Genomic DNA, 54,397 nt, shown 5'->3' with positions numbered 1-54,397 from the left:
ATTTTTTTAATCTTCCGCAAAGATAGTTCACTTGCGCGTATTAACATAACATATCCACAGGGTTTTCGGACTGACCCGTATATAGGGGATCAGCGTATATAGAATTCATTAATCTTATTTTATTCGTTATATTGACTATTTTAATGCTTATCGTGTTGGTCGTTGAATAGCTTGTATTTTATTATAGAAGGTTCAAACTGTATTAGGTAGAAATCTCTCCCAAATCGTATTATAGTTCGTTAAAAAAGTGTACATTGCACAGATTCTGGACATTTTTGGTGGATAATTGGAACAAAATTGCAAGGTAAACCCGTTTTCTTTTGCTATTTTTGCATCGTGTACGTAAACGAAGTGCACGTAGAAAGAGAACTTATTCAATAACTATAAATAAATAAGGTATGAAAACGAACTATGAAATTCGCTATGCTGCGCATCCTGAAGATGCAAAAAGTTATGATACTACAAGAATCCGCAGAGATTTCTTAATCGAAAAGATATTTGTCCCCAATGAAGTAAATATGGTATATTCCATGTACGACCGTATGGTGGTAGGTGGTGCGCTGCCGGTAGGAGAGGTGCTGACGCTTGAAGCAATCGATCCGCTGAAAGCTCCGTTCTTCCTCACCCGTCGCGAAATGGGTATCTACAATGTCGGCGGTCCCGGTATTGTGAAAGCGGGCGACGCAACCTTCGAACTGGATTATAAAGAAGCTCTTTATCTGGGTTCGGGCGACCGTGAAGTGACTTTCGAAAGCAAAGACGCTGCTCATCCTGCCAAATTCTACTTCAACTCACTGACTGCACATCGCAATTATCCCGACCGTAAGGTGACGAAAGCCGATGCCGTAGTAGCTGAAATGGGTTCTTTGGAAGGCTCCAACCACCGTAATATCAATAAGATGCTGGTGAATCAGGTGTTGCCCACCTGCCAGTTGCAGATGGGTATGACGGAACTGGCTCCGGGAAGTGTCTGGAATACGATGCCGGCCCACGTACACAGCCGTCGTATGGAAGCCTACTTCTATTTCGAGATTCCCGAAGATCATGCTATCTGCCACTTTATGGGTGAGGTAGGCGAAACACGTCACGTATGGATGAAAGGCGATCAGGCTGTTCTTTCGCCCGAATGGTCTATCCACTCGGCTGCTGCTACCCACAACTATACCTTTATCTGGGGAATGGGTGGTGAGAACCTCGACTATGGCGATCAGGACTTCTCGTTGATTACAGATTTGAAATAACAAATCCAATAGTTTTCCTAATTTAATAATAAAAAGAATTATGAATCAGTATTTGAATTTTTCTTTGGAAGGTAAAGTAGCGCTCGTTACAGGTGCTTCTTATGGTATCGGTTTTGCTATTGCTTCTGCATTCGCAGAACAAGGCGCTAAAGTTTGTTTTAACGACATCAATCAAGAGTTGGTAGACAAAGGAATGGCTGCATACGCTGCAAAAGGTATCAAAGCTCACGGTTATGTATGCGACGTGACAGACGAACCGGCTGTTCAGGCTATGGTTGCTACAATTGCCAAAGAAGTAGGTACAATTGATATCCTTGTAAATAATGCAGGTATTATCCGTCGTGTTCCTATGCACGAGATGGATGCTGCTGATTTCCGTCGTGTAATCGACATCGACTTGAATGCTCCGTTCATCGTTGCTAAGGCTGTTCTTCCTGCTATGATGGAAAAACGTGCTGGTAAAATCATCAACATCTGCTCAATGATGTCCGAACTGGGTCGTGAAACTGTATCTGCTTACGCTGCCGCTAAGGGTGGACTGAAGATGCTGACTCGCAATATCTGCTCTGAATATGGTGAATACAACATTCAGTGTAACGGTATCGGCCCGGGTTACATCGCTACTCCGCAAACTGCTCCTCTTCGTGAGAAACAAGCAGACGGAAGCCGTCACCCATTCGATTCATTCATCTGCGCCAAGACTCCTGCCGGTCGTTGGTTGGATCCTGAAGAACTGACAGGTCCTGCTGTATTCCTTGCTTCTGAAGCTTCTAACGCTGTCAACGGCCACGTTCTTTATGTAGATGGTGGTATCCTTGCTTATATCGGAAAACAGCCGAAATAATGTAAGATAGAAGAGATTCCGATAAGGTGATAGAATGGCAAAGAGCATCCTCTTTTCATCTGTCACCTTATTTTTTATCATTCCCTTTGCAGGAGCTATAGGACCGACTTATTGGACATATATGCCCAACGTGTTGAACATATAGATCCAGCACGTTGGATATATATAGCTGATGCGTTGGATCTATAGATCCAACAGATGCGGATATAATAGCCTCTATTTGCAAAGTATATATTATTCATTCAATGTAGACTAATTATGAAAAAGATATTAATTCTGTTTGCTGTAGCCTTGATAGGGTTTGCTTCCTGTGCCGACAGTAAACAGTCAATAACAATCACTGTGACCAATCCGCTGGCTCTTGAACGGGTGGGAGAGATGGTTGAAGTGCCGATGAGCGATGTTGTTGCCAAGTTGAAACTGGCAGATACAGCGCAGATTGTAGTGCTTGATGTTGACGGTCAGCAAATGCCTTATCAGGTGACGTATGACGAAAAGGTTGTTTTCCCCGCTACGGTAGAAGCGAACGGAACGACTGTTTACACTATTCAACCGGGTACACCGGCACCTTTCGATGTCGTTGCTTGCGGTAAATATTATCCCGAACGTCTGGACGACGTTGCCTGGGAGAATGATCTTGGCGGATTCCGTGCGTATGGCCCTGCCTTGCAAGCACGCGGAGAGCGTGGTTTCGGCTACGACCTTTTCACGAAGTACAACACAACGGAACCGATTCTGGAATCTCTCTATGCGGAAGAACTGAATCCTGAAAAGCGTGCCAAGATAGCTGAATTGAAAAAAACAGATCCTAAAGCTGCCTCCGAACTACAAAAAGCCATCTCTTACCATATCGATCATGGATATGGCATGGATTGCTATGCCGTAGGACCTACGTTGGGTGCCGGTGTTGCTGCTCTGATAGCAGGTGACACTATTATCTATCCTTACTGCTATCGTACACAGGAAATCCTTGATAATGGTCCGCTGCGTTTCACGGTGAAGCTGGAATTTAATCCGCTGGTAGTCCGTGGAGACTCTAATGTAGTGGAGACTCGTGTAATCTCACTGGATGCAGGTTCTTATCTCAACAAAACGATTGTTTCATATACCAATCTGAAAGAAGCAATGCCGGTGACTACCGGACTTGTATTGCGTGAACCGGACGGTGCGACTGTGGCAGATGCTGCCAATGGCTATATCACTTACGTAGATCCTACAACAGATCGTAGCGGTGCAAACGGCAAGATATTTGTCGGTGCTGCATTTCCTGCACAGGTGAAAGAAGCGAAAGTGGTTCTTCTTTCTGAAAAGGAAAAGAAAGAACGTGGCGGAGCCGACGGTCATGTTTTGGCTATCAGCGAATATGAGCCGGGTTCTGAATATACTTATTATTGGGGTTCTGCCTGGGATAAGGCCGCTATCAAGACTCCGGATGCCTGGAATAAATATATGGCTGAATATGCGCAGAAGTTGCGCACTCCGCTGACAGTAGCATATTGATGTGTTGAATTGCTTTTCCAATAGATTAAGCAAAGGTTTCTTTGGTAAAAAGAAACCTTTGCTTAATTTTATCTTCCTGAAAAAGAAAGAAAGTTTTTGCGTTATAACGCCTTTGAATTATCTCGTAAAAGCGTGTTGTTCGTAATATTCGTATGTTGTTCCGTCTTCTTTCTCTTTTTCACGAAGTTCATAGACTAATTCATTTTCTGTCATTGTGGTCACTGTCCACACTTCTGTGTAATTATCCTCTTCAGTGTCGATGAGAGTCAGCTTATTACCGGAGTAGCTCCATGTACCATGATAATAATTAGTACTTCCGGAGGAGTTGTAGACATCTTTTTCTACATACGTACCGTCTTCCTTGAACTCTATGGAATAACGGTTGGTTCCATTTACAAAATCTTCTTTAGAGTCACTTACCTTTTCACCATCTTCCCATTCTTGTGAAAGATAATACACTCCATTCCATGTTCCTAACAATAAATCGCGTGAACCGACAGTCTCATCGTCGTCGTCGCCACAGGAATAAATGCTGAACGACAGTAATACTGCAACTATGCAAACGCTTGCTTTCCAGATTGTTTTCATAATAAATTGTTTTAATTGTTTGATTTTGAGATGATTCGTTTTTTAGACTCTATTTGATAATAGTTTCCACATGTCCGTTCTTGAAGAACAGGTAGAACGAGCTGGAATACATCCATTGCACTTCTCCATTTGATTCTTGAATAGTCTGCGGTTTGCCGAAAGCCAGTAGACATTCATCTTCCGTCATGCCTTTCACCGGCTTGTTGATGTTGATTTCATTCCAATGAGTAATCGGTGAAAGCTGGTTCGTTATGATGAAGTCGAACATTTTGTTCAATACTTGCGATTCAACCTGTATGAAATCATCCATGATTTCTTTGTGAGATGCTTTCTTGTCCGGTTGTAGCTTCTCCATAGGAGTGATTTTTTTCATTATCACTGCTGATGACTCTATCCGTATATTGGAAAGATAATAAACCAGTTTACCGTCCTTTACTTGAAACAGGGCTTTGCAATAGTAAGTATTCTTTTGGCTTGAGTCTGCCTGCGAGGCAAGTATCAGATCGCAACTGAAGTTTTTAGCCGGTACGTTGACCTCCGCTATTCCTTCCCGTAACTGTGGGCAGACATTCTTGACGATCCATAGCAGTGCATTAGCGTAGATGTTTTCGTCTTGCATATCGCTGAAAGGGGTAAATCCGCTGACCACATATTTATTGCCGTCTGCACTGACAGGATAGCTCTTTTTCTGTTCGGTGAAAGTCTGTGCTATCAGTGGGATAATTCCTACCAGTAGATACAAGATTACCAGAAATTGTCGTTTGGTCATCATATTCCGTTCTTTTTAAGAAAACAGCATCCACGGCCCTTTTTGTGAAAAGAAAAGATCGTGGACGCTGAATAAATAATATGGTTTATTGAGGTTTGGTTGTCCTTAGAAGGCAATACCCAGACGAATCATAAAGTTACTGGTCTTGAATCCGTCGGCATCGCTGAATGCATCTATAAATCCGCGTTGATAGGTAAGATCCAGATTGAAACGGTCATACCAGACTCCTACGCCGATATTCATACCTGCATCAAAATGATTGTAGTCAACCTCCATATAATCTGCATAATCACCCCAACTGATGCTTTCTCCATCTTCTTTCATTTTGCTTGTGTAATCGTAACTAGCGAAGACTCCTACATGCGGGTCGATACGGACGTTGTCCGCCACAGCAAATTTCCATCCGAATGTGAACGGAGAATATTGTATGTTGTGAGCCATACATTTCGTGTCGTCCACTTTGAAACCACGGGAGCCAAGTCCAAACTCCATCCCCCAGTATCCTCCTGTACTGCCTAAAGGCTTCTGATAGCCAAATGTAGCATTATATCCGATGTTTGAATCAGCTCCTTCGGCTCCGTCACCGGAGAAGTTCATGATATTCAGGCCTGCACGTAAGAACCATTGTGTGCTGCTGGCTTGCTTTTCAGTTTTGACGATTGCACTTCTGGATGATACGATTTGCGCTTGAGTTCCTACGCACAATAAGAGTGCGGCAACCATTGATAATACTTTTTTCATTGTTATTGATATTTTAGTGATTAATTCTTATTCTTAACGACGGGCGCTATCTGGCTTTTTCCATCTGTGGGTGACAACTTCTGTAGGCGAATCCATTCGTAATCGTCCTTAGTGGCCGGATGCCAGTTGACGAAGATTCCGGGATAACCTACCACTGTAACCGTGTACCCACCTGTTTTTTCATTATCTTCCACTTTGAAAGTGGCTCCCATGATGACATCGCAGTTATATTTGATGGTGGACAGATACGTCCCCCATGCACGGATGTTGTCAAGTTCTCCTTTCATGGCGATTTCCACTTCCTCTTTGCTTAGTGTCCATTCATCCTTGATCCGTCCCTTATCTTCCAGTATTTTCACCTCGACAACTGTAGGTTTGACACAAACTTCAGTAACTGCATCGCCTGCACGTGCCTGTGCATCACGAAACTTGAAGACCGTCTTTTGCGCATGGGCTCCGACGGCACAACCGACAACCAGAGCAATAATTAGAAATAGTTTTTTCGTTTTCATGTCCTTTTGTGATTATATGTTAATATGCCTGCAAAGGTATGCGAAAGGAGTATACTACCGGGTGAAAACATAGTTCCAAGAACGATACGAAATTGTATCCTATTTGGATACACTGGGGAAGCTTCCGGTGTTGATACTGTCAGACAGATCGCGGAAGAAATCGTGGCCGAGGATGTAGGAGATGCGCCAGAGCAGGTGGATGTCGATATTCTCTTTCCGGAATATCTTGTAAACATTGGGGCGTGTGCAGCATAGTTGGGTAGCGAACCAAGTGACGGTGCGTCCCTGTTCGTGAAGCGTGCGTTCAATAAGTTGTCCTGCATGAATCATGTGCCTATTCTGCTTATGTGTGTCCCCCGGACTCCCGTTGGGCGGACAATTCAATCTATTATTGACAGGAATATATAGAAATGGCGTGGGAATCTCTCACCTTCGTCCGTTCCATGTTCAAGGCCTTCGCAATGCCAATTATCGGGAACGAACAACGCAGAAAGCCCACGCCGATATGTACAACACCCGTAGCCTCCCTTTGTTTATCAAAGTGAGGCACGGATGTATATAAATACACATCAGGAGGACGTCTTTGTTGCTGTTAGTCATTCCGATAGGTCAAAGTTTGCGAAGTTTTGAACATAAATGACAAACGCTTGTAAACGTCTTCTCAATATAAACATCTCTCCCTCGCCACCCGGAGGTCTTCTGCGGAAGAGACCGTTGCAAATGTATAAAAAAATACGGATGGAAAAGGTAATGTGAATCAGAAACTTTTTGAATACTGGTTATTTTGCCCTCTTTTTTTCCTTTGCCGGGCGAAATGCGCTTGTACTGACATCTTATAAGAAAGAGGAGTGATCTCCCAATTTCGGGCACGAAACAGGCCTTAAACAACAAAAGCCGGGGCGCAAGACCTCGGCTTATATTTTTATCTTCTTATCAGGGAGCTTTTTGGCTCATTGGAGACTTTTTTTCAAAAATCTCTGTTCTTATCGAAGTTTCTGTTTTCTCAAAGATTGTTATTATAACACCTTGAATTCATACCCTTCCTCTTTCAGGAATTCAATGGCACGAGGAAGTGCATACTGCAGGTTACCGTTATTCCAAGACTTCAGCGAATCATGGAAAGTGATGATGGAACCGTTGCGTGCATAGCGCTTCACATTGTTCAATACCTGTTCCGGGCGCATCCGTTTACTATAATCACGAGTCACGAGATCCCACATGATAATGCGGTAATGATAGCGCAAGGTATAATACTGCCGGAACCCCATGTGTCCGTGTGGCGGACGGAAGAGATCGGAATGGATAATTTCGTCTACCTTTCTGGCGTTTGCGAGGTAATCCGGATTAGAATATTCAAATCCACGGATGTGGTTGAAGGTATGGTTACCGATGCGGTGTCCGTGTTCTACCACTATCCGGTATTCATCCGGGTGCTTGCGTATATTGTCGCCTACCATAAAGAAGGTAGCTTTAATATGATGCTTTTCCAATACTTCCAGTACCCAGGGAGTTACTTCAGGGATGGGGCCGTCGTCAAAAGTCAGATAGACTGCCCGTTCATTCGGATCCATCCGGAAGATAGCTTGTGGATACAACGCCCGGAAAAGCCAAGGTGGTTGTTCTATAAACATGAGAGTCTGTGTTAAACAAGTATTAAGTAATAAGTATTAAGTATTATCCATGCGGAAAACATATCGGAAGCTATGGTAATACTTAATACCTGATACTTAATACTTACTATTTATTTCCCTTTCATTCTTGTCACGTACTCGTTATAAAGTTGGTCGAGCTGCGTGGAGTAATGTTTCGCGAGTTCTTCTGATTTGTATTTTTCCATTAAGCGGACTTCGGCGTCAAGCAAGCTGGCGTTGTACACGAAGTTTTCGCCGGCGATGGCAAGCTGGTTATCGTTCAGGCTAAGATACCAGATCATGTATTCGAGCGATTTGTTGGCAAGCTCGTCGATGATCTTGTTGGCTTTTTCGTTCTGTCCCAGTTGGTAATAAGATTCTGCCATTTGGAAGGCGCCGTTTGCCCAGTCGTACGGTACGTTGTATGACGGAATCATCTTTTCGGCGTAGTCGAGTGCGGCGAGTGCCTTATCCTTCTTGCCTTCTTTGATAAGCTGGCCTACGAGTTGCGTGAAGATACGGCGGTGCGTGTAGCACATACGCATCACGTTCTCGTCGATATAGATACCCGGTTTGTCGATACCGCCGAACTTGAACTTGTTCATCAGGTTGTCATACATCTTTTCGCTGTCAATCTTGCTGTCCAGTTTGTCCGTATCGAACGGTGTGAAACGATAGGCAAGACCTTCCTGCATAAAGTGGTTGCCCATGCCCAGATGGTTTTCGCTTCCTACGGTGATTGCCATATAGATAGGACGTTCCCAGTTGGCATTGGCAAGCATTTCAAGCATCATCAGTTCACTCTTGTAGAGGGCGCGTTTCGGGTTGCCGTTGGCGTCTTTAAGGGTGATTGTCATGTATTCGGGGATAGAATCGCCCAGAGCTTCCGGTATCTTCATGCCGGAGCGGCGTACGGCTTCTTTGTCCACCTTCATTACGATGCTGTCCGTAGGGATAAGCGGCAGTTGGATATCTTTTCCAGTCTTTTTGAGAAGCTCTTTCAATTGGTCGTTCTTACCGAGCATCCAGCGGTTGATGATTTCCTTCAATTCGTATGGATTCTCACCGAAAATGGAGTGAACGAGTGATAATATGGTAGTGTCTCCCTGTGCAGCCAGTTCGTTTGCCTGTTTGAAATAGCTGTCGATGAAAGCCTTCATTTCCGTACGGATAGGGATATATTCATTTTGTCCTTCCACATATTCCACACGGTCCCAAGTGATAGGAAGCGACGGGGAATCGTAGGCCGGACGTTTCATTTGGTCGATATACCAGTCTGTTTGCAAGTAACTTAGGTTACAGGTGCGGGCATCTGTACGGAAGCCTTCTGTTTCCTGGTTGTACCACAATGGGAAAGTATCATTATCACCATTGGTATAGATAATCGGATTTCCTTTTTCCTGTAAGGTCATCAGGTAGTTCTGTCCGAAGTCGCGGGCAACGAAGCGTCCGCTACGGTCGTGGTCATCCCAGGTCTGTCCCGCCATCTGGATGGGGACGAACAAACAGAGCACTGAAGCCAGTACGGCTGCCGGAAGTTCCTGCATCTTACAGTATTCTCGCAGCATACGGATGATACCTGCCACTCCCATACCTACCCAGATGGCAAAGGCGTAGAACGAACCGGCATACGCGTAATCTCGTTCACGGGGTTGTGCAGGGGTTTGGTTGAGGTAGAGCACGATGGCGATACCTGTCATGAAGAACAGGAAGAAGACCACCCAGAATTGCTGGATACCTCGCTGGCTATGATAAGCCTGCCAAAAGAGTCCGATTAAGCCGAGAATCAGCGGCAGACAGTAGAATACGTTGTGTCCTTTATTGTTTTTGAGATCCTGCGGAAGCAGTTCCTGATTACCTACCAGCAAGTTGTCGATAAACGGAATACCGGTGATCCAGTTGCCATGTTCAATTTCTCCGCTACCCTGTATGTCGTTCTGCCGTCCGGCAAAGTTCCACATGAAATAACGCCAGTACATGAAGTTCAACTGGTAGGAGAAGAAGAATTTGATATTTTCCCATTGGTTAGGCATGTTCACCATTACCATTTCTCCGCATTGGTCGTAAGGAACGTCGTGTCCTTTGATGTCTACCCATTGCTTGTAGAGTGGTGCGTGTGACGAGCTGTACATACGCGGGAAAAACATATTCTGTGCATATTCGTATTCCACACGTCCGGGAAGTTCGATATAAGAGTCTTTTTCGTCGGGAGAAGTCTTTTCCTTGCGGACAAACTTGCTTCCTGCTTCCGACTGGCGCGGAATACAATAGCCGTCTTTTACGTCGAGTGCCACTTTCGAAGAGAAAGCAGGACCGTAGAAGAGCGGACGGGTTCCGTATTGTTCACGGCCGAGGTATTCGCCTAGGGTGAATATATCCTCCGGTGAGTTTTGGTCCATCGGAGTGTTGGCAGTAGAACGGATAACGATCAGTGCGTAAGAAGAATACCCGATCACGATCATCATGGTGCACAGCAAGGCTGTGTTCATGGTGCGGGCGGTGATACGCCATCTCTCTTTGATTTTAGCCTGTACACTTGGAGCAAGATAAAGTCCCAGTGCGGCAATAACCAAAATACCGATGATGATACTGCTGGCTCCGTGTCCGTAGAATGGGATACCCAGCAAAGCGATCGTCAGGATAAAGGAGATAGCCATGCGCGCTTTGTTCTTTTCGGTGTAACTTTCGTATACACCCCAAATCAGAGCGGCCGCAAGCAGAATGATATAAACCACTACGCCCGAATTGAATGACATTCCGAGTCCGTTGACGAACAACAGTTCAAACCAGCCGCCTACTTTCACGATACCCGGTACGATGCCGTAAAGCACGGCTGCAACGAGCACCATTGAACCTAATAGCGCTATTAACGAACCTTTGGCGGTAGCATTCGGTGTTTTTTTGTAGTAGTATACCAATACGATGGCAGGCAGACAAAGCAAGTTCAATAAGTGCACACCGATACTCAATCCGGTCAGATAGGCGATGAGGATAATCCAACGGTCGCTGTGCGGCTGGTCGGCTACGTCTTCCCATTTCAGAATCAACCAGAAAACAACAGCGGTAAACAGGGAGGAGAAGGCATATACTTCACCTTCCACGGCCGAGAACCAGAATGTGTCACTGAATGTATAAACCAGTGCACCGATCAGTCCGCTACCCATCACTGTGATAAGCTGTCCTTTGGTGATATTGTTTTCGTCAGTGATAATCAGTTTGCGTACCAGGTGGGTGATGCTCCAGAAAAGGAACAGGATACAAGCGCCACTCATGAGGGCACTCATGTAATTCACCATTTTAGCAACAGTTGTTACGTCGGAAGCAAATTGAGAAAACAGATTCGCCACTAGCATGAAGAAAGGTGCGCCGGGCGGGTGACCGACTTCCAGTTTATAGCCGGTGGTTATGAACTCCGGGCAATCCCAGAAACTTGCGGTCGGTTCTATTGTCAGGCAGTAGACGGTTGCCGCAATGATGAATGTAAGCCAACCCATAAGGTTGTTTACGGTTCTGTACTGTTTCATTAGCACTATCGTAGTTTATTCGTTAAAAACAAATTATGAGGTCGCAAAGATAGTGATTTGTAAGGATAATGAGGAAGAAAGTAAGAAATATTAAGTAACGGAGGGGTGATTTACTATCTCTTTCACTCTTCCGGAAGGCGGGAACTTGTGTGTTGGCAAGTAAGGAATTTGTTTTTAGCCCTTTAATAAATGAGCTCTGATGTATTAGAGATAAACTTCCTTTATCCTGTTAGTGAACTTCTTTTGCCTTAATAACAAACTTCCTTTTCATTAATCATAAACTATAATTGCAAGCTTTGTTTTTATAATTGCAAGTTTCATTTATAAAAACAAAGCTTGCAATTTTATAAACGTAACTTGCGTTTATAGATTATCCTTAGTCAATCATAACTTTCCTGTTAGAGAAGAACAAGTTTACTATTAATACAACGGAAGTTTACTATTAATAGCTTGGACGTTAGGTGTTAACACTTGTAATATCAGCTGTTAATGGTTGAGATTTCAGGTATTAATACTTGGGTTGCTGTATATATATGTTTGGGATATTGAATATGTGTATCCTTTAATGATGGTGATGATGTTCCCCTAAAACCCGATGAGGCAGTGTGCCGTGTCCCAATAGTTCGATGGGGCAGTTGAAGTTTCTTTCCAGCCATTCGGTAGTGACGCCCGTGTCCGGATGGTAATCCAGTGTTTCATTGACACAGGCGATGGATTTTACCTGTTGTAATACAGTGCCGATGTCGTGACTGACAAGGATAATGGCACATTCTTTATTGATTTCAGCTAATAACTCATAAAGGCGTGCTTCGAAACGCTTGTCGATATACGTGCTGGGTTCATCGAGAATCAGCACTGCAGGGTCCGAGATGATGGCACGTCCTAACAGGGCACGTTGCAGTTGTCCACCGCTTAATTGTCCGATAGAGCGGCTTTCAAGCCCTTCAAGCCCCATGCGGGCGATAATCTGTTTGCCTTTCTCTCTCTGTTCGGGAGTGAACCGGGAGGTGAGCGACTTCTGTATGCTCAATCCGGACAGGATCACTTCTTCCACAGAAATAGGGAACTTTCGGTCTATGGTGCTATATTGCGGTAGGTAACCGAGGAAAAGCTGGGATTTCGCGGAAGAACTTTGGTGGGAGTTTTTGGCAGATGTTTCTGTCGAAGTCCCTTCCGTAGATGTTCTTATGGGAGCCTTCTCGGGAGTATGGAATATAATTTCTCCTCCGGTTGGTTTTAACAGACCGAGGATGCACTTTATAAGCGTTGTTTTGCCGCCTCCGTTCGGACCTATAATACCTAGAAAATCCCGTTCGTAGATGCTTAGATTAACATCGTGGAGAACAGTGCGACCGTCATATCCGGCGGAAAGATTCTTTATTTCGATTATTGGTTTCATCATTGGAAAGGGCTTGATTGGTTCTTTCTTTATACGTTTATTTGGTGGCAGCTTGCGGCGCAAGGGCTTTGGCTACATTCAGCATTTCTTCCTCCCAGTCATAACTTAACGGGTTGATAGGGATCACTTTCGTTCCGGTTTGCTGCGCGATGGTTTCCGCATTGCGTTTGTCAAACTCCGGTTGAACGAAGATAACGCCTACATTTTCCGCCTGACAGACGTCTATCAGGTCTTTCAGATGAGCGGGAGAGGGTTCTTTGCCTCCTTCTTCGATTGAAATTTGATGCAATCCGTAGTCGCGGGCGAAGTAGGAGAGAGCCGGATGATAAATCATGAAGGCTTTGGCTGCTTCGGGGGTGGAGAGTTGCCGGCGAATCAGGCTGTCGGTGTGCTGGATGCGCTGACAGAGAGAGTCGTAACGGTTTCTATAATATGGTTCGTTTGCTTTATCCAGTTGGCTAAGGGCTTTGTAGGTGTTTCCGGCGATGATTAAAGCATTACCGGTAGAATTCCATACGTGTGGCTCTACGGCGTGGATATGGCCGTCGTGACTGTTGTGGCCGTGGGCATGGCTATGGTCATCATTATTGAGTATGAGGTCGATTCCTTTCGAGGTGTCGAACACTTGGATATGGGGAGTATTGTTCATCAGGCGATCCATCCAGGTTTGTTCGAAGCCGATGTACCCGATGCGGAAATAGGCTTTGCTGTCTCCTAAAGAAACAAGTTGCTGGGGGATAGGATCGTATGTCTCCGGGCTGGAACCTTTGGGTACCATGCTGACTACTTTGAATTTATCTCCGGCAATGGCTTCGGTGAAATAACGTTGCGGTTCCAGTGTGACGGTTATCACCGGCTTTGTCTCGTCATCGTTACTTGCTTGGAAGGAACGTCCTGTGCAGGCTGCCATTAGGAGGCAGGCACCAAGAAGGAAAAGTGTTCTCATATCTTTTAGTTGTTGTTTCATGATTTTTTCTGTTTCGGGGTTTCAATCTTATCTTGTTTCTACTCTTGTTTCCGGGCCCGTAATATTTCCCGTTTACCACCCGGAGGTCCGGGGAGACGTTCTACTGTGAATCCGGCTGTCTGCAACATTCGGCGTACTACACCTTTGGCACAGTAGGTAGTCAGAATTCCGTCTTTATCTAATAAAACATAGAGACGGTTGAATAGTTCTTGCGACCACATTTCCGGTTGCTTTTCCGGGGCGAAGGCGTCGAAATAGATGGTATTAAACGGAGTATTGGAAGTTGAATATTGAGAAATGACTGCATTGTTGTTGGTGCTGTTCATTTTTGACTCTTCCTTCTTTCCCGTTATCCATTGATTGACGTCCGTTTCTATTTTTCGTAAGGTGAAGTGTGGCGTAAGCTGCACGTCTTTCTCCCAGGGCGATGTATGAAGCTGCTTAAACAATTCGATAGCCGGTTGTTGTTCTTCTTCATCATTCGGGGTAAATTGCTCATCGGTTGCTGTCTGCTTCCGATGTATGGTAAGCTGCTCATCGCTGGAGATATACCCTAGCTGTTCTACTGTCTGCCAGTCTAGTGGATAGAGTTCCAGTCCTGTATAGTGTATATTTCGTCTGCTTCTTTCTGCTTCTTCAAGGGTGAGCCAAGCGTTTAGTCCTGTCCCGAAGCCGATTTCAAGAACACGTGGAGTAGCGGCAGGAGAGGCTTTCAGCCCCATATCGATGAAAATATGTTGAGACTCCGTGCGTGCCCCTTTCGTCGAATGATAATGTTCATTCAATTCCGGAACAAACAGAGTAGCGCTCCCGTCATCGGTTCTCTCAATTATTCTTTCCATCACTCAATCTTTAATACTTAATACCTAATACCTAATACTTAAAAAAGATTTACCCTGCCATAGCATCCCAGGCACTTTCGAGCACATACAGGAGAAGGATATAACGTATCAGTTTGCCGACAAACATGGAAACGATGGTCAGCCATGTGTTGCTTCGCATAAATCCCAGTGCAATGGCGATCACCTCGCCAATGGCAGGAAGAAAGGTAAAGAATGCCATCAATGCCCCTTTCCCTTGCAGGAATTTCACCATTTTGTCTACCTTTTCTTTCTTTACCTTGAAGTATTTCTCAATCCAGCTAACTTTACCCAGACGTCCCATGTAGTAACAAGTCATTCCGCCCACTGTATTGCCCAGAGTGGCGGATATCAGACAGGCTATCGGGGGCAAGCCGAGCTTCACCAATGCCACCAATACCAGTTCGGAACTGAAAGGCACGATGCTCCCAGCCAATAAAGCCGAGATGAATAATCCCGGAAGTCCCCATTCTATGAGGAGTTGTATCATTGAATCTACAAAAGCGTCCATATATTAAAAGCAAATAAGAGGATGAGGCCGACCAATGAAATGATAAAGAACACATTCGAACTTTTACTATTGGTCAGTACAAAGAAATGTCCGATCAGGATGCTGTTGCTTATGATAAGCAAAGGCAGCAGGGCACTGCAATATATCGGTTGCAAGGCAATCAGCAGGAACAGGAAGAGCGTCAGGTCTATCAAGAACTGGAGATAGGCACGTGTGCGTATCTTATCCTCAAATCCGGCAGCGATGCAATGAACGGCACTGACGATAAACATCACGAGCAGATAGCCCAGTATAGCCAATTCCCAGGGTTGAAGGATTTGTAAGTTAAAGACTTCTCCGAAAGCTAATAGCTGGTTGAAAGGGCGGTAGAACAACTCCATCTTGTTATAGAAGAAGGCGTGTCCGAACAGCATCCAGTAGGGCAGCATCCATCCGAGCAGCGCACCGCAGAAACTGCGAGGAGTGAGCGACTGGAAACGGTAGGCTTCGAGCAACCAAAGTACCGAGAGGATGGTGAGCTGCGGGAAAAGAATACTTCCCGCTCCGATAAAGAAGAAGGAATAGAATAGATAGCCCGCAGCTTGAGCTTGCTGATAGCTTTTAAACAGAAAATAAATGGAAATAAGAGAACCGAGGGCGACAATGTCTCCTATGTATAGTAAATGCATTCCCGGACAGACGGTAACCAGCAGGAAATAAATAGCTGTCTGCATGGAAGCCCTCATGCGGATAATACTGAACTGGTTGTTCAGCTCTATCAGAAAGTAGCCGATGATTGCGTAAACCAGAAAGCTGACAATTCGTTCTGCCCATCCCGGAAGCAGTAAATCGCGGGTGGATTGCAAGAAAGAAGAGCTGTCCTTGGGTGTTGTTGAGGCTATGGAGTCGGGAAATAAAAAGTAAGTCAACACCCAGCATAGGGCGCAGATAAAGATAACGGCAGGCAGGGTCCACCGTCCTGCCGTCACTTGACTTTGTAGTCTTTTATTTCTCATTGGTCTGTCAGTTCTTTTGCCGCCCGGCGGGCATATATCATCGCTTTGTAGGATCTATATGCCGTGCAAATAGGGGATTTATGCCTGCCGTGGCGTATCATTACAGGTTGTTTCTTACAAATCGAATCCGATGTCGCGGCGGAAATACTTCTTGTCGAAGTCGATCATGTCTGCCACTTTGTAGCTCTGTGCCAATGCTTCTTCTTTCGTTGCACCGTAAGAGCAAACGGCAATCACACGTCCTCCGTTCGTCACCACTTGTCCGTCTTTCATGGCTGTTCCGGCATGGAAGATGATGCTGTCGGTAGCGGCAGCCTGTTCCAGTCCGCTGATAGGGAATCCTTTTTCGTAGGCTTCGGGATAACCGCCGCTGACAAGAATGACGCAGCCGGCCGAACGTGGGTCCATCACCAGTGTTTTCTCGTTCAGGTTGCCTGCCGCTGTGCCTTCAAGCAACTCTACGAAGTCGCTTTGGATGCGCAACATCACGCTTTCTGTTTCCGGGTCGCCCATGCGGACGTTGTATTCGATAACCATCGGTTCACCTTTCACCTTGATAAGACCGAGGAAGATGAAACCTTTGTAGGTGATCTTTTCTTCTTTCAGACCATTGATGGTCGGTTCGATGATACGTGTGCGTACTTTCTCCATATATACTTCATCAGCAAACGGAACCGGAGTTACGCTACCCATACCGCCTGTATTCAATCCTTTGTCGCCTTCACCGATACGTTTGTAGTCTTTCGCCACAGGGAGGACTTTGTAGTTGTCTCCGTCTGTCAGTACGAATACAGAGCACTCGATACCGCTCAAGAACTCTTCAATCACAACGGTTGCCGATGCGGAACCGAACATGCCGCCGAGCATTTCTTTCAGTTCTTTCTTCGCTTCATCAAGCGTAGGAAGGATGAGAACTCCTTTCCCGGCACAAAGGCCATCAGCCTTCAGTACGTAGGGAGCTTCCAACGTTTCGAGGAAAGCGAGGCCCTCTTCGAGGTTTTTGGAAGTGATGCTTTTGTAGCGGGCTGTCGGGATGTTGTGGCGCATCATGAAGCCTTTGGCAAATTCCTTGCTGCCTTCCAGTTGCGCTCCTTGAGCCGAGGGACCGATCACGGCAATATGCTTTAGCTCCGGACGGTTTTGGAAGTAATCGTAGATTCCTTTTACCAACGGATCTTCGGGACCTACTACTATCATTTGGATGTTCTCTTTTAGAGCAAAAGCACTGATTGCTTCAAAATCGGTTGCTTTGATGTTGACATTCTCGCCTACGGCAGTTGTTCCGGCATTTCCCGGAGCAATGTATAGTTTTTCAACTTTCGGACTTTGGGCAATTTTCCATGCCAGTGCATGTTCGCGGCCGCCCGAGCCTAGTAATAATATCTTCATCTTTGTATTGTTATGGATTTATACTGTTATCTATGATTCGTATGGATACGGTGGTGTCTTTGTCAGTTTTATAAGTTCTGCTCAAAATACCGGGTGATTTTCTCATGCAGATGTACACGGTCGCGTCCTGCTACGTTGTGCTTGTGGCACGGGTAGATAAACAGGTCGGGATAAGTGCGGGCATCTACACAGGCTTTCATGAACGACAGGGTGTGCTGTGGCACGCAGGTGTCGTCGTGGTCGTCGTGAATAATCAATAGGTGACCTTTCAGTTGGCCGGCAAGGTTTTTCAGATTACATTCTTTGTAGCCTTCGGGGTTGCTTTCCGGTGTATCCATATAGCGTTCGCCGTACATCACTTCATAATAACCCCAGTCGATTACCGGGCCTCCGGCAACGCCTACTTTGAATATTTCCGGGTAACGGAGCATCAGGGCGGTAGTCATGTGTCCTCCGAAGCTCCATCCGTGTACGCCGATGCGTTCGCTGTCTACGTAGGGGAGGGATTTCAGGAATTCAACGCCTTTTACCTGATCTTTACCTTCTTCGATGCCAAGACGGCGGAAGGTGGCATTTTCAAATGCCAGTCCACGGTTGCTGCTGCCACGGTTATCGATGGTGAACATGATATAGCCTTTACCTGCCATGTACGTATCCCATCCGCGTGCGCCGTTTTGCCATCCTCCGGTGACGCATTGCGCGTGAGGACCTCCGTAGACGTATACGATGACGGGATATTTCTTGGCCGGGTCAAAGTTGGCCGGTTTCATCAGGCGATAATGCAGGTCGGTGGTGCCGTCTGCCGCTTTGATTGTTCCGGTTTCGATGCTTGGCTTTTGGTAGCCTTCGTAAGGGCTTTCAGCAGTCAGCAGATTGGCTGTTTCTTTGAAGTTTTTGGTGTCTACCAGGTTGATGATGCGAGGCTGGTCTTTTGTTGAATAACGGTCGATAAGATAAGTGCCGGAAGCGCTAAGCATGCCGCTATGTTCGCTTTCTTTGCAGTTCTCGAACGGTTGGCTTATTTTTCCATTGCTCACGTTTACAGCGAAATGTCCGCTTCTCAAGCCTTCTACGGCTGTGAAGATGATTTCTTTACGCTTTGTGTTGAATCCCAGGACGTCGCTGACCAGCCAGTTGCCTTTGGTCAGTTGTTTGACTTTGCCGGCCTGGAAGTAAGTACCACCGTTGGCGCTGTTATAAGTTTCACCTTTCATGTTGGCTGCATTGGCATCAAAGAGATAAAGATGATTGTAGCCGTCACGCTGACTTTGATAGATGAACTTGGTAGGGTCCCACGGCAAAAATACGATTGCGTTTTGTGGCTCCACGTATTTAGGATGCATTTCTTCGTAGAGAACGCCCATCGGTTCTCCTGTTTCTGCGTTGTACTGGCAAAGTTTGGCGTGGTTCTGGTCACGGTTTACTTCAATCAGGTAGAGGCTTTTTTCATCCGGTGACCAGCTGATATTGGTGAAATAACGGTCTGTGGGATCACCTGCGTTCAGATAAATGCTTTTGCCTGTGGCAGGATTGTAAATGCCTACTTTTACCTGATGGCTCGTCATGCCTGCCATCGGATAACGTACATTGTTCACTTCGCCTACGCGTGCAGTGATGTCTACAAGCGGGTATTGTGTCACCATGCTCTCGTCCATACGGTAGAAAGCGAGCAGGTTGCCTTTCGGGCTCCAGAAAGTGCCTTTGTTGATACCGAATTCATTGCGGTGTACTGTTTGCCCGCAAACGATGCCTTCGGGTTCATTGGTTACCGCTTTTTCGTTCACATATAGATTGTTACCTATCGTGTATGCTACGTTTCCACTGGCTGCGCAATAGTCTTCATTATCCGCTCCGTCTTTTGTTTTGAGAGTGCTGACAACTTGATTGCTCTTGAAATCATATACAATGAACTTTCCTGCTATCGTGAATAGCATTTGTGGCTTATCGGCCCATGGGAAACTGACGGAATACAAGTGTGATAACTTTCCTGCCTTGTTCTCTTCAAGCACTTTGTTGATCTGTTCACGAGTGATAACCATTGTTTCTTTCCCCGTTTTGGGTTGAATCGAATAAAGGGTATCTACGCCCGGCTTGATACATTCGTCACCCCACCATTGCAGTCCGTACAGGTTGTCTGCATAGCGGTAACTCTCGCCACCCGGAATCAATTCTTCCAGTGTCGGCTTTTTGGTTTCTTGTGCCATAACATTGAATCCGATTGGTAGTGCCAACAATAAAAGCATGGCTCTTTTTCCAATTTTACTCATTGCTCTTTTCTTTATTATTTGTTTTTAAATCCTTCTATTTTTACTCTGTCCAAGGGAGTCTGTCTTGATTGGATAATTGCACTTATTTTAGCAAAGGCATTAAATAGGTCGTCAAATTGTTTTTCGTAACTTTCCCTATCAGAAGTAATATCTTCTTCGAGATATTCGATGCGTTGTTTTAATTCTTCCAACTCCTTTTTAGGTACATTGGATAGAAGATATTGGCGCATACGTACAAAAGCACGGATAATATTGATATTTACTTCCACAGCGGTCTTGGATTTGAGGACGCTGGATAACATAACTATACCATATTCAGTAAATGCAAACGGAAGATATTTGATGTTATATCCTTGTCCTGTTTTCAAGGTCGCAATTTGCGACCTTGAAATTGCAACTTCTTCTTTTGTTAGCTCGAACATGAATTCAGCAGGAAAGCGTTCAATATTACGACGTACTTGTTCCTTGAGGCGTTTAGTCTCAACTCCATACATTTCTGCCAAATCAAAGTCAAGCATAACTTTTTGCCCTCTGATTTCGTATATTTTGTTTTCTATAATGGCTATATCATCCATCTTTTTTTGTTTAGACAGGTTCCAATTTGTGACTGAACATTAGAACTATGGTGTAAACTTGAAGTTCCAATTTGGAACTTCAAGTTTTTAATTAATTATTAACTAGCGAATTACAGGGTGAATAAGTTGTTGGAATTAGAATTGTTTATTCCTCTTCCTTCTTCGGAATCCTCGGCTCCCGATTCCCTTTAAACTCTCTCGGTCCTCTTGAATCTCTTCCTCCGCGGAATTCTCCCCGTGGCTTTCTATCTCTTCCATCACCAGCTTTGAACTCACCACCTTCTCTACGTGGCTTGTATTCTCCCTCTCTGCGAGGTCTGGATTCGCCATCCCGACGCGGTTTGAACTCACCTTCGCGGCGTGGCTTAAATTCTTTTCTTTCTCTGAATCTTGGAGCCTGTTCTCCTTCAGCCTCTTTCTTTTCTTCTCCCTCTTCCTGGCTCTTGAACTCTTTGTATTTTCCGTCAAAAATCTCATATTTGCGGAATTCACACTCCAACGGTCCATTGAACAAAGGAACTTTCTGGCTTGCCTTCAAGCCAATCTGGTCGAAACACTCTTCCCGATAAGAAAGCACCCATGCCTCGTTTCCTACAAACGCATGTTTCAGACGTTCACCGATCATCTGATAAAGTCCAAGCAAATCATTAGTGGAAATACGTTCACCGTATGGCGGGTTAGTGATGATAATCGACTTCTCCTGCGGCTGTTCAAACTGCTGGAACGGCTGCAGCTTCAACACGATGTCTTTCGATACACCGGCAGCTTTTATATTATGAGTCGCAATCTCATTAGCTTTCGGATTGTTATCGTATCCGTAAATCTTATGAGCAAATTCGCGCTCCTGACTGTCATCATTGTAAATCTCATCGAACATATCCGCATCGAAATCTACCCATTTCTCAAAAGCAAATCCTTTACGGAATACTCCCGGAGCGATATTCTTAGCAATCAGTGCCGCTTCAACAGGGATAGTACCCGAACCACACATCGGGTCGATCAAATCACATTCTCCGCGCCATCCGGTCATTAGAATCATGCCGGCAGCCAATACCTCATTTAACGGGGCTACTACTGCTTCCTGGCGATAACCGCGACGGTGAAGTGATTCTCCGGACGAGTCCAAAGACAACGTACAGGTAGTCTGTGCAATATGAATATTCAGAAGTACATCCGGATTGTTGATACGTACCGACGGACGTTTTCCTGTTTTATCACGGAAATAATCCACAATCGCATCTTTCACCTTATACGAAACGAATTTCGAATGGCGGAACTCATCACTGAATACTACTGCATCGATAGCGAACGTCTTGTTCACATCGAGATATTCTTCCCATGGAATAGCCTGTATTTGATTATAAACCTCATCGGCATCTTTGGCTGTAAAGTTTTTAATTGGTTTCAGGATACGGATGGCGGTGCGAAGGCAAAAATTCGCCTTATACATCATACGTTTATCTCCTGTGAATGAAACCATGCGGCGTCCTATTTGAATGTCGTTGGCTCCTAATGCTGTCAGTTCTTCTGCAAGTATCTCTTCCAGTCCCTGGAAAGTCTTGGCTATCATCTCGAATTGTTCGCTCATATAGATTCTTTTGATTTTATTTTTTTGCTTTAGTTTGTACGATTCTTGCTCCTGCAGGAACATTCTCCGTTACCCAGATATTACCGCCTACGGTTGCATCACGCCCGATGGTGATTCTTCCCAAAATAGTGGCGTTGGAATAAACAATCACATTGTCTTCCAGGATCGGATGGCGGGGGATTCCCTTGATTGGTTTTCCGTCGGCATCCAGCGGGAAACTCTTGGCTCCCAGAGTGACGCCCTGATATAGCTTGACGTTATTTCCGATAATACTCGTGGCACCGATAACGACACCCGTACCGTGGTCGATAGTGAAGTGAGTGCCAATCTTTGCGGCCGGATGGATATCAATTCCCGTTTCGCTATGCGCCATCTCCGTGATGATGCGGGGAATCAAAGGAACACCCAGTTCCAGCAGTTCATGCGCGATACGGTAATTGCTGATCGCTTTAATGGCCGGATAGCAGAAAATTACCTCTCCATAACTTTCGGCAGCCGGATCGCCGTTATAGGCGGCTTCCACATCGGTTGCCAATATTCTTCTCATGGCAGGTAGCTTACTGATGAATTTAGCAGCAAGACGTGCTGCCTCTTCCCGTTTCGAGTCGGAGCAGACGTTGCATTTCCCCTCTATGGAAGTGCTAAAACACAATCCGGCCAGGATTTGCTCACAAAGTAAATCAAACAATTTCTCAATGTTGACGCCGATGTGATAATTAATTGTCCGGCTGTTAATAGTAGAATTTCCGTAATATCCGGGGAAGAGAATGGAGCGTGAAAGCTCAATAATTTCATACAAGACTTTAGCAGAGGGCAGTGGTTCGCCATCTTTGTGCTGATGAAACAGTCCTTTATAAGATTCGCTTTCCGATAGCTCATCGACTGCCTGTGTCAAAATGTGGGTGAAGTTCAGTGGACTCATTAGGTCAGTTACTCATATTTATATGGGCACAAAGGTATTAAAAAAAATAATAAAATTCGCTGGGATTCAGGATAAATAATGTATTTTTGTCACATTCAAAACATGACATGAATAAGGGGACTGATGAATCGGAAGACTGCTATGAAACTATTTGGACTGTTGGGGTTGTTGATGTTGTTGAGTTGCGGATATGCTGATAGACACCGCAATAACTCTTCGTGCGAACAGGTGTTGGTTGATTCTCTGGAAGTTCGTGTACAGGATTCTTTGTTTTCCAATGTGCATTATTCCCGCTCACAGGTGCTTGACGCACTGACACAGGCGCAAGATTCCCAGGTCTATTATCGTCTGCTTGCCCTTTATGGGAAAACATTCTTTGTCTCTTCCGATTTTGATTCTATACTCTATTACAACCGTCGGGTAAAGGAATTTTCCCGCAATGCTTCCCAATCTCTCCAATCTCCCCAATGGAATGATGTATTATCCGATGTTTATAATGTCGAAGGCAACGTGTGGATGCAACTGAACCGCCCTGATTCTGCAATTACCGACTATAAGAAAGCCTACGAATATCGTCTGAAAGGAAAAAAACTGCACCTGCTCCCGGATATTTGTATCAATACTGCTGATGCCTACCTGCATCGCAGTGACTTGGCACACACTGCTTCGTATTATCGTCGTGCCCTGTTTCTCTGTGATTCGCTAAACTTGTCCGAGCACGCGAAATTCCCTGTCTACTACGGATTAGGGCAAACCTACATGGAACTGCGGGATTTCGATTTATCCAATCATTACTATGAATTGGCCGGACAGTATTTCGATGAAATGAACGTGAGCGAACGATGGACCTATCTCAACAATCGCGGTAATCATTATTATTACCGGAAAGACTATCAGGAAGCCTTGAAATATATGCGCAGGGCCAATGTGCTCGTCTCTTCTTATCCGCAGATGGTGTTTGAACAGAATTTTATCAAAGTAAACCTGGGAGAACTGTACCTGTTGACTGACAAACTGGACTCCGCACAGTCCTGTTTGGACGAGAGTTATCGGTTCTTCTCCGATATACAGCATAACTCGGCTGTACATTACATCGAAACCCAGATGATTGAACTGGCATTGAAGAAAGGAAATATAGCTCAAGCGAAAACTATGATCGCCCGGACTGCTCCTGTGGGGCATCTTGACGCTAATATGCTGACTATACGCAATCAGTATCTACAACATTATTTTGAGCAGATTGGTGATTACCGTCATGCCTATGAGTATCTGAAACGCGATTGTCATTTGGATGATTCCATTCGTAGCGAACGAGTACAGATGCGTGTTGCCGAACTGGATATGCGCTACCGGCAAGATACAATCGTGCTTCGTAAAGAAATGCAGATTCAGCGACAGGCAGGAGAGATGAGGGTGCTCAAATTGAGCGTATTTATCTGGGTGCTTGTCTGCGTGCTGCTTGTGGCGGGAGTAGTGGTGGTTGTCTGGTATATGCGTAAAAAGAGGGAGTTTCTTCGTCAGCGTTTCTTCCAACAAATCAACCGGGTTCGCATGGAGAACTTGCGGAGCCGTATTTCTCCTCATTTCACTTTTAATGTATTGGGACGTGAAATTAACCAGTTTAACGGCTCGGAAGAGGTGAAACATAATCTGATGGAGCTGGTGAAGTATCTTCGTCGGAGCCTCGAACTGACCGAGAAGTTGAGTGTATCTTTGCAAGACGAACTGGATTTCGTGCGTACATACATCGAATTGGAGCGCGGACGTGTGGGGGAGGATTTTGTAGCGACGGTCACAGTGGAGGACGGATTGGATGCAACCCGCATCATGATTCCTTCTATGATTGTACAAATTCCGGTAGAAAATGCGATTAAGCATGGACTGGCGGGAAAGGACGGAAAAAAGGAACTAAGTGTATATGTTTCCCGTGAAACAAATGGGATTCGCATGACGATTACTGACAACGGACGCGGATATCTTCCGCAAGTGGCTTCCGCCACACGGGGGACTGGCACAGGGCTGAAAGTGCTTTATCAGACCATCCAATTACTGAATACAAAGAATAAAAGTGATAAAATACGTTTTGATATAACCAACAGAAGCGATGGACAAACTGGTACGCAAGTGTCGGTATATATCCCGTTTCGTTTTTCTTATGATTTATGATGGAGACAGAAGAAAAGTATAAGGTAGTCATCGTTGACGATGAACGTACAGCGATTGATGCTTTGCGCCGCGAGTTAGAGCCCTATCGTGAATTTGAAGTAAAAGGAATTGCAGGGAATGGTGCAAAGGGTAAAAAGATGATTATGGAGTTGCATCCGGATTTATTGTTTCTCGATGTGGAGCTTCCGGATACATTGGGGCTTAACCTGCTAAGTGAAATTAGAGAGGATATTTTGTGGGATATGAAGGTGGTGTTTTACACCTCTTATGATAAATACTTGCTTCAGGCATTGCGTGAGTCGGCTTTCGACTTCCTGTTAAAGCCTTTTGAAGCGGAAGACCTGAAAGTGATTATGGAGCGTTACCGGAAGGCGATGACCTCTGCTTCGCTTCCTCTTTTGCCTTCTTTTGCCTCTTCTATCAGTGCATTAATGCCACAACAGGGCATGTTTATGATTAGCACAGTGACGGGTTTCAAGCTTTTACGCCTGGAAGAAATCGGCTTTTTTGAGTATCTGAAAGACAAACGTCAATGGCAGGTAGTCTTGTTTAATCAGACTCGCCTGAATTTGAAACGGAATACAAAAGCAGAAGATATTATCAGTTATTCACAAGCTTTTGTGCAGATTAGCCAATCGGCTATTGTAAATGTTAATTATCTGGCAATGATTGATGGTAAGTGTTGCCAGCTTTATCCGCCTTTCCATGATAAGAACGATCTGATGATTTCCCGAAGTTATCTAAAAGAACTGCAAGAGCGTTTCTTTGTTTTGTAATGTAGACCTTATAAATTGCAATACGCCACTTCTTCAGCAGAAGCGGCGTATCTTTTTTTGTTAGAATATTAGAATGAGAGAGAGTTTATGTTACATATTTGTATTATCCATCGTAACGGTCATTTCGGGTACCAGTACGTAGGCTTGTTTTTTAGCGTTCCATTTATAATAATTGGTAGTAACGGTCTTGCCTTCATACATATAGTTGATGCGTAGGTCTTTTTCCCATTCGTCCTTGCTGCTATTCCACTTTAAGGCTTCGCTTTCAATCATACGTTTATTGTCATCGTACTTGTAGTTGTACTTCATGTAGTTGGCAAGTGTGTTTCCGTCCATTTTGTAAACGGTCTGTCCCACTGTCATACCATTCTCTTCGATTGGATTATAAATCAATTGATTGTCGTAGCTACGTGCAGAAGTAGCAAGCGATACAACAAGAAGAGCTGCAGATAAAACGAACATTTTTAAAGATACTTTTGCTTTCATGGCTATTTAAATTTTTGAGTTATACTTTCATTTGTCTATCAAATGCATTGGTTTTACGCTGCAAATCTACATATTAATTTGGTATTTATGCATTTTAGAAGATAAAAGATTGTCAAAATGTCAATAGGTAGGGCGGGAGATGAGTTGCTTTTTGCCAAGATTGGTGACAAAAAAATATCCGGCAGTCAATCTGCCGGATATAGAATGAATCACTTCGTCGAAAAAGGATTCCTTTTTCTAGCTTTCTGGATAATGAGTTAAATAATGTTATTACCTATACTTGCTTCTATTTTGTAAGCGGAAACCCCGGATAAGGTGGAGTCACTCTGCGCAATTAGTATCTAAAAGATAGCAATTCCTTATTAAGGTGGCCTTTATTCACTTAATGGTTTAATGTGCCTCAAGCCAGTTTTTGCCCCATCCGCAATCTGCTTTCAAGGGGACGTGCATGCGGTATGCTTTCTCCATTTCTTCAATGACAATTTCTTCTACGCGCTCTTTTTCATTGACGGGAACGCTGAAGTTTAATTCGTCATGTACTTGCAGGATCATTTTGGCTTGTATTCCTTCGGTTTGGAACCGTTGATAGATACGTGCCATTGCTACTTTTATAATATCTGCCGCACTTCCCTGGATAGGGGCGTTGATGGCATTTCGTTCCGCATATCCGCGTACAACGGCATTCCGGGAATTGATGTCCGGCAAAAAGCGCTTCCGATGGAAAATTGTTTCTACATAACCTTTTTCCTGGGCCACCTGAATACTTTTGTCCATATAGGCTTTCACTCCCGGATAAGTTTCAAAGTAACCGTCGATCAATTCTTTGGCTTCTTTGCGGTCTACATTCATCCGTTCGGCAAGACCAAATACGGATATGCCATAGATGATACCGAAATTGGCAGTCTTGGCTTTACGGCGCATGTCGGAACCTACATCTTTCAGATCAATCTTATAGATTTTGGCAGCGGTGGCAGCATGAATATCGTGGTTGCTAAGGAAAGCATCAATCATATTCTTATCCTCGCTAAGGTGTGCCATAATACGCAATTCGATCTGCGAATAGTCGGCAGAGAAGAAGAGGCAGCCTTCATCGGGGATGAATGCTTTACGGATTTCTTTTCCATTCTCGTCGCGGATAGGGATATTCTGTAAGTTCGGGTTACTTGAACTAAGGCGTCCCGTAGCGGTTACAGTCTGGTTGAAAGAGGTATGCACCCTTCCTGTGCGTGGGTTGATAAGTAGGGGAAGCGCATCGATATACGTGCCCAATAGCTTTTTCAGTCCGCGATGTTCCAGAATCTTTTCTACCACAGGATGTTTATGCCGGAGGCTTTCGAGCACTTCTTCCGAGGTGACATACTGCCCGGTCTTGGTCTTTTTCGCTTTTTCTATAATCTTCAGTTTGTCAAACAAGACTTCGCCGACTTGCTTGGGTGAAGCGATGTTGAAGGTCTCACCAGCCAGTTCGTAAATCTCTTTTTCGATTTGCTCCATCTGGGCGGTGAAATGAGCGGATGATTGTTGCAGTGCTTCCGTGTCCAGCAATACTCCGTTCCGTTCGATATTGACCAATACCGGAACAAGCGGCATTTCTATATCATAGAATAAACGTTCGGCGTCATTCTCTTTCAGCTCTTTCTCCAATACGTTTTTCAGTTTCAGAGTGATGTCCGCATCTTCGCAAGCGTACAGATATACATCTTTCGGGTCGAGGTCGCGCATGTTCTTCTGATTCTTTCCTTTGGGGCCTATCAGTTCGTCAATATGGATGGTCTGATAATGCAGATAAATTTCTGCCAGGTAATCCATACCATGACGAAGCTCCGGTTGAAGAACATAGTGAGCGATCATCGTATCGAAAAGCGGACCTTTTACTACTGCACTATAATTCTGAAGAACGATCATATCGTACTTGATATTCTGTCCGACTTTTAACGAATTCTCATTTTCGAAGACCGGGCGGAACTCCTTTACGATTTTTAACGCTTCGTCCCGATCTGATGGAACAGGAACATAAAATGCTTCATTTTCGGCAATGGAAAAACTCATTCCGACCAATTCGGCATCCATTGGTTCGGTTCCGGTGGTTTCCGTATCTAACGAGAGAATTTTAGATGTAAGTAACTTTTGAATAATTTCTCTTCTTTTCTCCTCTGTATCAATGAGTTGATAGTTGTGTGGCTGCGATTCTAACGTCTCTAGATTTGATTTTTTTGCTTCATTCGGTTCATTGGGCGTGAAATTCGCAAACAAATCGCCTTGTATTCCGCCTCCTTCTTCGGGAAAAAGTGGAAGAGGAGAGGGGGCGCTTTTTCCGGTGGCGACTTTGCTTCCGGGAGTGGAGGTTATTCCATTTCCGGAAACTTCTTTTTTTAGTACCCGATCGATGAGCGTTCTAAATTCCAATTCTTCGAAAATGCTGCGAAGTGAATCTTCGTCTGCTTCTTCGCGGACAAGAGAATCCATTTCAAGTTGGATGGGCACATCGATTTTAATCGTGGCGAGGAATTTCGAGAAAGTAATCATTTCCCGGTTCGTTTCCACTTTTGTTTTCAGTGCACCTTTCAGTTGGTCGGTATGCTCTAATAAATTTTCGATGCTTCCGAATTCGGAAATCAGTTTTTGAGCAGTCTTTTCTCCTACTCCGGGACATCCGGGGATATTATCCGAAGAGTCGCCCATCAGTCCGAGCATGTCAATCACTTGTGCCGGAGACTGAATGTCAAACTTGGCTTTCACTTCTTCAACACCCATCACTTCGAAACCTCCTGTGTGCTTGGGACGGTACATAAATACCTTGTCGCTTACCAACTGCCCGTAATCTTTGTCGGGAGTCATCATATAGGTGGTGATACCCTGACGACCGGCTTCGGTGGCGAGCGTACCTATCACGTCGTCGGCTTCGTAGCCTGCAACTTCCAGAATAGGGATGCGGTAAGCACGAATAATATCCTTTATAATAGGTACGGAAAGGCGGATCGCTTCCGGAGTTTCTTCACGCTGCGCTTTATATTGTTCGAAAGCTTCGTGGCGGAAGGTAGGTCCTGCAGGGTCGAAGGCTACTCCTATATGAGTGGGATTCTCTTTTTTCAGCACTTCTTCGAGGGTGTTTACAAAACCCAGTATAGCTGAAGTGTTGAATCCTTTGGAATTGATTCTTGGGTTCTTGATAAAGGCGTAATACGCCCGGTATATCAGTGCATAAGCGTCTAAAAGAAATAATTTATTACTTGAATCCATAGATTTAATTAATTTTTCATGGTAAAAGTACAAAAAAATACGGTATTCAGCGTTTTATTATTACTTTTGTGCTCAAATTGTGTAATTAATGGACAGCATCTCACTCATCAGAACTCCGATTGAAGCAGAACTGAGAGACTTCAAAGAACTTTTTGATAGTTCTCTCTCCAGTTCAAATGCATTGCTCGATAGTGTCGTATCTCACATACGGCAGAGGAATGGTAAAATGATGCGTCCTATTCTTGTTTTGCTGGTGGCACGTCTTTATGGTGCTGTATGTCCTTCCACCCTTCATGCGGCTGTTTCATTGGAGCTCCTTCATACAGCCAGTTTGGTGCATGACGACGTCGTGGATGAAAGTACCGAACGCCGTGGACAACTCTCGGTGAATGCTATCTTTAATAATAAAGTAGCCGTGCTGACGGGCGACTATCTACTGGCAACCAGCCTGGTGCATGCCGAACTGACGAATAGTCACCGCATTATTCAACTGGTGTCTACTCTTGGACAGGATCTTGCTGACGGCGAGTTGCTTCAGCTTTCAAATGTAAGTAATCATAGCTTTTCTGAGGAGGTTTACTTTGATGTAATTCGTAAGAAGACTGCCGCTCTTTTTGCCGCCTGTACGAAAGCTGCCGCTTTTTCGGTAGGTGTAGGGGAGGGAGAAGCCGAACTAGCTCGTTTGTTGGGCGAATATATTGGTATCTGCTTCCAGATAAAAGATGATATTTTCGATTACTTTGATAATAGAGAGATTGGCAAACCGACAGGTAATGATATGCTTGAAGGTAAACTGACATTACCCGCTTTGTATGTATTGAACACAACAAAAAACGATGAGGCGCAAGAATTGGCAATCAAGGTAAAGGAGGGTGCAGCTACTCTCGATGAAATTGCCCATTTGATCTCGTTTATCAAAGAAAACGGGGGCATTGAATATGCCGTTCAGACGATGAATGTCTATAAGCAAAAGGCTTTTGATTTACTGGCTTCTTTGCCGGAATCTGATATTTGTGCGGCTCTCCGGGCTTACTTGGATTACGTGGTAGACCGCGAAAAATAGTTACTTCCTGTGCCTGCCCAGGAGTGAATAGCACGATAATAATCGATCCCAATCTTCTATCTTTCCCGATTTCATCGCTTTTCCTAAAAGGAAACTCTTGTCTATTTCTTCAGCTGTATGAAGATCTAGAGAACATAATTGGGCTGCTTGTTCTATGTACTTCCAGGCTTGTTCCTTGCTGATGTGCCCGCATGTTTGGGAGGCGCGCGCCAAGCTGACAAGCAATCCCATGTCCCATCCGATAATCCCTTTTTCTAAGTCATTTATCCATATAATCGGGTCTCTTCTTTCCTCTGTATATTTCACGAATCTGTATAGATTCTTTCCTTGCCGGATGAAGCGTTCTACTCCGAAAAAGCGCTTTTGGATGATACTTTCGAACTCGTTGATGTTCTCTGTGGAGAGTAAGTAGGGGAGCATAATCTGGTAGGAGACTCTGTCTCCTTCGTTAATCAGGAACTGGAATAATCCGGTGACGGACTCGGTATCGGTGCAGTGGAACTCTTCTGCCAGCAGTCTGGATAGCTTTTGCGGATGGACTCCGGTCTCCATGGAGTTGAGATAGAAGCCTTGCAGTCCAGCTTCCATATAACCGATGCGTAGCCCCTTCTTTCTCTCTGTTCCGAGGATGAGATTCAAAGGGTTGTGATTGAATCGTAAGGTTCTCGTGTAAGCGTCCATCCTTAATACCTCCATAAAGTTCATGAAAAGCGTGAGAACTGTTGCCATGTATTTTCCTGAGGCTTCGGCAAGCCGTTATGAGTATACAAGCAACAGTCCCACGCTCCATTCGATATATAACAAAATTATATACATGAAGGTGCGTGAGACCCGTTTGCTTATTACCATTCATAACTTTGAATTTTGCCGAATTCCAGGAACTGGTAATAAATGAAACGTTCTCTAATATAACTAATTAGCTATATTTTCATCGCTAAACCGTTTACAAAGATAATTGTTTTTCCGAATTGTCCAGTAACTATGTTTAGTTTTTCTTAAATAAAAAATACCGCGTCGATTCCCGTGATACGGGAGTCGCGCAGTAAGGCGTATTTGATTGCTAATGTAGCCTTTAATTTTTAGAAGAACTTGATTTCTTCGCCTTTGATGTCGGAAAGGAGGAGGTTGGCTAAACGGCTGGTTCCCAGGCGGAACAGTTGATTGTCCAGCCATTCTTCACCTAATAGTTCTTTTACAATAGTGTAGTAAATAATCGCATCGTTAACGGTGTTGATACCACCTGCCGGTTTGAATCCAATCTTGATTCCTGTCTTCTGATAGTATTCTTTGATAGCTTCACACATCACGTAAGCGGCTTCTGGCGTGGCGGCAGGCTGCTGCTTTCCGGTAGATGTCTTGATGAAGTCTGCGCCCGAATACATGGATAGGATAGAGGCTTTCTTGATGTTGGAAGCACTCTTTAATGCGCCTGTTTCGAGGATTACTTTGAGGTGGCGTTCCTTGCAAACTTCTTTTAGTTCCTGTATTTCTTCGCACATTCCTTCGTAGTCTCCGCTAAGGAACTTGCCGATGGAAATCACAATATCTATTTCGTCTGCACCGTCTGCAATGGCCAGTGCTGTTTCTGCCACTTTCACTTCAATGAATGTCTGTGAAGAGGGGAAACCTCCTGATACACAGGCGATATTGACTCCATCTACTTCCAGCGTGTTTTTAACGATGGCTGCAAAGTTGGGGTACACACAGATGGCTGCTACGTTTTTCAGATCAGGATATTCGTCGTCAAACTGATTGACTTTTTCAGTAAAGTGCATCACGCTTTCATCGCTGTCCGTACTGTTCAGTGTGGTCAGATCAATGCAGTTGAACAGGAATTTCTTAACGTCTTCCGTATTGTTTTCCGGCACTTTTTTCTCAATCAATTCAGCTACGCGAGCTTGAATATCTGCATCGCTCAGATTGGTATTATACTTTGCCAATGCGGCCTTGTACTTGTTGGGCTGTGAGTTATTCTCTTCCATGATCTTTCAGTTTTGGGTTGTTGATATGTCTTTTATTATCTCGTTTTGTTTTCTTCTCCATGCTTTTCCGGAAAGCATCAGTGATGTCTACTCCCGTCTGGTTGGCGATGCAGAGAAGCACCCATAAGACGTCTGCTATCTCTTCATCTATGTTGTCTTTTTCTCCTTCCTTGAAGGATTGATCGCCATATTTGCGGGCCATGACACGGGCCAATTCTCCTACCTCTTCCGTCAGGACTGCCATATTGGTCAGCTCGCTGAAGTAGCGGACACCGTATGTTTTCACCCATTGGTCCACTTGTTTCTGTGCTTCTTCCAGAGTCATTTTTTAGTGATTAGTGATTGATGATTAGTATGGAATATCTATTCTTTGTTTTTGGTATCCATGCATATAGTAACAGGACCGTCGTTTAAAAGTTCAACTTTCATGTCTGCTCCGAAGATTCCTGTGCCTATTTCTTTTCCCAGTGCACCGCTTAAATCTTTGCAGAATTGCTCGTAGAGTGGGATAGAGATATCCGGTTTGGCAGCTTTGATGTAGGAGGGGCGATTTCCCTTTTTGGTAGAAGCGTGTAGCGTGAACTGGCTGATAACTAAAATTTCGCCTCCATCTTCTAAAATAGACTTGTTCATCACCCCATTTTCATCGTCGAAGATACGTAGATTTACTATCTTTTTGCAGAGCCAGTCGATGTCTTCCTGACCGTCTGATTCTTCGATGCCAACTAATATCAACATCCCTTTTCCGATGGACGATTTGCAGTGTCCTTCAATGGTTACTGACGCATGGCTTACCCGTTGTATAACTATTCGCATTGTTATTTATTCTATTTCGTGGTTAGGAAAGGCAAATTTACAAAATTCGAAAGAGAAAACGGTGTGTTGGCAGGAAAATATTATAAGGTTTTGCCGAAAGCTTTAATGGTTTATTATTTAGGCATGGATTACACAGATTGCAAGGATGATGCGGTTTTTAGTAATTTAACCGTGGAATCTGTGTAATCCGCGCCTAAAAATGATGGAAAGATAGCTGGCTCCACTCCGCCGGCTTCTTATTCATTTTTTGATGATTCATTGCTTAATCCCTCTTTTACGGTCTTGGCTTTCGCTTCTCCGATGATAACGGCAATATCCTCAAAAGAGGCTTCTTTTATTCGTTTTACGCTCTTAAACTCTTTCAAAAGTGCTGTTTTTGTCTTTTCTCCGATACCTTTGATGGTATCCAGTGCGGACGCAACTTGTCGTTTGCTGCGTTTATCACGATGGAAACTAATAGCAAAACGGTGTACTTCATCCTGAATCTGTGTCAGCAGACGGAATAATGGGCTTTGCTGTTTGATGCCAATCGTCTGCGGAGGAAATCCAAAAAGCAGCTCTGATGTGCGGTGGCGGTTGTCCTTTGCTAGTCCGGCAATAGGAATAGCCAGATTCAGTTCGTCTTCAACGACCTCTCTAACGACCTCCATTTGGCCTTTTCCACCATCAGTGATAATCAGGTCGGGTAGAGGAGAATTCTCTTCGATAGCGCGTTGATAACGCCTTCTGACGACCTCTTTCATGGAAGCATAGTCATCAGGCCCTACAACCGTCTTTATATTGTATTTCCGGTAATCTTTTTTTGATGGCTTGGTCTTCTTAAATACAACACAGGCTGCCACAGCATCAGAACCCTGTATGTTTGAGTTATCAAAACACTCGATTTGCAGCGGCGGTCTTTCCAAATGCAGCTCTTGCTGAATTTCTTTCATTAAACGCATGCTCCTTTGTTCCGGATTCAGTTTTTCCGCCTGTTTTAGGCGGTCAGCCTTGTACTGTTTCACGTTTAGAACCGAAAGATCCAGCAATTTCTTCTTATCTCCCCGCTGTGGAACGGTAAATACGACATTGTTTAACTCCAAATCGAGCTCAAAAGGCACTATGATCTCTCTGGATTGGCTTTTATAGCGTTCCCGCATTTCAATAATACCAAGCGTCAAAAGTTCCTCTTTTGATTCGTTCAGCTTCTTTTTATATTCGAACGTGAAAGCCTGATTGATGGCGCCGTTTGTGATGTGCAGATAATTGATGAAAGCAGAGTTCGACTCGTCTTCTTCGATTGAGAATACATCGATATTGTGCAATACAGCGCTTACTACCTCTGATTTGGAGCGATAACTCTCTATCAGAAGATATTTCTCTTTCACTTTCTGCGCCTCTTCAAACTTCATTTCGGCTGCCAACGTCTGCATCTTTTCCAGCAACATACGACTGATATCTTGTGTATTCCCTTTCAGAATTTCCTTGATTTCATCTATGTTTTTGAGATATTCTTCCTGTGATTGCAACCCGATGCATGGCCCGGCGCAGTTTTTTATATGATATTCCAGACATACATTAAATTTGCCCGCCCGTATGTTTTCCGGACTTAGGTTTAAATTGCATGTGCGCAAGGGATATAAATGCTTTATCAGGTCCAATACCGCATACATTGATGGAATGTGACTGTACGGGCCATAATAAGAGGAGCCGTTCCTGATAACCTTTCTTGTTTTGAAGACTCTCGGAAAGTATTCATTCTGCACGCAAATAGAAGGGTAGGTCTTGTCGTCCTTTAACAACACATTGTAGCGCGGCTTATATTTCTTTATTAGATTATTCTCCAGCAATAACGCATCTTCTTCCGTATTGACAACGATGTAGCGGATATCAGCGATTTTGCTGACCAGTACTCGTGTCTTTCCCGGCTCATGCTCTTTGCTGAAATAAGAATAGACCCTTTTCTTTAGATTTTTTGCCTTTCCAACGTATATAATCGTTCCTTCCGTATTCAGGTATTGGTAAATACCCGGTTTCTCGGGAAGGTTGGCTACAATCCCTTTCAAATATTCATTGGTTTTGCTTTCCGGTTCTACATTCATAATCGTTAGGTATGAGAGATCGCTAGCTGCTTACTTTTGACACATTCTCTGCAAATAGATGCAAATCCTTTATAAAGTCAATACCGATTCTACTTCTACGTCGTCTCCGAATACTGATTTTCCATTCAGTTCTTTCAACTCAATGATGAAGTTTACATATACCTTTTTAGGTTTTAATCTTTTCACCAATTCACAAGCCGCTTTCATCGTGCCTCCTGTTGCCAGCAAGTCGTCGTGTAATAGAACTACATCATTCTCATCCAGTGCGTCTTTGTGAATTTGCACGGTGTCCTTTCCGTATTCCTTGTCGTAGCTTTCTTCAATTGTTTCTGCAGGGAGCTTGCCGGGCTTGCGGATAGGAATGAAACCGGCGTTCAGGCGGGTGGCTAAAATCGGTCCCATGATGAAGCCCCTTGATTCTATTCCTACTACTTTGGTGATCCCTTTATCCTTATACATATCAAACATAATGTTTGATAATTCTTGCAGGCACCATGGATCTTTGAATAGGGTGGTGACATCGTAGAATAGGATTCCGGGGATCGGAAAATCGGGTACTTCCCGAATACTTTTGATTAGTGTTTCTTTGCTCATAATCATTGAATTATATCGTTTCTTTAAATGATTTGTTTCACGTGAAACGTTGCCGCCTATCGTCCCGAAAGCACGAGCAGTACGTTGATGTCGCTTGGAGAGACTCCCGGAATTCTGCTCGCTTGCGCAATCGTCTCCGGATCTATCTTTGCCAACTTTTGCCTAGCTTCGGTGGATAGGGACTGAATGGTAGAATAATCAAATTTCCCTTTGATCTTTATGCTCTCCAATCGTGCCAGCTTTTCAGCAATCATCCGTTCTCTGTCAATGTATCCTTGATACTTGATTAAGATTTCAGCCGCTTCGAGAATCTCTTCTTTTCGATCCTGATCCGAACTTGTCGCTTTCTCCAGTTCTCGTTGAAACGCCGGAACATGTTCTATTATATTCTCAATTGTCACCTGCGGACGGTTTAGAATTTCTATCAACTTGCATCCCTGACGTAGGGGAGTAGTTCCTATCTTTTCGAGAGCATCATTAATTAATGCCGGTTTCATCGAATAGTTGCGTGCGAAAGAGACGATTTGTTCCACAGCTTCCTTCTTGCTTCTTACCAATTGATAGCGATCTTCCTTTGCCAATCCAAGCTTAAATGCTTTTTCTGTCAGGCGCATATCTGCATCGTCCATGCGAAGCAAAATGCGATATTCTGCACGGGAGGTAAACATACGGTAGGGCTCATCCACACCTTTGGTAACCAAATCGTCGATTAATACGCCAATATATGCTTCGTCGCGAGCTAGAGTAAATGCTTCTCCGCCGTGGCAGTTGATATGCGCATTGATGCCGGCTATCAATCCTTGTCCTCCTGCTTCCTCATATCCGGTAGTGCCGTTCACTTGTCCGGCAAAGAACAGGTTTTTGATAATCTTCGATTCCAACGTATGTTTTAATTGGGTCGGATCGAAGTAATCATATTCGATAGCGTATCCCGGACGATAGATAACCAGATCTTTGAAAGCCGGGATTTGTTTCAGTGCCGCAATTTGTATTTCCATCGGAAGTGAAGAAGAGAATCCGTTAAGATATAACTCTTGTGTTGTTTCTCCTTCCGGTTCCAGGAATAACTGGTGCTGGTTTTTATCGGGGAAAGTAACAATCTTGGTTTCGATGCTCGGGCAATAGCGGGGTCCGATACTTTGTATCTGTCCGTTGAATAGGGGAGAATCGGGCAAACCTTCGCGCAAAATCCGATGTACTTCTTCGTTAGTGTAACATGTCCAGCATTGAAGTTGCTTTAAGTGGTGCGTGCTGGTATTCATGAAGGAGAACTTGTGGAAGTCACATTCGCCGTCTTGTGTTTCCATTTGGTCAAAATGAACGCTGCGTGCATCGATTCGTACCGGAGTACCGGTTTTCATTCTTCCATAGGTGATGCCGTGACGGGCGATGGATTCGGTCAATTGATAAGAAGCCGGTTCGGCCATTCTTCCTCCCGGTAATTGATGGCGACCTACGTGCATCAGTCCGTTGAGGAAAGTGCCTGCGGTGAGCACGATACATTTCGCTTTGAAGGTGACACCCCACGCAGTGACCAATCCGGTAACCTCACCGTTTTCAACGAGCAGTTCGCATACCGTATCTTGCCAGATATGAAGGTTGGGTGTATTTTCCAGTTTCTCCCGCCAGGACCAAATGAACTTAGCCCGGTCGCATTGGGCGCGGGGACTCCACATGGCAGGGCCTTTCGAACGGTTTAGAATTCGGAACTGAATGGCTGTTTCATCTGTCACCAATCCCATTTGTCCACCCAGTGCATCTATTTCACGTACAATTTGTCCTTTGGCGATTCCTCCTACAGCCGGGTTGCAACTCATCTGCCCAATCTTGTTCATGTCCATAGTGATGAGACAAGTCTTGGAACCTAAATTAGCTGCGGCTGCCGCTGCTTCACAACCAGCATGTCCGGCACCAATTACAATTACGTCGTACTTAAAATCCATTCCTATCTTATTTATTATCAAACGCTGCAAAGTTACGGAAAAGTTGCGAGACTTGTATCTTCAAGCTGTTTTTGCTTCTGAAAATCCGGGGAGGAATCCGGTTTGACTGAAAAAATCGCCGTAATTTTGAGTTAGAAATATGCAGATTGTTCGAAAATAGGCCGCTTATTGGTTTTTGTGATTGTATGTTTTTGAATAAAATGGTAATAGATTGTGTTTTAAATTCCCTGTTTTGCTTTCTTTTTGTTAGTTGTGTGCTTGTTTAATTATGAGTGCAACTAGAGAGTAAAAGGAAAAATTTGTTGAAAAGACGGATTGTTGTGGGAATAAACGTGAGGTTTACACTCAAAATCTACCCTACGTCTTGACATAAGTCAAAAAAATAAGTCTGAATGTAATTTTTTGCATGATGGCTTTTGCTGTTTTCGTAAACAGCTATACCTTTGCAGTGTAGTTGTGAAACTACTTATATTTTAGGTATTAGAAAAAGGTAATAATTAAAAGGTATTAGTTTATAAAATTAAGGTATTAGATTTTAAGATTAGTTTTTAGGAAAAAGATTGTTTTGATTAGGTATTAGGAGAAAGACGTTTTCAGGTGAAGAGTAAATGAAAGATGAAGAAAAAGAAGAATCCCATTTATGGGGATTCTTTAAAGGTGGAGCGGAATGATTCGCTCTTTTTTTTGTGCCCTTTCATTTCCAACTATTATTTTCTTTTGCTTCTCATTTGAACTGTATGGTAAGCTCGTTCGAGTTTCTTTTGGGTCAATTTGTTATTTGCTTGGATTCAATTAGTTTCAACCCTATTTGAAACAGTTTGTTTCAAGGCTTGAAACGATTCGTTTCTCGGTGTGAAACAAAGTGTTTCCCGTAATGAAACAGAGTGTTTCAAAGCATGAAACAGATCGTCGTCTTGTGGGATACGAATCGCCGTCCTATAGCTTACGATTGTTTTGTCAGCATTTGTCTTGTCTGACTCATATTTGAAATCAAAAAATAAAGTCTGGTGATAGATGAAAGATGAAAGTGAAAAAGTCTCTATGTATGAGAAAGAACTTTTTTATTTTCTATTTTGTAAGCCGGCAAAGTCTGCGTTTTTGAAAAAAAACAATATATTTGCAATCGTAAATGTCGCAAAAGTAAGTAGTTACGGCGATTTTTATGAATTCTGTTTCCTTTTTTCGCAGGTAATGTGACAGTATGAACGATAAAATTGACACCATAGTAGCGGGAGTAAACCGGAAGGATGAAAAGATGTGGGGCGATTTCTACGATCGTTTTTATACTGCCTTATGTGTTTATGTATCAAAGATATTGCCGGTCCCCGATGCGGTAGAAGATTTGGTGCAAGACGTTTTTATTTCTGTATGGGAAGGGAAGCGTACCTTTTCTGATATTAAAGAGCTTACCAATTATCTTTATCGTGCCTGCTATAATAATACCTTATTATATATACGCAATAATCAAATTCATGATACCATATTGAATTCTTTAGCCGAAGAAGAAAGCGTGGAGGACGAAGATATGATTTATGCATTGACGGTGAAAGAAGAAATTATCCGGCAACTCTATTGCTATATCGAAGAACTTCCGTCCGAGCAACGCCGGATTATCTTAATGAGAATCGAAGGACATACATGGGAAGAGATAGCGGAACGTTTAGAAATAAGTATCAATACTGTTAAAACTCAAAAGACACGCAGCTATAAATTCCTTCGTGAGAGGCTGGGCGACTCTGTTCATTCTATTATTCTTTGTTTATTTCTCTAAAAAGATAAAAAAGTCAATTTGATACATCTTTATCTTTTTATTGATTACTTAAGATTTGTTTTCTTTGTTAAAAACGAACTGATTCCTTATGTATTGTGACATAATGTTATATTTTTGCCTCTAAATTCCTCTCCTTTATATTCTTATCTCAAAAAAATATCATCTTTTTGTCACCCTTTTCTGTGAGTTATGTATATCTATAATAAAGCAATTTAAACAGTTGTTTGATTTAAAAAGGAAAAATAAGATGAAGAAGTTCGAAAATGTATATCAAGATGCCGCTTTAATGAAGAAAGCTCTTTTAGGAGAAGCTAATGAATCGGAACAGCAAGAGCTTGAAAAGCGATTGGCGGAATGTCCGGACTTGCAAAAAGTGTATGAGCAATTGCAGAATGGTGAGACATTAAGAGTTGCATTTGAAGAATATAAAAATTATTCATCAAAGAAAGCCTATGAATCTTTCCTTCAGAAAATCGGACAAACGGAACCGGAGGTAATAAAGAAGCCTCGTGCTTTCCGGATTTGGTGGTCTGTTGCAGCAGCTGTTGTTTTAGTAATCGGTTTATCTTTCTATATGTCGAATTATGGTTCGATTGAAGAGGAAAACAGACCATTGATTCAGCCGGGAGTTCAACAGGCACAATTGACTTTACCCGATGGCAGCATTATTGATGTACATAAGAAAGAAGTTAACGTAATAGTAGACGGCGTTCAGGTAAAATATAAGGAAGGAGTGCTGTCGTATGAACCAACCGTCACAACACAACACGAAGAGAAAAACGTCGAAGAGAAGCCGGTTAAGTCAAATGAACTTATCATACCACGTGGAGGAGAAAATACCGTGATCCTTGCTGATGGGACGACGGTTCATTTGAATGCTGGTTCTAAGTTGACTTATCCGGTACGCTTTGCGGGTAAACGCAGGATTGTAGCTCTGGAAGGTGAGGCTTATTTTGAGGTTGTGCAGGATGAATCCCATCCGTTTGTGGTACAAACTCATCTTGGCGAAGTGATGGTGCTTGGTACGGCGTTTAATGTGAATGCTTATACTGATGCTTCCGTTTGTTACACTACATTGGTACATGGCAAAGTACAATTTTCTGCACCGAATGTCGGAACGGTAACTCTTCAGCCGGGTGAACAAGCAGTAGTTTCTGCCAATGGTACAGAGAAACGTACAGTCGACCTGGATGAATATATCGGTTGGGTAAACGGTGTGTACAACTTTAAAAACCGCTCTTTAGGGGAGATTATGGAGACATTCGAACGCTGGTATGATATACAGGTTTATTATGAAACGCCGGATCTACGCGATATAACTTACAGTGGTAGTTTGAAGCGTTATGGAGCAGTCAATTCTTTCTTGGATGCTTTGGAACTGACAGGCGATCTGACTTATAAAATCAGTGGCCGGAAAGTGTTGATATACGATGGAATGAAAGAGTAAGAATAAATAGAATATTAGGTAAAGTTTAATCATTAATTTATGAGAGAAAAACGATGGCTACTATGTTTTTTAGTGGCAGTGTGTTGCACATTTAGCACATGGGCTCTACCGTCACAAGATAAGACGGTAACTTTGAATCTGCATAATGTCTCTATCGAGACAGTTTTGGATGCAGTGAAGAAACAAACAGGAGTGAATATGTTGTATAATTCACAAATGTTTAAAGGAGTTCCTCCCGTATCAATTAATGCAAAAAATGAGAAATGGGAAGTCGCTCTGAAGTTGATTTTAAATCCCCAGGGATTTGATTATGTGGTAAAAGATGGTATCGTTGTTGTTCGTAAATTGCAGACCGAGAAGCGTGATAATCGTATCCGTGGTACGGTTATTGACTCAAATAAGGAACCGATACCAGGAGCCAGCATCATCGTAAAAGGTACTCGCACGGGTACTTCTACTAATATTGAAGGTGAGTTTACTTTGGATGTTAAGGATGATAAGGTGACTTTGGAAATCTCTTTTATTGGTATGAAGAAACAGACTCTTCAGGTGGATGCTACCCGTCGGAAAAGTCTTGAAATTACTTTGGTTGATGATGTAAAAACATTGGAAGATGTGGTTGTGACAGGATATAATAATGTTCGTAAGACCAGTTTTACCGGTAGTTCTACACAGATATCAGGAGATGATCTGCGTAAGGTTTCTCAGACAAATATTTTGGGTGCTTTGCAATCATTCGATCCCTCTTTCCGTTTGATGACAAACAATCAATTTGGCTCCGATCCAAATGCTTTGCCAGAGATGTATATTCGTGGGAGTTCAGGAATAGGGGTGAAAGAGCTTGATAGAGATCAACTATCAAAATCTAATTTGGAAAATAATCCGAACCTTCCTACCTTTATTATGGATGGTTTTGAGGTCAGTATAGAAAAAGTATATGACTTAGACCCAACTCGTATTGAGAGTATGACTATCTTAAAAGATGCTGCTGCTACGGCTATTTATGGTTCTCGTGCTGCCAATGGTGTCGTAGTAATTACTACTGTAGCTCCAAAACCAGGAGAAATACGAGTATCTTATAATTTCACAGGTACATTAGAATTGCCTGATTTACGCGATTATAATCTGGCAAATGCTTCTCAAAAGTTGGAAATTGAGCGCTTGGCAGGTCTTTTTGAGAAAGGAAATAATAACAATATAGATACTTCTCAGGGAATGAATGCTTATTATAAAAAATATGCTTACATTCAAAAGGGGGTTGATACAGATTGGATGTCATTGCCTTTGCAAAATGCCTTTGATCATAAGCATAGTGTATATATAGAGGGAGGTACTCCTAATCTTCGGTATGGCGTAGATGCTTCTTATAATGGTGTGAATGGTGTAATGAAAGGCTCGGGTCGTGATAGGTATTCTATTGGGTTCTCTTTAGATTATCGGGTAAAGCAATTGCAGGTCAAAAATACGGTTACTTTTGGACATACTAAATCTAAAGAGTCACCTTATGGCTCGTTTAGCGATTATACGCGTATGCAACCTTATGAGACTCCTTACGAAGACGATGGAACATTGAAGCAAAGAATGCTTTATTCAATATCATCAAGTTCACGTACTTCAAATAATCCATTGTATGAAGCGACATTGGGGAATTATGAATGGAGTGCTTACGATGAATTAGTGAATAATCTTAGTTTGAACTGGTATTTGAATGACTATTTGACTGTGAAAGGACAATTTAGTGTTACTAAAAAGTATGCTAGCAGTGAGAAGTTTTATGATCCGCTCTCATCAAAGGTAAGTGTCTATGGTGAGAGTGATGATGCATATTTGGCAGGTGATTTGTATACGGAAAAGGGTGGAAACTTTGATTGGAATACAAATGCTTTTTTGTATTACACTCGCTCGTTTCATAGCAAACATAATATAAATGTTTCTGTGGGATGGGAGGCTGCTTCATCCAATACCGATAATACAAAGGCTCACTATCGGGGATTCCCATCCGGTGAATTTAATTCGTTGAATTACGCTACTGAGATTTATAAAAAACCTACCCGTACAGAAAATACTACTCGTCGTATTAGTACATTAGCTACTGCGAATTATACATGGAATGATATTTATTTGGCTGATGCTTCAGTTCGTTTCGATGGTTCTTCTGAATTCGGAGCAAACCAGAAGTGGGCTCCCTTCTTTTCAGGTGGTCTGGGAGTCAACGTTCATAACTATGCATTTTTAAAAGGAAATAAAGATATTAATAAATTAAAAGTCAGAGCATCTTATGGGCGTACTGGTAAAGTGAACTTTCCAGCCTATGCTGCAACGACAATGTATCAATCATTATTTGACGAATGGTATATAACGGGATATGGCGCTGTTCTTAAAGCATTAGGTAATAAGGACCTGACTTGGGAAAAAACGGATAAATATAATATAGGTATAGAAACATTGTTCTTTAACCAACGTTTGACAGTTGAGGCCGAATATTATTATGAGAAGACGATCGATTTGATTAATGATTTTGGTCTGTCTAGCACTTCAGGTTTCTCTTCCTATAAAAACAACATGGGTGAGATTTTAAATAAAGGATTTGAACTGCAATTACGGGCAGATGTTTTTCGTGATCGTAACTGGACAGTAGCTTTATGGGGAAATATGGCCCATAATACGAATGAAATACTTAAAATTTCGGACTCTCAAAAAAAGTACAATGAGCGTGTAGCTGCATTTTATCAAAAAGAGATAGATAAACAGTTGACTACTAATAGTTCCTTGTCGGATGCCAATTATTCGGTTCCTATTCCACAGTATGCTGAGGGACAGTCGCTAACCTCTATCTGGGCAGTGCGTTCTTTGGGAATTGACCCTACTACAGGTAAGGAGATATTTCTTAATCGTGACGGCAGCGTGACAGACAAATGGGATGCAAGCCAAGAAGTAGCGGTCGGCAATACCGAACCTAAATTTAATGGTTCATTCGGTCTAAATGTTACTTATAAAAATTGGAGTCTATTTGCATCCTTCTTGTATGAATGGGGAGGACAAGAGTATAATCAGACTTTGGTGGATAATGTGGAAAATGCAAATATTAAGACAGGAAATGTCGACCTGCGTGTGTTGACAGATCGTTGGAAAAAGCCCGGGGATATCGCACAATTCAAGGATATTAAAGACAGCAATCTGACAACTTTGCCAACCTCCCGCTTTGTACAGGATAAAGCCTTATTGCATTTAAATTCATTAACGATTAGTTATGATTTTGATCGGGAATGGATTAAAAAACATTTACGAATGAATATGCTTCGTTTAGAGGCAAATACAAGTGAATTAATTAACTGGAACTCAATACGCCAAGAACGAGGATTAAGTTATCCACGTTCATGGAAAATGAGTTTCTCTTTGAAAGCACAATTTTAAGGAAAGGAAAGAAGAAGATGAAAAAGATATATAATACCTTATTTTCACTGGGGATAGTGGCTATGATATTTTCTTCCTGTAGCGACTGGCTGGATGTTCGTCCGTCAGATGAAATTAAAGAAGAATTTTTGTTTGAGACGGGAAATGGATATCGTACAGCTTTGAATGGAATTTATCGTAAACTGTCCACTCAAGATTTATATGGACAAAATCTAAGTTGGGGTATTGTCGATGCATTGGGCGGGATGTATAATATGGATGGAGTATCAAGTGTTGGAGGAGGTTATGCTATACAAAAAATATCGACGCGTGCTTTCAAAGATATAGAACTGGTATCTACTACCAATGCAATGTGGGAAGCTGCATGGAACATCGTTGCCAATTGTAATAATCTGATTCAACAAGTGGAGAGTGCGGATACGACGCTTTTTTATAAGGGTGAAGAGGAGCGTAATATGATTTGGGGAGAAGCCATTGCATTGCGTGCTTATATACAATTTGATTTGTTACGTTTGTATGCACCTGCCCCATCTACCAATCCTGGAGAACGTACATTTATTCCTTATGTTGATGAATATCCTGCGTATGTGAATGATAAGCAAACAGTAGCGTATTGTCTTGATCATGTAGTTAATGACCTGAAAAAGGCGCAAGATATTTTAAAACCCATTGATGAGGCAAAATCATTTAGAGTTTATGACCGCTTAGAGTATATAGCTAGTGGTGAGGACCGTTTTCTGAGGGAACGTGGCTATCGTTTAAATTATTATGCAATTACTGCATTATTAGCTCGTGTTTATTTGTATGCCGGTAATTTAGATATGGCTTATGACGAAGCCATGAAGATTATTAAAGTACAAAATGCTAAGCGCTGTTTTAATTTCACTAGTGAATATAATATTACAGATAAAAGAAATATTAAGTTTTATGATGATATCATTTTCACGTTGTATACGACGGAGGTGACTGATTGGGATTTGGAAATAAGTTATAGTTCAGAGGATCAGCCGGATTTTAGTCAACATTATTTGTGTTGGCATGCTGATAAAGTCAAGGATGTTTTTGGCAACGAAGGTCGTGATGATTATCGTCTGTTATATCAGTTTGAAGAAAAATATTGGGGATATCGTACATTGAAGTATCACAAGCAAGAAGAAAAAAGTACTGGTGGGAGATGGGGAAATCCCATGTTACCAATGATACGTATGTCTGAAGTATATTATGTTGCTGCCGAAGCTATCTGTAAAAAAGATTTAGGCGAGGCTCGAGAATATATTAAAAAGGTAAAAAATGGACGTGGAGTGAGTGTTGATTTATCAAATTTGGATGAGAATGGACTTGTAGATATGATTGTGAATGATGCACAACGTGAGTTATTTGGGGAAGGACAAGTGTTTTTTATGTTTAAACGCTTGAATCGGCAAGTAGTAAACTATTCGGGTTCTAGCACGTCAGTTGAAAAAGAGCCTGTTCTTCCAACAGAGGAAAACTTTGTTCTTCCGTTGCCGGATTCAGAAAGTAATATAAAATAAAACATAGTATTATGAGTAATAGATATATATTTTTGATAATAATAGGGTGTTTGATTACCACATTTTTTTCTTGTGAGGAAAAAGAACTTATGGTTAATGCCAACGACGTATCTTATATCATTTTTGGAAAGGATATGATGACGGATACTACGAGTACTTCTTTTACATTTTATGATGAAGGTGAGGATGCTAAAGTTGATTTGGAAGTACAGATTTACGGGAAGTTGAGAGATACTGATGCTAAATTTACTGTTGCGGTAGATGAGAAAATTACTACCGTTCCTAAAGAATATTATGTCTTACCTTCTGAATGTCTGATTGAGGCAGGAAAACTGAAAGGTACAATTACAGTTACTTTAAAGAATTATCCGGATTTAAAGGAATCTACTAAATTATTGGCAATAAAAATAAATGGCGAGGGAGATGTCAAACCTGGATCTTATCGATATTCAAAAGCCATCATAGCTGTAACGGATCGTTTGTTTAAACCAGAATGGTGGGCGGTGAATGACCGGGGAAATGAGACTTATTTCGAGAATACAGTTGAAAAGTATTATTTGGGTACATACTCGGTGGAGAAATATAAGATGTTCTTAAAGGAATTAATAAAAGACGATGTTGTCTTTGATGGAAAGGATATGCAGGTGATGCGGAAATATGCTTTGCGATTGAAGAATACGCTGAAAGAACTAAAAGCAGCAGGTACTCCGGCCTTGGATGAGCATGATAATGAAATAACTGTAGTTGTTGCTGGATAAAATAATAGAAATAGAAGAAGTATGAAAAAACTAATAATATATAGTTTATTGCTGTTCATAGTAACGGGATTTTACAGCTGTTTGGATGACAAGAATAACTTTGATTATAAACAGGTGAATGAGTTGGATGGTGAAATTCTTAATATAGATATTGCTGGATATGAGGTTAATGTAGGTGAGGAACTTACCATTTCACCTACTTTTAAGTTTACCATAGACAAAGAAAACCCAGATGTGAGTTATGAGTGGTATTTGGATGGTAAGAAGTTAGATGTAACTACCCCTTCATATACTTTCTCTTCTGATAAATATGGCATTTATGAGCTTACATACGCAGTTGTTGATAATAAAACCGGCGTTAAGTTTTCACTCTCTACAAAAATAACAGTGACATCAGCTTATTTGAAAGGTTGGGCGATACTCTCTGATATGAATGGACGGTCTGCACTTTCTTTTATTAAAGTAAAGACGGTGAAGAAGTTATATTATGATTCGGATGGAAGGGAAGCCTATAAAGACTCCATAGTGTATGAAGAAGTAGAAAAAGATATTATCCCTGATTTAGGGACAGAACCTCTTCGTTTACTTGAAAGTACGGGATATTGGGATTTGGCGTATCAGGACTTAAATAGTGGTGAAGAAGTACTGTATGATGAGCTTGTTGTCATGCAAGGTAGTAAATGGGTGGAGCTAAATGGTAATTCGCTGATGAAATCTGTATATACTGAAGAGGAATTTAACGGAGACATTCCTGATGATTTTTCTCCAGTGGATGCTGTGATGACTTATTCTTCTAAATTCTTGTTTAATCAGAATGGGTATATATACTATAATCAAAGGGCTGTTGCCAATGATTTTCATGCAGGTTTTTATCTATCAGATCCAATATGGGGCGGCACTCGTTTCAAAAAGATGTATGGTATACAGAAATTTAATGATTATATGCGTACAATTCCTGTATTAACTACTGATAATTCATTACAGTACATTTGGGATGGGGGACTGACATATGAATTTCCTACAATCCATATGAATACTTTAATGTATAGTGGTAATGTATATGAGATAGTAGATGATGAAGGAAAGGGAGATTCACGCTTTCAGAATATGGAATATGAGATTATTAATATGTTGCCAGCCTCTACTGAAAAAGATGATTGGTATGATACATGTATGCCAAGATGGGTGGCTCTATTGAAAAAGGACGGCAATTATTTTTTGCGTAATTTTTCATTAGATACTTATTATGTGAATCCTCCTGTAAAAGTTGGAGATTATTTTGAAAAGAATATCAAAAGTGAGATGTTTGCAGATTATAAAGATATGGTGGTCTTTCAAAATAAGCGATATGTCGTAATTGCAAATGGTGCTGAACTATGGTATTGTTCGACTACTGATGAAGGTGACAGTGGTATAAAAATAAAACTAGAAGATGGGGATGCATTGCCTGGTGAAATTGTTTCATTATCTTATTTAGATATCAATTTCAATACGGAGAAAGAGCCTGTGAATGGACATTTGGGAGTTGCATTTGCTAATGGCGAGTTTCGTATTTACGAAGTAATTGAACAAAAAGCAGGCGATACTGCTACTGAAGTTACTTTGAAGAAGTTATATCCTAATAAAGTCTCAAATTTGCAGGGAGACAATAAATTTGGTACTATTGTTGATGCAATATACAAATTTGGAGATTGTCTTAAAATCACAGTATTTAAATAAACTAAAGTAGAAAATAAGGGTGGTGAATATCTGCTCACATAGATATTCACACCCTTCTATTTTTATCAATATAAAAAGTATGACTTTAAAGAAAATAGTTTTTGTTGTTTTGGGAGTATGCCCTTTCCTGATACAATTACAAGCCCAAGAAACTGCAGAACGACAAGCCAATTACGAACTGACTGATAAATTTCAGGATTTTACTTTAGGAGGCAAATTGTCTAATATTAGTTTATCGGTTTACCCTCGGGGAATTAACGATACAGATAATTTCTGGTTTGAGTTTCAAACAACATCAGGTAAGGAATATTATTATGTGATGCCTGCTGCAGGAAAGCGTGAACCTCTATTTGACAAAGGGAAGATGGCTATGCAGTTAAGTGAATTTACCAAAGGTGTAGTAGATAGAAATAAACTGGATATCTCATCTGTAACTTTTGCCAAAGACCAAGGCTCGTTTGAGTTTGATTATAAGAGTAAACGATACAGCTATAATCGTCTGACGGGCAAGTTGACATTAGTAGAGAAGAAGGAAGAAAAGAAGGAGCCGGAAGATCCCGTTTATAGCTGGATGACTTTTTCACCTGATAAAAAGTATATTTTGTATGCTAAGAATCACAACCTGTATGTAAAAGGAAATAAAGCATTGGGAATAGATACAACTGAGGTACAGTTGACTACTGATGGGGTGGAAAACTTTTCTTATGCTCGTGAAGAAGAAGCAGGGGAGAACGGAGAAGTGCCGACAACAGCACTTTGGTGTCCGGATAATCGTCATATTTATGTAGTACGTGATGATAACCGTTTGTTGCGGGATTTTTGGGTAATTAATTCATTGGAAGATTCTCCTTCATTGATAAAGTACAAATATGAGTTTCCAGGTGACAAGTATGTTACTCAAAATGAATTGGCGATTATTGATATTGTAGAGAAAACAGTGAAAAAAGCAAAGATAGATAAATGGAAGGACCAATATATAAGGCCTCTTCATGTTACTTCGGATAGCAAATACTTGTTTTTTGAACGTACTAAGCGTACTTGGGATGAAGTAGATGTATGTTCTGTCAACCTCTCAACTTTGGAAGTGAAAGAAATCATTCATGAAGAAGATAAGCCATACCGTGATCCACATGCTCGTAATGTTGCGATCTTAAATGATGGAAAAGATATTCTGTTCCGTTCAGAGCGTACTGGTTGGGGGCATTATTATCACTATGATGGAGACGGAAATCTCAAGAATGTGATGACTTCCGGTGAATGGGTAACAGGCTATATTAATTCTATTGATACGCTGAAACGCAAAGTTTATCTGTATGGATATGGAAAAGATAAAAAAGTAAATCCTTTCTATTACATGCTTTATGAAGTTGACATTGACAGAGAAGGAGTAACTCCTTTGAGCACGGAAGACGGACAGCATAATGTGAATTTCTTGAAATCTCATAATTACTATGTCGATACCTATTCGAGAGTGGATATGGAGCCTAAGATTATGTTGAAGGATCGAAGAGGCAAGGTGATTATGGAACTGGCAAAACCGGACCTGGACCTGGTCTATGCGGCAGGTTGGAAAAAACCGGAACGTTTTGTCGTGAAAGCTGCTGATAATGTTACCGATTTGTATGGGGTGATGTGGAAACCGTCCAACTTTGATCCGGAAAAGAAATATCCGATTATTTCAGTCGTTTATCCCGGACCTTATTTTGGATTTGTACCTACAAGTTTTACGTTGGATGATAGTTATTGTACTCGTATGGCGCAGCTTGGTTTTATTGTAATTACAGTAGGACATAGAGGTGATACGCCGATGCGTGGTAAAGCATACCACCGTTATGGTTATGGCAATATGCGTGATTATCCGCTGGCAGATGATAAATATGCGATTGAACAGTTAGCTCAACGTCATGCGTTTATTGACGGTAAGAAAGTAGGTATTTATGGGCACTCTGGTGGTGGATTTATGGCTGCGGCTGCTATTTGCACTTATCCGGACTTTTATACGGCTGCTGTCTCTTGTTCCGGTAACCATGATAATAATATCTACAATCGGGGTTGGGGAGAGTGTTATAATGGTGTGAAAGAAGTGGAAAAGATAGTGAAAGACAGTTTAGGTAATGAGACGAAAGAATACGAATATAAGTTTAGCGTGAAGTCGAATGCGGAAATTGCCAAGAACTTGAAAGGCCACCTGATGCTTGTGACAGGAGACATGGACAAGAACGTCAATCCAGCGCACACTTATCGTATGGCTAAGGCGCTGATTGAAGCCGGTAAAGACTTTGATATGTTGGTGATTCCGGGGGCTGGTCATGGGTATGGTTCTGCTGATCAGTATTTTGAAAGGAAAATGTATCGCTTCTTTGCCAAACATTTACTGGGTGATGCTCGTGCAGATTGTTGGGAAGATATAAACCGTAGTAAATAAGACAATAAACTATATGAAGAACTCTTTCTTTAGCTATTTGTGTTTGGCAGTTGTGCTGCTATCATACACCTCTGCCGGAGCACAACAAAAAGCGAAAGATCAGCCTGCGGAACAACAGTCTCATTTATTGAAACCGTTGGATATAGCAGCTTGTATGTCGTGGAAGCGTGTCGAATCACCAGATATTTCCCCGACAGGGCGATGGGTGACTTATCGCATTGCTCCGATGGAATATAATTCGGATGATAAGGAGTCGAAGATATTGCATCTGTTTGATTCGCGTACACGAAAAGAAATAGTATTGCCTGATGTCGAACAGATCCAATATTATGATGCAGACCGGGCTGTTTATTACGAACAGGCGGATACTGCCGGAAATATGAAGACCATATTGATGTCGTTACCTTCCGGAGTGAAGACGGAGTGGACGTATAAAGAATCTTTCTGCCCTGTGGAAGGGGTTCCTTATTCGGTGTCTGTGAGCAATGTACCGGAAGATACGGTCAACCATATTCCGTCTTTCGATTGTTTGGTGGTACGTCACCTTAAGACTGGAACTGCATTTCAGATTGATAGTATAGGCTATTATACGTTGTATAATCAGAATCGTTCGATTCTTTTTATTCGTAAACAAGCCAAAGGAAATGCTTTGTGTTATGGCCCGTTGGTAGGTCCCTACCGGACTATTTATCAAAGTTCTGTCAAGAAAGGACTTTCTTCTTTCAGTCTTGACAAAGAACAGATGACCGGAGAGTTTACTGTGAAGGATTCATTATGGTATAATTTCTCCTTGAAGAATAATACTTGCGACCTTGTATTCGATCGTAAGGAGATTGTCATTCCTGCGGGAATGGAACTTGTCCGGGCTAGTCTGTCAAGTAGCCAGAAGTTTCTGACAATGGAACTCAGACCTTATCAGGAGAAAGTAAATAAAGATAAGAAAGAAGAGGAAATAAAGCCGGATAAGAGTTTTGAACTGGAGTTGTGGACCTGGGATGAATATGAAGTACCTACTTTGCAGACTCGTAGCCGTTATTCCCATCCTCAATATTCGAAATATATCTATGACATTGCTTCCCAAAAATTGACGGAAGTAGCTCCCGGATATGCTGATTTGTTGGAGCCGGACCGTGCGGAAGAGATTCATTATGTGCTTTATACGGACGAAACGCCTTATCGTTCGCAGAAAGACTGGCTTAATGAAATGCCGTTTGATATCTATTCTGTGAATGTACATACGGGAGAAAAGCAATTGGTAGGACGTAGCTACCGGACAAGACCGAGGTGGTCGATGAATGGCAAATGGGCTGTGATGTATGATCCTATTGCACAGGTATGGAATAAGTTTGACGGAAAAACGGGTGAGGTTACCGATATTTCAACAGCTATTGGGTATCCGATATTTGAGGAAGCTTATGACAAACCAAATCCTGCACCTGCTTATGGTATTGCTGGTTGGACTGCTGATGGTAATAATGTGTTGATTTATGATGCTTATGACTGGTGGAAGATCGATTTGACCGGAGAACGTCAGCCGGAATGTATAACTAAGGGGTATGGTCGCAAAAATCAGAGATCTATCCGTAAAATGACCAGCAATATTGACAAAGAAGTATTCAATCCGGATGAGACGGTTATAGTCAGCGTATGGGATGAAAACACTATGGATGAAGGTATTTATTCACTTGACATGAAAGGTCGCTTGAAGAAGCTCGCAGAAGGCCCTTATATCTATTCAATTCATCGTTTTTCTGACAATCAGAAGTATTGTATCTGGAATCGTCAGAATATATCAGAATTCCGTGATCTGTGGTGGAGTAAATCGGATTTCTCTGATCCAATTCGTATAACGAACGCTAATCCTCAACAAAGCGAATACAAATGGGGTACTGCAAAGTTAGTGGAATGGACTAATTATGAGAATAAGCCTAACAAGGGAATACTTTACTTGCCGGAAGATTATGACGCTAAGAAAGAATATCCTGTTCTGGTACAGTTCTATGAAACACATTCCGGAGGGCTGAACACTTATCATGCTCCAATGTTGAGTAGTGCAATGGCGGATGTGATGTACTTTGTTAGTAATGGGTATATTGTATTTATGCCGGATGTGCATTTCACCATAGGAACACCGGGACAGAGTAGTTATGATGCAGTAGTAAGCGGTACGAAATACTTGATAGAGCAGGGGATAGCGCATCCGGGAAAGATAGGTCTTCAGGGACATAGTTGGTCAGGTTTCCAAACTAGTTATCTGGTGACGAAGACGGATATATTCGCTTGTGCTAATATCGGGGCTCCTATTACTGATATGGTAACCGGTTATTTGGGTATTCGTGGTGGAAGCGGTTTGCCGCGTTATTTCATGTATGAAGAATGGCAAAGCCGTATGGGAAAGAGTTTGTGGGAAGCCAAAGATAAGTATTTGGCAAGTTCTGCTATCGTGGAAGCGGATAAAATACATACTCCATTATTAATTTGGCATAATGATAAGGATGAGGCTGTTGCCTACGAACAAGGTCGTGCACTTTATTTAGCTATGCGTCGTTTACAACGTCCGGCATGGCATCTTAATTACAAAGGTGAAGGGCATTTTCTTGGTAATCAGGCTGCACAGAAAGACTGGACTATCCGGATGAAACAGTTCTTTGATTATTATCTGAAAGGAACAAAAGAACCGCGTTGGATGAAAGAGGGTATTCATTTGAGAGAACGCGGAATTGATCAGAAATATGATTTACTAGAAAAATAAATTAAAATGAAGAAACTATTAATGACAGTTATGGTTCTGTCTTGCTTTGCATTCAGCAGCTATGGACAGAAAGTGGAGAAACAAATTATTGGTAAATGGTGTAATCCTTATACCTATGAATCTACAGGGGAACTCAAAGGGTTTGAGTTTAAAAAAGGCGGTAAATGTTCTGCTATCAATGTACCGTCTTTAGATCTTAGAACATGGAAGATCGACAACGGCTATTTGATTATAGAAGGATTTAGTAAAGAAGACAACGGAAAAGTAGAAGTGTATAAAACACGTGAACGTATTGGTTATGTAACATCAGATTCATTGGAATTGGTTGTTCAGGAAGCACAGCCGCGGTTGGCCTTTCTGTATCTGAATATGAAATCAATCAAGAAATTGGTTACTCCAGAAGTGACCCCTGATAAGAAGTAATAAATCTCTCTCTTAAATAATTTAGTGTTTAAATTAGCATTACGTTGCTAATGAAAACGCCTCGTCGTAGTGATTACGATGAGGCGTCTTTGTTTTACAGTATTTATACAGGGATATTCAGTAAATGTTCCTCTTTCTAAAAAATCAAGAGAAAAGCTTTGCTTTACGTGAGCTTTTCTCTTGATT

At 42.4% G+C, this 54,397-nt stretch carries 42 protein-coding genes; 16 read left to right on the top strand and 26 right to left on the bottom strand.

What is annotated here, in order from left to right; translation table 11 throughout:
• Positions 1-398: 398 nt before the first annotated feature.
• The 3 genes from kduI to LPH68_RS14310 all read left to right on the top strand — a co-directional run bounded on the left by kduI (position 399) and on the right by LPH68_RS14310 (position 3,585).
• A complete protein-coding gene (gene kduI / locus LPH68_RS14320) occupies positions 399-1,241 on the top strand; it encodes a 5-dehydro-4-deoxy-D-glucuronate isomerase (protein ID WP_008023755.1) in 843 nt (280 codons plus the stop codon).
• 40 nt (positions 1,242-1,281) lie between these two features.
• A complete protein-coding gene (locus LPH68_RS14315) occupies positions 1,282-2,085 on the top strand; it encodes a gluconate 5-dehydrogenase (protein ID WP_004313702.1) in 804 nt (267 codons plus the stop codon).
• Positions 2,086-2,343: 258 nt separating this feature from the next.
• Entirely contained in the window at positions 2,344-3,585 is a 1,242-nt protein-coding gene (locus tag LPH68_RS14310; RefSeq protein WP_230296963.1) for a DUF4861 domain-containing protein, read from the top strand.
• A 117-nt stretch (positions 3,586-3,702) separates the two neighbouring features.
• On the opposite strand, the gene LPH68_RS14305 is transcribed toward LPH68_RS14310, so the two are convergent.
• The 17 genes from LPH68_RS14305 to LPH68_RS14225 form a co-directional block, all read right to left on the bottom strand.
• Positions 3,703-4,173 carry a lipocalin family protein gene (locus LPH68_RS14305; protein WP_117610914.1) on the bottom strand — a complete coding sequence of 157 codons (471 nt, stop codon included), beginning with the start codon at positions 4,171-4,173 and terminating at the stop codon, positions 3,703-3,705.
• Between the two features lie 49 nt (positions 4,174-4,222).
• Complete coding sequence (locus LPH68_RS14300) at positions 4,223-4,942, bottom strand: hypothetical protein (protein WP_370638800.1); 720 nt, start codon at positions 4,940-4,942, stop codon at positions 4,223-4,225.
• Between the two features lie 105 nt (positions 4,943-5,047).
• Entirely contained in the window at positions 5,048-5,683 is a 636-nt protein-coding gene (locus LPH68_RS14295) for an outer membrane beta-barrel protein (protein WP_008641585.1), read from the bottom strand.
• 20 nt (positions 5,684-5,703) lie between these two features.
• Positions 5,704-6,195: a hypothetical protein gene (locus LPH68_RS14290; protein WP_192923113.1), complete on the bottom strand. Its 492-nt coding sequence runs from the start codon at positions 6,193-6,195 to the stop codon at positions 5,704-5,706.
• Positions 6,196-6,294: 99 nt separating this feature from the next.
• The gene (locus tag LPH68_RS14285) at positions 6,295-6,525 is read right to left on the bottom strand and encodes a hypothetical protein (RefSeq protein WP_004313711.1); all 231 of its coding nucleotides are present in this window, start codon (positions 6,523-6,525) and stop codon (positions 6,295-6,297) included.
• A gap of 686 nt (positions 6,526-7,211) precedes the next feature.
• Positions 7,212-7,826 (bottom strand): polysaccharide deacetylase family protein, encoded by a 615-nt coding sequence (locus LPH68_RS14280; RefSeq protein WP_120143789.1) that lies wholly within the window; start codon positions 7,824-7,826, stop codon positions 7,212-7,214.
• Positions 7,827-7,936: 110 nt separating this feature from the next.
• A complete protein-coding gene (locus tag LPH68_RS14275; protein ID WP_151923662.1) occupies positions 7,937-11,350 on the bottom strand; it encodes a DUF2723 domain-containing protein in 3,414 nt (1,137 codons plus the stop codon).
• 562 nt (positions 11,351-11,912) lie between these two features.
• Positions 11,913-12,749 (bottom strand): metal ABC transporter ATP-binding protein, encoded by an 837-nt coding sequence (locus LPH68_RS14270; protein WP_008770478.1) that lies wholly within the window; start codon positions 12,747-12,749, stop codon positions 11,913-11,915.
• Positions 12,750-12,786: 37 nt separating this feature from the next.
• A complete protein-coding gene (locus tag LPH68_RS14265; RefSeq protein ID WP_151923661.1) occupies positions 12,787-13,716 on the bottom strand; it encodes a metal ABC transporter solute-binding protein, Zn/Mn family in 930 nt (309 codons plus the stop codon).
• 38 nt (positions 13,717-13,754) lie between these two features.
• Complete coding sequence (gene mnmD, locus LPH68_RS14260; protein ID WP_151923660.1) at positions 13,755-14,558, bottom strand: tRNA (5-methylaminomethyl-2-thiouridine)(34)-methyltransferase MnmD; 804 nt, start codon at positions 14,556-14,558, stop codon at positions 13,755-13,757.
• 49 nt (positions 14,559-14,607) lie between these two features.
• On the bottom strand, positions 14,608-15,087 hold the full coding sequence (locus LPH68_RS14255; protein ID WP_044132415.1) for a YqaA family protein: 480 nt from the start codon (positions 15,085-15,087) through the stop codon (positions 14,608-14,610).
• Entirely contained in the window at positions 15,072-16,082 is a 1,011-nt protein-coding gene (locus LPH68_RS14250) for a hypothetical protein (protein WP_151923659.1), read from the bottom strand. The genes LPH68_RS14255 and LPH68_RS14250 overlap by 16 nt, the downstream gene beginning before the upstream one ends.
• A gap of 114 nt (positions 16,083-16,196) precedes the next feature.
• The gene (gene purD, locus LPH68_RS14245; protein ID WP_049701516.1) at positions 16,197-17,471 is read right to left on the bottom strand and encodes a phosphoribosylamine--glycine ligase; all 1,275 of its coding nucleotides are present in this window, start codon (positions 17,469-17,471) and stop codon (positions 16,197-16,199) included.
• 68 nt (positions 17,472-17,539) lie between these two features.
• Positions 17,540-19,738 carry a DPP IV N-terminal domain-containing protein gene (locus LPH68_RS14240; protein WP_151923658.1) on the bottom strand — a complete coding sequence of 733 codons (2,199 nt, stop codon included), beginning with the start codon at positions 19,736-19,738 and terminating at the stop codon, positions 17,540-17,542.
• Between the two features lie 14 nt (positions 19,739-19,752).
• The gene (locus tag LPH68_RS14235; RefSeq protein ID WP_151923657.1) at positions 19,753-20,313 is read right to left on the bottom strand and encodes an ORF6N domain-containing protein; all 561 of its coding nucleotides are present in this window, start codon (positions 20,311-20,313) and stop codon (positions 19,753-19,755) included.
• A 145-nt stretch (positions 20,314-20,458) separates the two neighbouring features.
• Positions 20,459-21,901 carry a class I SAM-dependent RNA methyltransferase gene (locus LPH68_RS14230; protein ID WP_151923656.1) on the bottom strand — a complete coding sequence of 481 codons (1,443 nt, stop codon included), beginning with the start codon at positions 21,899-21,901 and terminating at the stop codon, positions 20,459-20,461.
• 16 nt (positions 21,902-21,917) lie between these two features.
• Positions 21,918-22,823, bottom strand: a complete 906-nt coding sequence (locus LPH68_RS14225) for a serine O-acetyltransferase (RefSeq protein WP_004296704.1) — start codon at positions 22,821-22,823, stop codon at positions 21,918-21,920.
• 123 nt (positions 22,824-22,946) lie between these two features.
• Between LPH68_RS14225 and LPH68_RS14220 the strand changes: the two genes are divergently transcribed.
• Together LPH68_RS14220 and LPH68_RS14215 are read left to right on the top strand one after the other, a co-directional pair.
• Complete coding sequence (locus LPH68_RS14220) at positions 22,947-24,989, top strand: histidine kinase (protein WP_151923655.1); 2,043 nt, start codon at positions 22,947-22,949, stop codon at positions 24,987-24,989.
• On the top strand, positions 24,986-25,765 hold the full coding sequence (locus LPH68_RS14215; protein ID WP_008641602.1) for a LytTR family DNA-binding domain-containing protein: 780 nt from the start codon (positions 24,986-24,988) through the stop codon (positions 25,763-25,765). The genes LPH68_RS14220 and LPH68_RS14215 overlap by 4 nt, the downstream gene beginning before the upstream one ends.
• Positions 25,766-25,855: 90 nt before the next feature.
• Here the strand turns inward: LPH68_RS14215 and LPH68_RS14210 are convergent, their stop codons facing one another.
• Positions 25,856-26,251, bottom strand: a complete 396-nt coding sequence (locus LPH68_RS14210; protein WP_008023789.1) for a DUF3836 domain-containing protein — start codon at positions 26,249-26,251, stop codon at positions 25,856-25,858.
• A gap of 117 nt (positions 26,252-26,368) precedes the next feature.
• Here LPH68_RS14210 and LPH68_RS14205 point away from each other — a divergent pair, with 117 nt between their 5' ends.
• Entirely contained in the window at positions 26,369-26,512 is a 144-nt protein-coding gene (locus LPH68_RS14205; RefSeq protein WP_055235630.1) for a hypothetical protein, read from the top strand.
• A gap of 129 nt (positions 26,513-26,641) precedes the next feature.
• Here the strand turns inward: LPH68_RS14205 and polA are convergent, their stop codons facing one another.
• Positions 26,642-29,491 carry a DNA polymerase I gene (polA, locus tag LPH68_RS14200; protein WP_055235631.1) on the bottom strand — a complete coding sequence of 950 codons (2,850 nt, stop codon included), beginning with the start codon at positions 29,489-29,491 and terminating at the stop codon, positions 26,642-26,644.
• A gap of 88 nt (positions 29,492-29,579) precedes the next feature.
• On the opposite strand from polA, the gene LPH68_RS14195 reads away from it, so the two are divergent.
• Positions 29,580-30,554 (top strand): polyprenyl synthetase family protein, encoded by a 975-nt coding sequence (locus LPH68_RS14195; RefSeq protein ID WP_151923654.1) that lies wholly within the window; start codon positions 29,580-29,582, stop codon positions 30,552-30,554.
• On the opposite strand, the gene LPH68_RS14190 is transcribed toward LPH68_RS14195, so the two are convergent.
• The 7 genes from LPH68_RS14190 to mnmG all read right to left on the bottom strand — a co-directional run bounded on the left by LPH68_RS14190 (position 30,555) and on the right by mnmG (position 37,970).
• Positions 30,555-31,235: a DUF1266 domain-containing protein gene (locus tag LPH68_RS14190; protein ID WP_151923665.1), complete on the bottom strand. Its 681-nt coding sequence runs from the start codon at positions 31,233-31,235 to the stop codon at positions 30,555-30,557.
• A 398-nt stretch (positions 31,236-31,633) separates the two neighbouring features.
• Positions 31,634-32,536 (bottom strand): deoxyribose-phosphate aldolase, encoded by a 903-nt coding sequence (gene deoC, locus LPH68_RS14185; RefSeq protein ID WP_151923653.1) that lies wholly within the window; start codon positions 32,534-32,536, stop codon positions 31,634-31,636.
• On the bottom strand, positions 32,523-32,861 hold the full coding sequence (locus LPH68_RS14180; RefSeq protein ID WP_009041169.1) for a nucleotide pyrophosphohydrolase: 339 nt from the start codon (positions 32,859-32,861) through the stop codon (positions 32,523-32,525). The genes deoC and LPH68_RS14180 overlap by 14 nt, the downstream gene beginning before the upstream one ends.
• 38 nt (positions 32,862-32,899) lie before the next feature.
• Positions 32,900-33,352, bottom strand: coding sequence for a D-aminoacyl-tRNA deacylase (dtd, locus tag LPH68_RS14175; protein WP_004313732.1), 453 nt, complete (start codon positions 33,350-33,352; stop codon positions 32,900-32,902).
• A 236-nt stretch (positions 33,353-33,588) separates the two neighbouring features.
• Positions 33,589-35,433, bottom strand: a complete 1,845-nt coding sequence (gene uvrC / locus LPH68_RS14170) for an excinuclease ABC subunit UvrC (RefSeq protein ID WP_151923651.1) — start codon at positions 35,431-35,433, stop codon at positions 33,589-33,591.
• Between the two features lie 69 nt (positions 35,434-35,502).
• Entirely contained in the window at positions 35,503-36,033 is a 531-nt protein-coding gene (locus LPH68_RS14165) for an adenine phosphoribosyltransferase (RefSeq protein ID WP_004313735.1), read from the bottom strand.
• A gap of 50 nt (positions 36,034-36,083) precedes the next feature.
• Positions 36,084-37,970, bottom strand: coding sequence for a tRNA uridine-5-carboxymethylaminomethyl(34) synthesis enzyme MnmG (gene mnmG, locus LPH68_RS14160; protein WP_151923650.1), 1,887 nt, complete (start codon positions 37,968-37,970; stop codon positions 36,084-36,086).
• A 1,201-nt stretch (positions 37,971-39,171) separates the two neighbouring features.
• On the opposite strand from mnmG, the gene LPH68_RS14155 reads away from it, so the two are divergent.
• The 9 genes from LPH68_RS14155 (at position 39,172) to LPH68_RS14115 (ending at position 54,211) form a co-directional block, all read left to right on the top strand.
• On the top strand, positions 39,172-39,741 hold the full coding sequence (locus LPH68_RS14155; RefSeq protein WP_004307824.1) for an RNA polymerase sigma-70 factor: 570 nt from the start codon (positions 39,172-39,174) through the stop codon (positions 39,739-39,741).
• Positions 39,742-39,988: 247 nt separating this feature from the next.
• Positions 39,989-41,188 (top strand): FecR domain-containing protein, encoded by a 1,200-nt coding sequence (locus LPH68_RS14150; protein ID WP_074911127.1) that lies wholly within the window; start codon positions 39,989-39,991, stop codon positions 41,186-41,188.
• A gap of 39 nt (positions 41,189-41,227) precedes the next feature.
• Positions 41,228-44,602 carry a SusC/RagA family TonB-linked outer membrane protein gene (locus tag LPH68_RS14145; RefSeq protein ID WP_151923649.1) on the top strand — a complete coding sequence of 1,125 codons (3,375 nt, stop codon included), beginning with the start codon at positions 41,228-41,230 and terminating at the stop codon, positions 44,600-44,602.
• Between the two features lie 17 nt (positions 44,603-44,619).
• On the top strand, positions 44,620-46,134 hold the full coding sequence (locus LPH68_RS14140; RefSeq protein WP_032841928.1) for a RagB/SusD family nutrient uptake outer membrane protein: 1,515 nt from the start codon (positions 44,620-44,622) through the stop codon (positions 46,132-46,134).
• An 11-nt stretch (positions 46,135-46,145) separates the two neighbouring features.
• A complete protein-coding gene (locus tag LPH68_RS14135) occupies positions 46,146-46,892 on the top strand; it encodes a DUF4843 domain-containing protein (protein WP_008641620.1) in 747 nt (248 codons plus the stop codon).
• 21 nt (positions 46,893-46,913) lie between these two features.
• Complete coding sequence (locus LPH68_RS14130) at positions 46,914-48,611, top strand: PKD-like family lipoprotein (RefSeq protein WP_009041174.1); 1,698 nt, start codon at positions 46,914-46,916, stop codon at positions 48,609-48,611.
• 79 nt (positions 48,612-48,690) lie between these two features.
• Positions 48,691-51,036, top strand: coding sequence for a DPP IV N-terminal domain-containing protein (locus LPH68_RS14125; RefSeq protein WP_008641628.1), 2,346 nt, complete (start codon positions 48,691-48,693; stop codon positions 51,034-51,036).
• Between the two features lie 13 nt (positions 51,037-51,049).
• Positions 51,050-53,788 carry a prolyl oligopeptidase family serine peptidase gene (locus LPH68_RS14120; RefSeq protein ID WP_008641629.1) on the top strand — a complete coding sequence of 913 codons (2,739 nt, stop codon included), beginning with the start codon at positions 51,050-51,052 and terminating at the stop codon, positions 53,786-53,788.
• Between the two features lie 6 nt (positions 53,789-53,794).
• Positions 53,795-54,211 (top strand): lipocalin family protein, encoded by a 417-nt coding sequence (locus tag LPH68_RS14115; RefSeq protein ID WP_008770469.1) that lies wholly within the window; start codon positions 53,795-53,797, stop codon positions 54,209-54,211.
• The last annotated feature ends 186 nt before the right edge of the window (positions 54,212-54,397 follow it).

The sequence above is a fragment of the Bacteroides sp. 1_1_30 genome (assembly GCF_020982715.1).
In the GTDB taxonomy this organism is placed as follows: domain Bacteria; phylum Bacteroidota; class Bacteroidia; order Bacteroidales; family Bacteroidaceae; genus Bacteroides; species Bacteroides xylanisolvens.
Note: the sequence above shows the minus strand (reverse complement) of the source record. Positions and strands in the feature narration are given on the sequence as shown.

What these genes read in the sequence shown, in the direction of transcription:
- LPH68_RS14145 (WP_151923649.1), top strand. Translation starts at nt 41,228, where the DNA reads ATGAGAGAAAAACGATGGCTACTATGTTTTTTAGTGGCAGTGTGTTGC.
- LPH68_RS14165 (WP_004313735.1), bottom strand. Translation starts at nt 36,033, where the DNA reads ATGATTATGAGCAAAGAAACACTAATCAAAAGTATTCGGGAAGTACCC.
- LPH68_RS14120 (WP_008641629.1), top strand. Translation starts at nt 51,050, where the DNA reads ATGAAGAACTCTTTCTTTAGCTATTTGTGTTTGGCAGTTGTGCTGCTA.
- purD (WP_049701516.1), bottom strand. Translation starts at nt 17,471, where the DNA reads ATGAAGATATTATTACTAGGCTCGGGCGGCCGCGAACATGCACTGGCA.
- LPH68_RS14255 (WP_044132415.1), bottom strand. Translation starts at nt 15,087, where the DNA reads ATGGACGCTTTTGTAGATTCAATGATACAACTCCTCATAGAATGGGGA.
- LPH68_RS14150 (WP_074911127.1), top strand. Translation starts at nt 39,989, where the DNA reads ATGAAGAAGTTCGAAAATGTATATCAAGATGCCGCTTTAATGAAGAAA.
- LPH68_RS14270 (WP_008770478.1), bottom strand. Translation starts at nt 12,749, where the DNA reads ATGAAACCAATAATCGAAATAAAGAATCTTTCCGCCGGATATGACGGT.
- LPH68_RS14285 (WP_004313711.1), bottom strand. Translation starts at nt 6,525, where the DNA reads ATGATTCATGCAGGACAACTTATTGAACGCACGCTTCACGAACAGGGA.
- LPH68_RS14155 (WP_004307824.1), top strand. Translation starts at nt 39,172, where the DNA reads ATGAACGATAAAATTGACACCATAGTAGCGGGAGTAAACCGGAAGGAT.
- LPH68_RS14135 (WP_008641620.1), top strand. Translation starts at nt 46,146, where the DNA reads ATGAGTAATAGATATATATTTTTGATAATAATAGGGTGTTTGATTACC.
- LPH68_RS14125 (WP_008641628.1), top strand. Translation starts at nt 48,691, where the DNA reads ATGACTTTAAAGAAAATAGTTTTTGTTGTTTTGGGAGTATGCCCTTTC.
- LPH68_RS14195 (WP_151923654.1), top strand. Translation starts at nt 29,580, where the DNA reads ATGGACAGCATCTCACTCATCAGAACTCCGATTGAAGCAGAACTGAGA.
- LPH68_RS14115 (WP_008770469.1), top strand. Translation starts at nt 53,795, where the DNA reads ATGAAGAAACTATTAATGACAGTTATGGTTCTGTCTTGCTTTGCATTC.
- dtd (WP_004313732.1), bottom strand. Translation starts at nt 33,352, where the DNA reads ATGCGAATAGTTATACAACGGGTAAGCCATGCGTCAGTAACCATTGAA.
- LPH68_RS14300 (WP_370638800.1), bottom strand. Translation starts at nt 4,942, where the DNA reads ATGACCAAACGACAATTTCTGGTAATCTTGTATCTACTGGTAGGAATT.
- LPH68_RS14205 (WP_055235630.1), top strand. Translation starts at nt 26,369, where the DNA reads ATGTCAATAGGTAGGGCGGGAGATGAGTTGCTTTTTGCCAAGATTGGT.
- LPH68_RS14235 (WP_151923657.1), bottom strand. Translation starts at nt 20,313, where the DNA reads ATGGATGATATAGCCATTATAGAAAACAAAATATACGAAATCAGAGGG.
- LPH68_RS14180 (WP_009041169.1), bottom strand. Translation starts at nt 32,861, where the DNA reads ATGACTCTGGAAGAAGCACAGAAACAAGTGGACCAATGGGTGAAAACA.
- LPH68_RS14130 (WP_009041174.1), top strand. Translation starts at nt 46,914, where the DNA reads ATGAAAAAACTAATAATATATAGTTTATTGCTGTTCATAGTAACGGGA.
- LPH68_RS14190 (WP_151923665.1), bottom strand. Translation starts at nt 31,235, where the DNA reads ATGGACGCTTACACGAGAACCTTACGATTCAATCACAACCCTTTGAAT.
- LPH68_RS14210 (WP_008023789.1), bottom strand. Translation starts at nt 26,251, where the DNA reads ATGAAAGCAAAAGTATCTTTAAAAATGTTCGTTTTATCTGCAGCTCTT.
- uvrC (WP_151923651.1), bottom strand. Translation starts at nt 35,433, where the DNA reads ATGAATGTAGAACCGGAAAGCAAAACCAATGAATATTTGAAAGGGATT.
- LPH68_RS14215 (WP_008641602.1), top strand. Translation starts at nt 24,986, where the DNA reads ATGATGGAGACAGAAGAAAAGTATAAGGTAGTCATCGTTGACGATGAA.
- LPH68_RS14295 (WP_008641585.1), bottom strand. Translation starts at nt 5,683, where the DNA reads ATGAAAAAAGTATTATCAATGGTTGCCGCACTCTTATTGTGCGTAGGA.
- LPH68_RS14290 (WP_192923113.1), bottom strand. Translation starts at nt 6,195, where the DNA reads ATGAAAACGAAAAAACTATTTCTAATTATTGCTCTGGTTGTCGGTTGT.
- LPH68_RS14280 (WP_120143789.1), bottom strand. Translation starts at nt 7,826, where the DNA reads ATGTTTATAGAACAACCACCTTGGCTTTTCCGGGCGTTGTATCCACAA.
- mnmD (WP_151923660.1), bottom strand. Translation starts at nt 14,558, where the DNA reads ATGGAAAGAATAATTGAGAGAACCGATGACGGGAGCGCTACTCTGTTT.
- LPH68_RS14315 (WP_004313702.1), top strand. Translation starts at nt 1,282, where the DNA reads ATGAATCAGTATTTGAATTTTTCTTTGGAAGGTAAAGTAGCGCTCGTT.
- deoC (WP_151923653.1), bottom strand. Translation starts at nt 32,536, where the DNA reads ATGGAAGAGAATAACTCACAGCCCAACAAGTACAAGGCCGCATTGGCA.
- LPH68_RS14140 (WP_032841928.1), top strand. Translation starts at nt 44,620, where the DNA reads ATGAAAAAGATATATAATACCTTATTTTCACTGGGGATAGTGGCTATG.
- LPH68_RS14305 (WP_117610914.1), bottom strand. Translation starts at nt 4,173, where the DNA reads ATGAAAACAATCTGGAAAGCAAGCGTTTGCATAGTTGCAGTATTACTG.
- LPH68_RS14265 (WP_151923661.1), bottom strand. Translation starts at nt 13,716, where the DNA reads ATGAAACAACAACTAAAAGATATGAGAACACTTTTCCTTCTTGGTGCC.
- LPH68_RS14250 (WP_151923659.1), bottom strand. Translation starts at nt 16,082, where the DNA reads ATGAGAAATAAAAGACTACAAAGTCAAGTGACGGCAGGACGGTGGACC.
- LPH68_RS14310 (WP_230296963.1), top strand. Translation starts at nt 2,344, where the DNA reads ATGAAAAAGATATTAATTCTGTTTGCTGTAGCCTTGATAGGGTTTGCT.
- LPH68_RS14230 (WP_151923656.1), bottom strand. Translation starts at nt 21,901, where the DNA reads ATGAGCGAACAATTCGAGATGATAGCCAAGACTTTCCAGGGACTGGAA.
- LPH68_RS14275 (WP_151923662.1), bottom strand. Translation starts at nt 11,350, where the DNA reads ATGAAACAGTACAGAACCGTAAACAACCTTATGGGTTGGCTTACATTC.
- LPH68_RS14240 (WP_151923658.1), bottom strand. Translation starts at nt 19,738, where the DNA reads ATGAGTAAAATTGGAAAAAGAGCCATGCTTTTATTGTTGGCACTACCA.
- kduI (WP_008023755.1), top strand. Translation starts at nt 399, where the DNA reads ATGAAAACGAACTATGAAATTCGCTATGCTGCGCATCCTGAAGATGCA.
- polA (WP_055235631.1), bottom strand. Translation starts at nt 29,491, where the DNA reads ATGGATTCAAGTAATAAATTATTTCTTTTAGACGCTTATGCACTGATA.
- LPH68_RS14225 (WP_004296704.1), bottom strand. Translation starts at nt 22,823, where the DNA reads ATGAGTCCACTGAACTTCACCCACATTTTGACACAGGCAGTCGATGAG.
- mnmG (WP_151923650.1), bottom strand. Translation starts at nt 37,970, where the DNA reads ATGGATTTTAAGTACGACGTAATTGTAATTGGTGCCGGACATGCTGGT.
- LPH68_RS14220 (WP_151923655.1), top strand. Translation starts at nt 22,947, where the DNA reads ATGAATCGGAAGACTGCTATGAAACTATTTGGACTGTTGGGGTTGTTG.